Source organism: Bradyrhizobium sp. 14AA (genome assembly GCF_054185205.1).
This window is the reverse complement of record NZ_JAVAYM010000036.1, coordinates 1-57671: the sequence shown is the minus strand read 5'-3', so window position 1 is coordinate 57671 and position 57671 is coordinate 1. Positions and strand designations below refer to the sequence as shown.

The following is a 57671-nucleotide window of genomic DNA, read 5'->3' as shown; positions in this document are numbered from 1 at the left end:
TGATGCGCGTCGGCGGAAGTTCCATAGCCGATGAGTTCGGCGATCGGCAGGGCCCCGCGTGCTCGAGCGTGCTCGAGCTCTTCGATCACCAGAATTCCGGCTCCTTCGCCCATGACGAAGCCATCGCGGTCCCGATCGAACGGACGAGACGCCTGCGAGGGCCTATCGTTGAAGTGGGTGGAGATTGCGCGGGCCGCTGCGAACCCTCCAAGGCTGACCAGATCGATGCAAGCTTCTGCACCCCCGCAGACCGCCACGTCGGCCTCGTCAGCGCGGATCAATCGAGCCGCGTCGCCGATTGCCTGTACGCTGGCAGCGCACGCCGTAACGGGGGCGCCGATCGGCCCTTTGAAGCCGTACTGTATCGAAACGTGTCCGGCGGCGAGATTTGCCAGAAAGGATGGCACGGTGAATGGTGATAGGCGGCGGACGCCACGTTGGTCGGTAGTCCGTACCGCTTCGACGATAGCAGGAAATCCGCCAATTCCAGAAGCGATGATCGTCGCTGTGCGCTCCCGTGAGTGCTCGTCCGCAGGGGTCCAGCCAGCCTGCTTGACTGCCTCCGCAGCTGCCACCAACGCGAACTGAATGAACCGATCCATTTTCCGCTGTTCTTTGGGCGGGATGGTCAGATCGGGATCGAAGCCACCATCGACGTCATCGGATCTAGCCGGCACGAGTCCGGCAACTCTCCCCGGCAACGAGGAAGCCCACTCGGGCAGGATGGTCAGCCCGGACTTGCCGGCAAGCAGCCTGGACCACGCCACCTCCGTCCCGCAGCCGAGCGGAGAGACCAGTCCCATTCCTGTGACTACTATTCGGCGCATGTAAGGATCCGGCTTTTTGAAGATGCGATTGGTCTATTGCCGGAGTTAGGGGGAGAAATCCCGATCATGCGTCAGCAGTATCGGTTCCTCCTGAACTTCCTCTCCAGCGATGAGGGGGACGATTTCACTCGCGATAAGGAGTCGTGCTCTACCCCTGCAAATAGCTACGCTGGCACAAATTGCCAGAGCAGCTACGAAATAGCAAGTAACTATTGAGGAAAAACGGTCGATCAACGGTTTGCTTCAGCGCCGGGGACGGAAGCTCTCCACCAATCGTTCGGATTTCCAAAGCTTCGAGATGTCGGTTTGCGCCTCTCCTCGCCAAGGTACCTCATCGCCGGTTCGGGAGCCCACTCGCCGCCAGATAGGTCAGCCTCTCGGCGAGCAGGCCGGTTCACTCCGGGGCAGACAGGTCAGGTAAATTTCGCCTTCTGATCGGCCAGCTTCTTCAGCAACGGTGCGGGCTTGAGCGACGGATCGCTTGCTTCCTTCGCGTAGTGCGACAGCTTGTCGGCGATCGTCTTGAGTCCGACGTGGTCGGCGAAATACATGGGACCTCCACGATAGACCGGCCATCCGTACCCATAGAGCCACACCACGTCGATGTCGCTTGCTCGAGCCGCAATGCCTTCTTCAAGGATCCGAGCCCCCTCGTTGATCATCGCATATGTCGTCCGCTCCAGGATTTCGTCGTCGCTGATCGTGCGCCGATTGCGACCCAGACGTTTCAACGTCTGATCGATCAGTGTCTCGACTTCCGGATCGGGAAGGGGAGCGCGCGAGCCGCTTTCATAGCGGAAGAAGCCCTTTCCGGTCTTTTGTCCGAAGCGGCCTGCCTCACATAAGGCGTCCTCGATCTCCGATTTGATGCCACGATCCTGTCGCGACCGCCACCCGATATCCAATCCGGCCAGGTCGCCCATCGCGAACGGGCCCATCGGCATGCCGAATTTGGTCAGGGCGGCGTCGACCTGCTGGGGAAGTGCGCCGTCGAAAAGCAGCTGACTGGCCTGACGTTGCCGCGCCATGAGCATGCGGTTGCCGACGAAGCCGTCGCAGACGCCAACGATCACCGGCACCTTTCCGATCTTCCGCGCCAATGAGACTGCGGTTACCAAAGTGTCGGGAGCGGTGCTCTTGGTTCGGACGATTTCGCACAGCTTCATCACGTTGGCCGGGCTGAAGAAGTGCATGCCGACCACGTCCTGGGGACGCCCGGTTTCTTTGGCGATCTCATTGATGTCCAGGAAGGAGGTATTGGTCGCCAGGATAGCGCCAGATTTCGCGATTTTGTCGAGCTGTCCGAAAACGTCCTTCTTGATCGCCATGGTTTCGAATACGGCCTCTACGATGAGGTCGGCGTGCCCGATGTTTTCGAGGCCGATGGCTCCGCTGATGAGTGTCATGCGCTTCGCAGGCGCATCCGCGGACATACCACCGCGCGCGGCGGTGGCTTCATAGTTTTTGCGGATGACGCTCAATCCGCGATCGAGCTGATCCTTGCCGGTCTCTACCAGAGTGACGGGAATGCCTGCGTTCGCGAACGACATCGCGATGCCGCCCCCCATGGTGCCGGCGCCGATGATCGCCACACGTTCGACCGCACGCGGCTTGGTGCTGGTTTCGACACCGGCGATCTTCGCTGCCTCTCGCTCGGCGAAGAAGGCGTATCGTAGAGCCTTCGATTGATCGCTGCTCATCAGGCGGAGGAACAACTCTCGTTCTTTCTTCAGCCCCTGCTCGAAGGGGAGATCGAGTGCATGGCCGATTGCGTCGGCCGCAACGAACGGCGCCTCCAACCCTCTGACCTTTTTTGTAATCGCAGCCACAGCGCCGGTGAAGATCGAGCGGTCTGACCGGGCCGCGGCGAGCTTGGTGTCATCGTCGCGCAGCCTGCGAAGCGGGCGCCGGTCGGCGAGAATCTTTCGAGCGAAGGCTTCGCCGCCGGATAATGCCTCCTCGACCACCTCCTCGATCAATCCGTTCTGAAACGCTTCGTTGGCGCCGATGGGATCGCCGCCGATGATCATTCTGGCTGCAAGTTCTGGACCCACTGCGCGCGGAAGGCGCTGGGTACCGCCGGCGCCTGGCAATAGACCGAGCTTGACCTCGGGCAGGCCGAGCTTCGAACTCTTATCCGCCACCCGGAAATGACACGCTAGGGCGACCTCGAGCCCCCCACCGAGAGCGGTGCCGTGGATGGCTGCAATGACGGGCTTCGGGCTGCTCTCAATCGCGGTCAGGACCTCATCGAGCGCCGGCTTCTTCGGAGGCTTGCCGAACTCCGTGATGTCGGCTCCGGCAATGAAGGTCCGTCCCGCACAGGTCAATACGATGGCCTGAATGGAGGGGTCGGAAATGGCCTGCTGGACGCACGCCAGAATGCCTCCGCGTACGGCCGCGCTGAGCGCATTGACGGGAGGACTATCGATGGTGACGATGCCTACGGCGTCGTGGGACTTCAGGCTGACGACAGTGCTCATCGATCTCCTCCATAGCTCTCTCTTCGGAAGCTTTCCTGCAGGTTCCATAAAAGAACCTGTTGAGTGATGCAAGGGCACTCCGGCAAGCAGGGACAGTTCGGAGGGAGAATCGACTGTACGTCGTGGATGACCGCTTATTCATTTCTGATTAGGCGGTGCTCTAAATACGCGGCTCGACCGGGTTGCAGGAAGCACTCCTACTTTCCCACCCTAGTTCATCCTCGGAAATCGCTCGGTTCGTCATGCGCGACGATCGGGTTCGCGCTTCCAGGAAAAGCCAAAGAGGTGGAAGTTGGAGCAGCGACCTTTGCCTCCGGATCGAGAGAACCAGGAGGCTAGCGAGAAGTCTCATAACTTCGGTCCGATCGTCACTGCATATGGATCCGACGACCTGATGAGATTGGCCGATACATTGGCGATCGGCCTCGCCATAGAGATGGAGCCAACAACGTGGGAAAGCATCCGGACGGGAGACGAGTCTGCGCGACCAGTGGTCCTGAAGATACCGAACGTCGCGGCCGGGATTGAGATTGACCCGTCCGGGAGGTTGCGTCCGTTTCGTCAGCATGGCGTCCCGGTGGGCGAAGAGATCGACAAGCTGGTGACATCCGCAGGGAGCCGAATGCATGCTCTGAGAGCGAGAAGCAGAGATGTCGCTCTCGATTTGCTCGCCCCAATGACGCTTCATGGCCGCTTTCCGTCTAGAACAGAGTTCCAGTCCGTATTCAGGTGGGCGCCTCTTATCGAAGGGCTCGCATATGCCCTGGCAACTCGTCATCTGGCCGCCCTGGAGGACATGCGTGAGCGGGTGAGGGCTGAAGCCAATACCACGTTCAGTGCTGATGAATGCAATTACTGCGCAATGACGCACACCATGGCTCATTTCGTCCTGATGAGCAGTGACGCTCCTGAATATTCGTTGATTGAAGCGGCCAAATCGTCGGCCTCGAACGGGTGGACACCTAGCTTGGCATTCACGAGAGCGCGTACGGTATGGCTGGCGGCGGCAGGAGCGAAGTCGGCGGCCGCGTTCGGACCGACTGTCTTCGAATGTTATTTACAGGTGCTGGCCACCGCGCCCCACGCGTTCCAGATTTTTGATGCTCTCTTTGGCTTGACTGCTATCGCGCTCAGCCACGATCACACGCGTGAAGAGATCTTGCAGGCTGTTACGCATCACGCGCAGTTGGTCGGCGACCGATCTGTCGACGACATCGATTGCGTGACGCTTGCTTTTCGATCCGCGATCGAAATGTTGAAATGGCGGGCGGGCGAACACTCGCCCGTAGCGGCGCTCGATCGCCTTGGCTGGAGCCGTGATCACGAAGGAGACGGGCTTGCTTCGCCGCCGGCCTTCCGTCTCGATCCAACCGAAACCGCACCAAATGGCATGATGCTCGGCTTCAGCGCCCTTCCGGCGATTTTGAGAGCCTCGCCGGCGCAGCATTATCCAAGGTCGAAAGCCAGAGTTTACCGGCTTAAGCTCCGCGAAACGGAGATGCTCCAGATTACGAGACGAGCCTGGCTCCTTCATCCCACCGAATAGCGCACTGAAAAAACCGGCCGCTTTCGCGGCCGGTTGAGTAGTCCGAGCCCAGATCTCGCTGTCTCTTGGATCGGACCGGGAGGTGCCGGGACAAGACGTCGAGACGACGGCTTAGTCAATTCTCAAACGGAACTAACATTCCAGGCTTGCGGCTGGTAGGCGCCCGAGCCGATGCGGGCATGACGGCTCGGGTTGCGACAATGTTTTGTCATTTCGGGAAGCAGGCACCGAAGGCCTTCAGGAGTTTAAGAGAACCCTTCAATCGAATCTTTCTCTGCGCGAGCGCCAGGACGACCGAGAGCTGACCATTCAAAGTCTTCAGCCAAGCGGCTGAGTCCGCCTGAATGCGCAAGTCCGGGGTACCAATGAGGCCGTCGGTGACGGTCAGCTTCTGATTTTTGATGACCACCGTGGCCTCCTTGGGCTCTTGGCCGGTGAAGACGAAGTGGTAGGTGGCATTCAAGCCCTTAGCCCTATTACGCTGGAAGGTAAGCCCCATTCCGAAGAGAAATGCGCCGATACTCGAGGCCCGGGCACTCGAGCGCACAAACCGAAGCGTCTTGTGCGGGAACATCTTCGCTGCATGACTTGCTGCATCGGAATCCCGAACGACATAGAGCGGCTCGACTTTGTCCTGCAACGGCTTGACGATCGTTTCCACGTGCGCTTTGCGGTCCGACAAGTAGCCGGCCATGATGTCTTCGCCGGCAGGGCAAACCGCGACGCAGTAGGCAGCATTGTAGTTGGGACCGTATGAGAGGCTCTGCCAGCGCTTGACTGTCTCTGCCGGCGGTTGACGTTCACGGTAGTCCTTGGCGGACTTCGCGTCCGCGATGTCCTCGATCCATTGTGCAAAGCCGCCCATGAACTGCTGGTAGTTGTGGTTGAGGCAGGAAGAAAAATCGAAATATCCATCCGGTTTGATCGCGCCGACCGGACAAGCGACGACGCAGAGCCTGCACTCGAAGCAGGGATTGTAGTCGAGCGGCTTTGCCGGAGCTTCTATGTCCAGATCAACGAGCACGGTGCCCAGTAAGATGAAGCTGCCGAATTTGGGATGAATGACGCTGCGATGGATGCCGCGCATTCCGACGCCGGCAGCTTCGGCAATGAGTTTGTGCGAGACGACCCATCCCCGTTCCGGGTATTTGTCGAACTCCATGGGGAATGCCATCGGAGGGTTCATCGCCGAGATTCCCATGTCCTCCAGCCGTCGAACCAGCTCGCGCGCGATATCGTCGACGTCGTGAGAAATCTTGTGGAACTCGTTATTGGATGCCGAGCGTGCGGGTGAACGGATCGGAGCGCGATTCATCCTGCTCACGATGCTCACCGCCAATCGCGCTCCCGCGAATGCCCGTCGCGCGTGAACTGCTTCGTCTTTTACGAGAGGGTCGTCAAGACTGACGATACCGCAATCATCTGCACCGCATTCCATGACCAACGCCTTCAAGGCGTCAAGGCTTAGGGCTGCAGGCGGTGCCGGTGGGTTGAGCCGTATGCGTGCGGCGATCGGGTGGTCTTTAAGTCCCGCCATGCTGGTCTCCTTGATCTGAAGGCTGCATCTGAAGGCTGCGTGCGCTCGCGCGCGGCGCGCCGGACACAATTACGGGCATATAAGACTATCATCCGTCATGCGGGCAGGCAAACTGCCATTTCATTGAGGTTCGTTCGGCGATTTGATGCTAAGGATCCGGAGCACCGATCCAGGCCAGCAAGGAAACCTGAACTTGGCACGACGCTCGATTCCGATGAGTGATTTTCCTCAGAACTGCACTTGCAGCCAGCTCAGGCGGGCGGCGCGACGCGTATCTCGCTACTACGATCTCTGTCTTGCCGGTACCGGGCTCAAGTCGACCCAGTACAGCCTGCTGGGCTTCCTCGCCGCGGAAGGCCCGATGACGATGGCCAGCCTGGCAGACATCATGACAATGGATCGAGCGACGGTCGGCCACAATCTCCGGCCGCTGGAGCGCGATGGCTTCCTCAAGATCAAGGTGAGCGAGGAGGATCGGCGGGTGCGGCAGGTTACAATCACGGACCGCGGGCAGGAGGTGTTGTTTGCGGCGCATCCGGCCTGGCAAAAGGCGAGAGCCGGGTTCGAATCGGCGTTCGGGGCGCGCGAGGCTGGCCATCTCCGCGAGCTCATGACGCGTGTTATCGATGCACCGCTGCCTGAAGGTGGATCGGAACAGAGCCGTGCCACAGCTTCCGGGCGCCCGGGGCGGCGGAAACCTAGGTAGCTCTAATGCGCACGCCCGACGCACGACAGCTCCGAACTCGTCCTGCGTCAGTGTTCGCCGAAAGCACGGTAGCTGCCTCGGGAGGCGGACCGAGCCACGAGCGTGCCTGGCGGGACCCGAGCGTTGTGGTTTCCGAAAATCCTAGGCATCGAAGGGCTCTGCTGAAACGCGCTTCGCGGCAATTCAGCGGTAAAGCAAAGTTATTCGATTCTGAATTGGCCGAAGCCCCTGTAACGACCTAATCGTCAGGAATACGTGCCTGGTTCGGCACATCAGATCCGGCTGGCCGCGGTGCTTGGAGAGGCAGGCAGGTGTCGTTGTTCGCAACTACAGGAGCATTCGCAATGCAGTTGACCGTCAACAGTAAGCGCTACGATCTGGATGTCGAACCGGAAATGCCGCTCCTTTGGGTGCTCCGAGACGAGCTTGGTATCTCAGGACCGAAGTACGGTTGCGGGGCGGGCCTTTGCGGTGCATGCACCGTTCATATCGACGGTACCGCGGTTCGCTCCTGCTCGATCAACGCTGGCGAGGTCCGCGGCAGCATCACGACAATCGAGGGCCTGGGAACTCCCGCGAATCTGCACGTCGTTCAGCAGGCCTGGATCGAGCACCAGGTTGCGCAGTGCGGTTATTGTCAGTCCGGTCAAATGATGACTGCAGCGGCCTTGCTATCTAAAACCCCCGATCCCTCGGACTCCGAAATCGCCGAGGCCATGGACGGAAATCTTTGTCGATGCGGGACTTACACGCGCATCCACAGCGCCGTCAAAACTGCAGCCCAGATGATGAAGGGGAAATAGCGTGGCTCGGCTCAAGACGATTGCAAGACGCACGTTCCTGATCGGCTCCGCTGCGATCGCCGGCGGCGTCGCCTTCGGCTATTACCGATTGCGCCAGGACCCTCCCAATCCGCTGCTCAAGGACCTTAAGGCAGGGGAAGCCGCGATCACGCCCTACGTCCGCGTCGACGCAAAAGGCGTCACGCTCATCACGCCGCGAGCCGACAAGGGCCAAGGCTCATATTCCATCCAGGCTCATTTGATTGCTGAAGAGCTCGACGTGGATCCGCACAAGGTTCGCATCGATCCCGGTCCGCCAAGTCCGGCCTACTTCAACAGCCGGGTGATGGACGATAGCCTACCCTTCTCTACGATCGACGATGGCATCATGGCCCGAGGCGCGCGGGGAGGTGGCGAGGTGTTGAGCCGCGTTCTCGGCATGCAGATCACGGGAGGCTCCTCCACCGTACCGGACGGCTATCAAAAGCTTCGCATGGCGGGCGCCGTCGCGCGCGAGACTTTGAAGGAGGCGGCGGCCAGAAGGTCGGGGGTGTCACGATCGCAATTGAAGACCAAGGACGGTCAGGTCATCTTGCCCGATGGCAAATCCCTCACATACGCGGAACTGGCCGCTGAGGCAGCGCAGCTTGCGCCGGTGACCGATGTCACGCTCCGGCCGGAACAGGAGTGGCGCTACATCGGCAAGAAGATGCGCCGGACCGATATCGTCGCGAAGTCTACCGGTACGCAACAGTATGGGATCGATATTCGCCCTGACCGGGTCGTGTACGCGACCGTCCGCGCCAACCCCGGCATAGGAGGCACGATCAAACGATACGATGCCTCCAGCGCGGAAAAGATGAGAGGCGTCAAAAAGGTCGTCCCCATCAAAGACGGCGTGGGCGTCATTGCAGATAACACCTGGAGAGCCTTTCAGGCCGCAGCCGCCATCAAGATCGAATGGAACGATCCTCCCTATCCGGCCGACTCGGCTGGAATGTGGAAGGTGCTGGAGAGTTCATTCTCCAAAGACCACCAGGACAGCCGGCTTCGCAATGACGGAGACGTCGAAAGGGCGTTGGCCGGCTCGTCCAAGCCGATTGAGGCGGAGTATCGGACTCCATATCTGGCCCACGCGCCGCTCGAGCCCATGAATGCGGTCGTACGCTACACGAAGGAACGGCTCGACATCTGGACGGGAACGCAGATCCCGGTCTTCCTTCGTGGGCATGCGACAAAGCTGACGAAACTGCCGGAAGAGAAGATCTACGTGCACGCTCAGCCGATCGGCGGCAGCTTCGGGGCACGACTCGACGACACCTATGCGTTGCAGGCGATCGAACTCGCGATGGCCATGGAAGGCGTTCCGGTCAAGATGACCTGGAGCCGCGAAGAGAACATGGGGCACGACTATCCGCGCCCGATTCAGCTCTCGCGCGCCAAGGGAACCGTTCGCGATGGCATGGTCGAGAGCATGAGCATCGATGTGGCCGGACAATCGATGGGCGCCTCCTGGTTCAATCGGTTACAGGCGCCCGTCCCTCCCGGCCCCGATGTTTCAAGCGTCAACGGTATTTGGGACCAGCCTTTCGCAATACCGAACTTTCGTGTGACGGGTTATAAGTCGAAGGAAATGGTGCCAGTCAGCCCGTGGCGATCGGTTGGAGCGTCCGCCAATGGCTTCCACCATGCTTCCTTCCTAGACGAACTGATCCATGCCGCGGGCGCGGATCCGATGGCAGAGCTCATCCGTCTCTGCAATCATGAGCCGTCCAAGAAGGTGCTGCATACTTTGCGTGATATTTCCGCCTGGAAAGGCTCGCGAATCGACGATCGACGAGCCCGCGGCGTGGCGCTGACTTTGTCCTTCGGCGTGCCAATGGCTCAAGTCGTCGAGGTGAGCTACACACCTCAGGGCATCAAGATCGACAAGGTGTATGCCATTTGCGATGTGGGGCGCATTCTGGACCCGGTCAACTTCGAAGCGCAGGTGCGGGGTGGCGTCATCTGGGCCTTGGGCCACGCCATGAACTGCGAGCTGACCTACGAAAACTTTGCGCCGGTCCAGACCAATTTTCATCTATTCGAGGCCATGAGATTCCATCAGGCACCCGAAATCATCGTCAAGGGATTGGAGCTTGGTGGGGACGTGAGAGGAATTGGTGAACCTCCCGTCCCGCCGGCGGCCCCGGCTCTCGCCAATGCGATCTTTGCTCTCACCGGGAAGCGGGTACGCGAATTGCCTCTCAACAAGAGCGTCAATTTCGCTTGATGAGTCGATTGCCGGAAATCTCAGTCCCGCGACGGCCGCTTGGCCGGCCGTCGCTTCGACGACTGTCCGAGGCAGTATCTGTTGAGCGCTAGGTGCGCCGCCAATTCCGCGATGCTCCAGGCCGGCTACGGGCGCTTGGGCTTCAATTGCAACGGCGCTCGACGGCAATGGCGGTGGCTTCGCCGCCTCCGATGCAGAGCGCGGCAACCCCGCGCTGGAGATTGTTCGCCTCGAGCGCGTGCAGCAGCGTCACGATCAGCCGCGCGCCGGTGGCGCCGATGGGATGGCCGAGCGCGCACGCGCCGCCGTTGATGTTGAGTTTTTCGCGAGGGATGCCCAGGTCACGCTGCGCTGCCATCGCGACGACGGCAAAGGCCTCGTTGATCTCGAACAGGTCGACATCGGAGGCAGCCCAGCCGACCTTGTCGAGCAGATTGCGGATCGCCGGGATCGGCGCCGTCGTGAACCATTGCGGCTCTTGGCTGTGAGTGGCGTGGCCCTTGATCTCGGCAATGGCAGGCAAGCCGTTGCGGTCAGCGAGCGAGAGTTTCGTCAGCACCAGCGCGGCGGCGCCGTCGGCATTGGCAGAGGAAGCGGCCGGCGTGATGGTGCCGTTGGCGCGGAATGCCGGCTTCAGCCCCGGGATCTTTGCGGGATCGACCTTCAGCGGATGCTCGTCATTCGCGATGATGCGTGGACCGGCCTTTTCCGTCAGCGTAATCGGCGCGATCTCGGCCTTGAACGCACCGCTCTCGACTGCCTTGCGTGCGCGGCTCAGCGTCTCCATCGCGTAGGCGTCCTGGTCCTTGCGGGTGAACTGATAGGTCTCTGCAGTCGCTTCGCCGAAATCGCCCATGGAGCGGCCGGTCTCGTAGGCGTCCTCGAGCCCGTCCATCATCATGTGGTCGATGATGCGGTCATGGCCGGCACGATAGCCGCCGCGCGCCTTGGCGAGCAGATAGGGCGCGTTGCTCATGCTCTCCATGCCGCCGGAGACGACGATCTCGGCAGATCCCGCGCGGATGATGTCGTGGGCCAGCATGGTCGCCTTCATCCCGGAACCGCAAACCTTGTTCACCGTGGTGGCGCCGCTGGCGTCCGGCAAACCGGCGCTACGTGCCGCCTGGCGCGCCGGCGCCTGGCCTTGTCCGGCCGGCAGCACGCAGCCCATGAAGACCTCGTCGACCTTCTCGGGCGCGAGCTTGGCGCGCTCCAGAGCAGCCCTGATCACATGCGATCCGAGCTTGTGCGCGGGGAGCGGCGACAGCTCGCCCATGAAGCGGCCGAGCGGAGTGCGGGCGGCGGAGACGATGACGACGGGATCGGCTGCTTCAGCCATGATGAGGCTCCTCGCTGTTCAATGTTGGCTGACAGTCATCATATGATGTATTGATCCGATTGCAATGCACCCCCGGAGCATTCAAAACTTCCTGGCGCTGCACGCGCCTCCCGCGGCGGTGGCATTCACCTTTGAATAGGGGCGGCACAAGATTGTTGTAGCCGGCTTGCGAAGCGCACTGTCAACTCGCCAGAAAGAAAGCGGCTTTGGCGACGCGGTCGCTATTTGGCGTGTCCGGAGGATGCAAATGAGCGATCAGAAGGCCCCGGCTGGCCGGATCCGCACGGAAGTTCACGGTCGAATACTCAAGATCCTCATCGACAATCCAGCGAAGAAAAACTCGTTCACACCCGCCATGATAGTGGAGATGTCGAATGCCATGACGCTTCTGGACCGCAACGACGATTATTGGGCGGGCGTCGTTTGCGCAGAAGGACCGGACTTCACGTCAGGTCTCGACATGCCCAAATTCTTCGGTCCGAACGCCGAGAAGATCGATATTTCTCCGAGAAACATCGATGCATTTGCGCTCAAGGGACGATGCCGCAAGCCGATCGTGACGGCCGTGCAGGGCATCGTCTATACGATCGGCATCGAAATGATGCTCGCCGGAGATATCGTTGTCGCTGCGTCGGACAGCAGGTTCTGCCAGATGGAGGCAAAGCGTGGAATTGCGCCTCTCGGTGGCGCCCACTTCCGATTCCTGACGCGCGCAGGTTGGGGTGATGCCATGTATCATCTGTTCCTTTGCGACGAGTTCGATGCCGCCCGCGCTCACGCCATTGGTCTCGTACAGGAGGTGGTTAAGCCCGGAAGCCAGATCGACCGTGCCATGGAGCTAGCGCAGACGATCGTCAAAAATGCACCGCTCGGAATACAGGTCACGAAGCAGGCCGCGCTGAAGTATATCGAAGCGGCCGAGCGAGAAGCGATCGGCTACATACCCAAGATCGAGGATCGCGTTCTTGGTAGCGAGGATATGATGGAAGGCATTCAATCTTTCATCGAACGTCGTGCGGCCGTTTTCCGCGGAAAATGAGCGGCGCTCGTGCCGGAAAAGCTTGAAAAGTCCTTTGGACGAGTTGCACCGCAACGATGATCGACGCTCGCGAAACTTTCGGCGGAACCTGGCCCTTCATGCCTCGCTTCTTCGAAGGAAACGGTTTCCGGATGCATTACGTCGACGAGGGGAGCGGAGATCCTATCGTCTGCCTGCACGGTGAGCCGACGTGGGGCTATCTTTATCGCCGCTTCATCCCGCCGCTCGCGGCTTCGCATCGGGTGATCGTTCCCGACCATATGGGTTTCGGCAAGAGCGAGACGCCTCCAAACCGGGAATATTCGCTGAGAGCCCACGTCGAGAACTTCACCAAATTGGTCGAAGCGCTCGGTCTCACGAACATCACGCTTGTTATCCAGGATTGGGGCGGATTGATCGGTTCGGCGTTCGCGCTACGCAATCCCGATCGCGTCAAGCGGCTGTTCTTGCTCAACACGCTTACTGGCTACGGCAATGCTCCTCCGGGGATGACGCCGTGGTTCCAGCTCGTCCTTGGTCATCACAGGGCTGGAACGCTTCCTGAAGTGCTCGGGCACCTCGATGTCAACATCCTGAGTGTCATGAAGACCCAGGGCCTGGAGAATCTCTCCGTCGTCAACGCCGATTGGCTCGCGGCCTACGGGGCGCCATTTACGACGAGAGAAGAGTGTCTTGGAGCGATCGAGTTTCCGCTCGATGCACTACTCGGCAGAATCCGGCCCTACCTCGCGGAAGGCTTTCCGCTCATTGACAATCTGAAGTCCAAGCCGGCGATGCTCGCCGTGGGCATGAAAGATCGCGCCATCGCGCCCGAGACGCAGATCGCCGATTTCAGCGCGATCTGGCCGGGTAGGCCGATCATAAGACTTCCGAGCGCGGGACACTTCAGCCAGGAAGACGCGCCCGATACGGTGATTGCGCTGATCGAGCTTTTCATCAGCAGTACCTGATGACGTGCGCTCACGTGTCGACCTTCCAACCTCGTGAGGCGGTAGGTCGCTGGGGGCAGCAACGTCTTTAGTTCTATTTCGGGAGCAATCCAAAAAGTTGCGCGTAGAGCTATTGCGGTAGGAGAAGCTGCGAAAATAAAGCATTGGTGACCGTGTCGCAGATGCTGGATTATGGAGACGCTTGACGGGTTCTAAAAAAGAACGGTATGGTCGGTCAGACCTCAAGCCTGTCACTCCGGTCGGCGCCGAGCCAACGACCGGCGGGCGAGCACGAAAAGCAGAAGGTCAACCAACATACTGGCGTGTCCTGACAGGCGCGCGTGGGGAGGACGATCCATGATAGCGAATTGGAAAATCGCGATAGCTTTTGCTGTGCTTTTGAGCGGCCCCGCATCCGCGGCGGAAGAGCCCGGCATTTCCGAAACTGAGATCAAGGTTGGCGGGGTCTTTCCCTTCAGCGGACCGGCATCATCGATCGGGCTCGTGGGCAAGGGGCTGATCGCCTATATCCAATCGCTGAACGACCGGGGCGGCGTAAACGGCCGCAAGATCAACTACATCGCCTACGATGACTCATACAGTCCGCCCAAGGCGGTTGAGCACGTGCGCAAGCTGGTCGAGAGCGATGAAGTGTCCTTCATGTTCGGCCAACTCGGTACGCCCGGCATCTCGGCTACGGCCAAGTACCTCAGGGCGAAAGGGGTGCCCAGCATCGCAATCGTCAGTGGTTCATCCAAGTTCACGGATGTCGCAAATTATCCCCTGACGACGACCGGGCTCGTCAGTTACGATACCGAAGGGAAGATCTACGCCAAGTATCTGACCAAGACGCTTCCCAACGCGAAATACGCAATTCTCTACCAGAACGACGACCTCGGTAAGGACTACATCAACGCCTTCAAGGCGTATCTGGGGGCAGATTTCGATCGGAAGGTCGTGACCGCATCTTACGAGGTGACCGAGCCGACGATCGATTCACAGATCACGAATCTCAAGAGCTCGGGCGCCGAGGCTCTCGTGATCGCCGGAACACCAAAGTTTGCAGCGCAGGCGATCAGGCAGGCTTCTGTGATTGGATGGAAGGCGACCGTCATTATCAATTATCCCTCCGCATCCATTGGTGGCACGCTCGCGCCGGCCGGGCTTGACAAATCGATCGGCGTGATCGCCGGCACGATCAACAAGGACGCCGCGGACGAGACGTGGAAGAACGATCCGGGCATGCAAGCCTATAAGAGCTTCTTTGAAAAGTATCTGTCCGGCGCCGACATCACGAACGGAAGTTATACGCTCGGATACCAGCAGGGATTTCTGCTCGAGCAGATTCTGAAGCAATGCGGCAACGATCTCTCCCGCAAGAATATCCTGGCGCAAGCAAAGAATCTCAAGAACGTCGTGGTCCCCGTTGGCCTGCCGGGAATCGAGGTGAACACCAGCGAAAGCTCGAACATGATGTCGACTCAAATGCGGTTGCAGCGCTGGACTGGAACGACCTACCAGCTGTTCGGCGACGTGCTGGACGCGAAATCCGAGTAGTCGATCGCGCGGAAAACCGGAGAACGGTGCGGAACCGAACGCGCCGTCGATCTCCTGAAGTGAGCTCCGCGCGAGTCCGCAAGTCATAGGGTCATCTTCAATGTCAATGAACGCACCTGTATTCGCGCCCAAAGAGGTCTCCCTGCAGCGTCGCAGCGACGGTACGCTTATCTTGAGCTCACCGATCGAACTGGGCGAGTGCGACTGGCGGATCACGGACTTCCTGGCGAGATGGGCGAAAGCCGCTCCCGATCGCATTTTCCTGGCTCAACGCAATTCAAGGGGCGGATGGGACGAGATCACGTATAGCCAGGCCTGGTCCTTGGTTCAGGCGGTCGGCCAAAGCCTGATCGAGATGGATGCGAAGCCTTCAGATAACCTCGCCATCCTTTCCGGTAATTCCATAGAGAATGCGGTGATGTCTTTCGCCGCCATGTCGATCGGCGTTGTTTTTGCGCCGGTCTCGCCGAACTACACGCTGATGCCCGGCGGTCTTGCACGGCTGAAGGATATCGCAGAGGTGCTGCGCCCGAAGTTCGTGTTCGCGCAGAGCGGACGCGAATTCTCAGCCGCACGCTCCATTCCAGATCTGAAAGCGGCGACCTGGATCAGCGTAGACGGCGCTCCCGAAACGGTGCGCTATTCCGACCTGACCGAGAAGAGGAGCAGCTATCAAGGTTTCGAAGGCGCGTCCCGCTCTGTATCCTGCGATTCCGTCGCAAAAGTTCTTTTCACGTCGGGCTCGACCGGTCTTCCCAAGGGCGTCCTGAATACCCACCGCATGATGGCGAGCTCTCTCCAAATGGGCAGCTTGCTGGTAGCCCCGTCCAAAGCGCCCGTTCAGGTCGAGTGGATGCCATGGCACCACACCATGGGCAGCAACGTCATTCTGCACGGCATACTGAAGAATGGCGGGACGCTCTACATCGACGACGGCCGGCCATTGCCCCAGCTCTTCCACAAAACGCTCCTCAATCTCCAGGAGGTTTCGCCGACCGCTATGTTCAACGTGCCGGCCGGTTACAATTTCCTTTGTGACGCCATCGAGAAGGATACCGAGCTTGGCGCGCGCGTATTGAAGCGGCTGGATCGCATAAGTTACGCCGGCGCAGCCATCTCGCAAAACACGCTCGAGCGTCTTTATAAACTGACGTCATCGATCACCGGCCGGCGTATTCCTGTCATGTCCGGCTACGGTACGACGGAAACCGCTCCAACGATAAGCACGACGCATTGGGCCACCGATCGACCAGGGGAAATCGGCCTTCCCGCGCCCGGTTTGCAACTCAAGCTGCTTCCTGTTTCCGATACCTACGAGGTGCGCGTCAAAGGTCCTAACGTCACGCCGGGTTATCTCGGTCGGCCGGATTTGACGGAGCAAGCCTTCGATGAAGAAGGCTTCTATCGCATCGGCGACACAGTCTCGTTCATGGACCCCGAGAAACCTGAATCTGGACTTCGCTTTACGGGTAGGATTTCCGAAAACTTCAAGCTCGCGAACGGGACCTGGGTGTCGATCGGGAACATGCGCGCCGCAATCCTGGCGGCTACCCGCGGCGTGCTATCGGATGTGGTGATTGCAGGCGAAAACCGAGACTACTGCGGTCTGCTTTGCTGGCTGAACCCAACGGAGGCGGCGCGGATCTCTTCGCAGCCGTCTTCCGACCTGACCAACGATCCCGTCGTTGTGCAGTTCGTCAAGGACCGGCTCCAAGAATACAACCGGACCGTTGGCAGCAGCGAAAATGCTCATTCGTTCGTGCTGCTCAAGGAGCCGCCGTCGATCGCCGCCGGCGAAATCACCGACAAGGCCTATGTCAATCAACGCGCCGTCTTGAAGTGCCGGTCGGACCACGTCGAATCTCTCTATTGCTCCCCCTCGAACCCAGGCGTGATCCGGGTTTGAGTTCTCACTCATCGAGCACCCAAAGGGTTGCGGGCATGGAGGCTGATCGCGGTGAAGCGGTCGGCTCCTCGACCATTACGCGGGTAGCGGCTTGGCGGGCTCCACAGGGCAGGGGCGATCAGGCCGCCTTGCGGCGCGCTTTGGGTTTTGGGGCCGGCGCTTCCGTTTCCTTTTGCGCGAGGGGACGCCTGGCGCCGGGGCCCGGATGCGTATGGACCTCTTTGGCTACAATCGGCTCGCCACACTCGGAGCAAACCATGACGGGGTCGAAGTTCTTACCGCAATTGCGATGCTGATGCAGGAGCGGCCGACCGCGTTCGTCGACCATGTGAGTGTCTCCCCAATGGACGATCGCCATCATGATCGGATAGAGATCGAGGCCCTTCTGCGTCAGGATGTACTCGTGGCGCTTGGGCGACTCCTGATAGGGGACCCGGCGGAGAATGCCTTGCCGGACAAGCTTCTTCAATCGCTCGGCAAGCAGATGGCGCGTGATACCCAAGGCGGACTGGAATCCCTCGAAGCGACGAGTGCGCAGAAAGCATTCGCGCAGGATAAGCAGCGTCCATCGGTCGCCGATGACCGCGATCGTCCTGGCCATCGAACATGGCTCTTCCTCAAGTTCTTTCCATTTCATCCGCGGTCTCCAATAGCCCCAATCATTCTCCCACGAATCTGCGGAGAAGAGACAAGTCATACCATTCTAGATAGGTACTGATCCTCAAACAATACCCCTCGGAAAAATCGACCAAATTGCCGGGCTATCGGTTTGACAGTTCAAAAACAGAACTGTAAACTCTTATCGCAATCATCGAATTTGTCCGGAGGACGCCGATATGACCCCGAAAGTAGAGTTTCAGTTCGATTTCGGTAGTCCGAACGCCTATTTGGCCGAGGTCGCGATCCCGGGCATCGAACAGCGCACCGGGGTTAAATTTGAGTACGTCCCAGTCCTTCTTGGCGGCATCTACAAGGCCACTGGAAACATGTCGCCCTTCGATTCCCTGCGGGGAATCAAGAACAAGCCGGAGTACCAGGCGCTCGAGACGCAGCGGTTCATTCGCCGCCATAAGGTGACGAAATTCCGCACCAATCCCTTCTTCCCAGTCAACACCCTCATGTTGATGCGCTGCGCGGTCGCGGCGCAGTTCGAGGGAGTGTTCGAGCCCTATTTCAGGGCGGCCTATCATCATATGTGGGAAGAACCGAAGAAGATGGACGATCCCGAGGTGTTCCGCAGCGCGTTCGTCTCTTCAGGCATCGATATCGATCGCATTGCGAAGCGTGCGCAGGAAGACGACGTGAAAAAGAGGCTCATCGAGCTGACCAACGACGCTGTGAGCCGGGGTGCGTTCGGCTCGCCGACTTTCTTCGTGGGCAAGGAAATGTTCTTCGGAAAGGACCAGCTGCGGGACGTGGAGGAATCCATCGTCGAACAATCCGGCGGGGCTGCTTCCAAAGCCAAGTGATATCTGCATCGACGGTCGGCGATCAGGAAATGAGATTGGCACCAAAGCTCGCCGGGCCGATGATCGTTTCGCATCTTGCGGGCGAGGCTTTCGAAGGCGCTCGCCCGCAATACTTTAGATATCAATCGCGGCCCAGATATTGGACAGCACTGATGTCCCTCAATCTTGTGCCTTGAGCGAGCTCACCTTTAATGAGCTGTCCTTGGATCGGGGTGGCGGATCTTCTGCCGTGCCCGGCTGTCAGGCTCGAAATCCTGTTCAGCTTGAGGTTGGAGCGTGGTGCGCCTTGCGAGCTCGAAGCACCAAAGTCAAATATCAATTGACGAGTTCTAAAAAAGAACCTATGTACTGTCCATGATGCCGAGGGCGCGTCGACGGACGTGGTTCGGCGGGTCCACGGTAAAATCGTTCGCAAGCGACGTATAACCTCACAGGGAGCACGCCCGTGCAGAAAAGAAACGCAACTGCGGCTGTCATCGGCGCCGGCGATTTCATCGGCGGCGAGATCGCCAAGAAGTTTGCCGCAGAAGGCTTCACGGTCTTCGCCGGCCGTCGTAACGGCGAAAAGCTGGCTCCGCTCGTCAAGGACATCGAGGCAGCCGGCGGAGAGATTCACGCCCGTTCGCTCGACGCTCGCAAGGAAGACGAGATCATCTCCTTCCTGAACGATGCAGACAAGCATGCGCCGCTGGAAGTCTGCATCTTCAACATCGGCGCGAACGTCAACTTCCCAATTCTGGAAACCACTGAGCGTGTTTTCCGCAAGGTCTGGGAAATGGCCTGCTATTCCGGCTTTCTGGCCGGCCGGGAGGCGGCCCGGCTCATGCTGCCGCGCGGGGGCGGCAACATCTTCTTTACCGGAGCGACCGCCTCGCTGCGCGGCGGCGGCGGTTATGCCGCCTTTGCAAGCGCCAAGTTCGGCCTTCGCGCGGTCGCGCAGGCGATGGCCCGCGAGCTTGGCCCGAAGAATATCCACGTCGCTCATCTGATCATCGATTCCGGCGTGGATACCGAATGGGTTCGGCAGCGGCGGCTGGAGGCTCTCGGGCCAAACGCGCTGGATGATCCAGATGCGCTGATGCCGCCGTCCTCCGTTGCTGCGTCCTATTGGCAACTCTATCAGCAACCGAAAAGCGCATGGACGTTCGAGCTGGAGATTCGTCCTTTCGGCGAGAAGTGGTGAGGAGAAAATAGGATGGAGCTGGAGCTTTCTCCAGAGGATGCCGCATTTCGGGACGAGGTGCGCTCCTTCATCGCGGAAAACTATCCGGCGGAAATGCGTGTTCCGAATCCGGAGACGGACCTGACCAAGGAGCAATCGCTGCTCTGGCATCGCATCCTGCACAAGAAGGGCTGGATCGCGCCTCTCTGGCCCAAGGAGTACGGTGGGCCCGGCTGGTCGATTACGCGCCGCTTCATCTTCGAACAGGAGACCAGCCGCGCTGGCTCGCTGCCGCCCTTAGCATTCAGCGTCACAATGGTCGGGCCGGTCATCTACACGTTCGGTAACGAGGAGCAGAAGAAGAAATTTCTTCCGCGTATTCTGTCGGGTGAGGACTGGTGGTGCCAGGGTTATTCCGAGCCGGGCTCCGGCTCGGACCTGGCAACCGTCCGCACCAAGGCCGTCCGCGACGGCGATCACTACATTGTCAATGGCCACAAGACCTGGACGACGCTTGCTCAGCATGCGGATTGGATCTTCTGCCTCGTCCGGACCGATCCGAATGCGAAGCCACAATCCGGCATTTCTTTCCTGTTGATCGACATGAAGTCGCCGGGCGTCACCGTGCGGCCGATCATCACCATCGACGGCAGCCACGAGGTCAACGACGTTTTTCTGGAGAACGTTCGCGTCCCCGTCGAAAACTTGATCGGCGAGGAAAACAAGGGTTGGACTTACGCCAAGTTCCTGCTCGGCAACGAACGAACCAGCATGGCCGGCATCGGCCGGTCAACACGCTACATCAACAAGCTGAAGAAGATCGTAGAGGCCGAGATCCCGTCCGATGATCCGACGCATCTCGACTTCGAGCGCGAGATCGCCCTCGTCGAGCTCGACGTATTGGCGCTCGAGGCGACCGAGCTGCGTGTCGTGGCTCAGATGGCGCGTGGCATCGATCCTGGACCGGCCGCATCACTGTTCAAGATCCGCGGGACCGAGATCTTCCAGAAGATCACCGAACTGACCCACCGCGCGATCGGCAATTACGGGCTGGCGCTGCGAGAGCATCCGGCCAGCGCCAATCACTTCATGCCTGGTCCCGACTACGGGCACACCGCGTCGGAAAAGTACCTGAATTCTCGCAAGCTCAGCATCTACGGCGGGTCGAACGAGATTCAGCGCAACATCATCGCAAAAGCGGTGCTTGGTCTCTAGCCGGAGTGTCGAGAGGGTCGGATGGACATTCAGTTTACTGAAGAGCAGGAACTGCTGCGATCCAGCATCCAGCGCCTGTTGCGCGATCAGTATGATTTCGAAGCGCGCCGCAAGATCGTTGCCGACGAGCATGGGTTCAGCCGCGGGCAATGGGGGGCGTTTGCCGAACTCGGCCTTTTGGCGGCACCGTTCGCGGAGGATGCCGGCGGCCTCGGCGGCGGCCCGCTATCGACCATGATCATCGCGCATGAATTCGGGCGCCATCTTGTCGTCGAGCCGTTTCTCGAGACGGTGGTGCTGGCCGGCGGCCTGATCGAAAGGCTCGGCGATGCCGCACAGAAGCAGGGCTTCATCCCCGATATCATCGACGGCAAGAAGATCTGGACGCTGGCTTGGACGGAGAAGGGTGGCCGGTTCGATCTCGCAGACGTGACGACCACTGCGCGACGCGAGGGCGAAGACTATCTCCTGAACGGTGGAAAGACGGCGGTGATTGCGGCGCCCTGGGCCGACTACCTTGTCGTCTCGGCGCGCAACTCGGGCAGCCGAAAGGACCACGGTGGCGTCAGCTTGTTTGTGGTCGACCGCCGCGCGGCAGGCGTTGACCTGCAGAGCTTCAAAGCTATTGACGGCCGTCGCGCCGCCGAGATTAGTCTACGCAATGTCCGCGGGCAGCTGCTCGGCAGGGAAGGGGAGGCGGTTGCAGCGCTGGAGGCGTGCCGCGATCGCGCCATCGGTGCGCTCTGCGCAGAAGCGGTCGGTGCCATCGGCGAGCTGAATTCCGCCACATTGGAATACTCGAAGACCCGCAAGCAGTTCGGCACCACCATCGGTTCATTCCAGGTGCTGCAGCATCGGATGGTCGATATGTTCATCGCCCATCAGGAGGCGCTCTCCCTGATGCAGCATCTCAATCTCAGCATCAGCGGCGGTGACGCGGGGCTCTCGCGGCTCGCTTCCGGCGCCAAGACAAAGATCGGCTATGCGGCCAAGTTTGTCGCCGACCAGGCTGTGCAGCTGCATGGCGGCATGGGCATGACCGACGAGCTCAATGTGGGTCACTATTTCAAGCGCATCTCTTCCATCAATATCCAGTTCGGCGACCCCGCGTTCCACGTCCTGCGCTATGCACGACTGGGCGCGGCCGCGTGAGAAAAGAGGCAAAATATGACGACTGAAGCAGTAATCGTTTCCACCGCCCGTACCGCGGTCGGCAAAGCCTACCGCGGATCGCTCAACAACACGGAGGGACCGACCATGGCTGGTCACGTCATGGCCGAGGCGGTGAAGCGCGCCGGCATTGCGCCGGGCGAAGTCGAAGACGTGGTGATGGGCTGCGCCATGCAGCAAGGCACCATGGTGATGAACGTGGCCCGCAAGGGAGCGATCCGCGCGGGCATGCCGGTAACAGTCGCCGGGACGACGATTGACCGGCAATGCGCGTCGGGCCTGCAGGCGATCGCGGTGGCAGCTCGTTCTGTGATGCTTGATGGCGTGGACATCGCGATCGGCGGCGGCATCGAGTCGATCAGCCTGGTGCAGAACGAGCACATGAACAAGTTTCACATGGTCGACGATGAATTGATGGCGATGAAGCCGGACATGTACATGTCGATGCTCGAGACGGCAGAAACGGTCGCCGAGCGCTACAAGATCGGCCGCGACAAGCAGGATGAATACAGCCTCGAGAGCCAGCGCCGCGTCGGAGCTGCCCTGCAGAGCGGCCGGTTTGACGACGAAATTGTTCCCATCACGACAAAGATGGCGCTCGTCAACAAGGAGACCAAGCAGGTCTCCTATGAACAGGTGACGCTCACCAAGGACGAAGGTCCGCGTCCCGAGACGACCGCAGAAGGCCTCGCCAAGATCAAGCCGGTCTTCGAGGGCAAAACCATCAGCGCAGGCAATGCGAGCCAGCTTTCGGACGGTGCTTCTGCGTGCGTGATCATGAGCGACAAGATCGCGGCCAAGAAGGGGCTCAAGCCGCTCGGAATCTTCCGGGGCTTCGTTGCCGCGGGCGTCGAGCCGGACGAGATGGGCATCGGTCCGGTCGTCGCGATCCCCCGCCTGCTGAAGCGTCACAACCTGAAGGTCGACGACATCGATCTCTGGGAGCTCAACGAGGCTTATGCCGTTCAGGTGATCTATTGCCGCGACAAGCTCGGTATCGACCCGAACAAGCTCAACGTCAATGGGGGCTCGATCGCGATAGGCCATCCCTATGGGATGACCGGCGCGCGCCTCACTGGCCACCTTCTGATCGAGGGACGGCGTCGGAAGGCAAAGTACGGCGTCGTGACCATGTGCATCGGCGGCGGCATGGGCGCCGCGGGCCTTTTCGAAATCATCCATTGAACGGAACTGCGGGAGATCATCGTGAAGACAGCGATCACTGAACTATTCGGTATTCAACATCCGATTATTCAGGGCGGGATGCACTATGTCGGGTTCGCCGAACTCGCAGCAGCGGTGTCGAACGCCGGCGGACTTGGCCTCATTACCGGCCTCACCCAGAAGACGCCCGAGCTGCTGGCCAAGGAGATCGCGCGCTGTCGTGACATGACGGACATGCCTTTCGGCGTCAATCTCACCTTCCTGCCGAGCTTTACCGCGCCCCCTTATCCCGAATATATCGCCGCGATCAAGGAAGGCGGCATCAAGGCGGTCGAGACCGCCGGCCGCAGCCCGGAGGAGTACATGCCGGCGCTGAAGGCCGCCGGCATCAAGGTGATCCATAAATGCACCTCGGTGCGGCATTCGCTGAAGGCTGAGAAGATTGGCTGTGACGCGGTCAGTGTCGATGGCTTCGAGTGCGGCGGTCATCCCGGCGAGGACGACATGCCGAGCATGATCCTGCTGCCTCGTGCGGCCGATGAGCTCAAGATCCCGTTCGTTGCGTCGGGGGGCATGGCCGATGCTCGCAGCCTCGTTGCGGCTCTTTCCATGGGGGCGGCGGGCATGAACATGGGCACCCGCTTCGTCGCTACCAAGGAGGCGCCGGTCCACGACAACGTGAAGCAAGCACTGGTCAAGGCGACCGAGCTTGACACCGTTCTCGTCATGCGCGCGCTGCGCAACACCGAGCGCGTGCTGAAGAACAAGGGCGTCAACGAGCTGATCGAGATCGAGCGCGAGAAGGGTGCGAGCCTGAAGATCGAGGACATTCTCGACCAGGTTGCCGGCGTCTACCCAAAGGTCATGTTGGAGGGCGACATGGATGCCGGCGCTTGGAGCTGCGGCATGGTGGTCGGGCTGATCAACGATATTCCGACCGTCAAGGAATTGATCGATCGCATCATGGATGGTGCCGAACGCATCATCCGGCAGCGGCTGACGGGCTTCCTCGACGGTGTGAGCACGGGTTCAGTCCCGGCACGCGCAATCGCCTGACGCTTCTGAGAAGCAGTGGGTTAACGGACAGGTCGCTCGATATTCTAGCGTCCTGTCCCCTTGCACCTTGTGTGTTCGTCAGCCACGCCTCTCATTGAAAAGAGAGGGCGTCGCTGCTTACACGGCCGATTTTGGGCAGCGCACTCGAGCGCGCATCGTACGTCCGAGAGACAAACTCCGGACTCGCCCGGTACTCGGCCCTGGACCTGATGGGCGCGGGGTTTAGCCCCGAGCCGCCAAATGACGCATCGGATAATGCTCATAATGGCCGGCGCCGTTCCTCACAATGGGATCCTGTGAGGTAATCGCTTCGATGTTCTCATCATCGGCGATCTGGTAGAGTGAGACACCATAACCGCCAGTCGGATCCATGACGGGGCCGTGCGCGACGACTGTTCCTTTGGCGAGCAAATCGTCCAGGAAGGCTCCATGCTGCTTCATCCACTTCGCTTCGTCGGCCGTCATCGTCGTCAAGAAATCGGCCCGCGGCGGAATGTATTTGCAGAGGTAAGCCTTCATGTCTGGACTCCAAGATTAGAGGCAGTGGTGACGCGCCCGTCGATCTGTCGGCCGTTGCCGGTATTGGGGACCGGTCGTGTCGCGACTATCAAATTATAAGTCGCTATATAAGAGATATAAACATCGGATTTGAGGGGGCGATCAGATTCTCCGGGCCGGTTGCGCATGCCGCAACCGACTGGGAGCGCCCGTTTGCGTTGCTATTCAATGCCGATGACGCACGAAAGGCCTCGTCGTCTTGACGGTCCCGCCTATCCTCCCGTCGTATAGAAGTCCGCATGGCGCAGAACGAAATCGTAGACGCTGAGCGGCGGGTTTCCGGTGATCTTCTCGACATCCGATGTCAACCTGTCGTATCGATTCTGCTGTTTGAGAAGAGCCATTGTCGCAAGATGGGAAAGCGCATGGGGAGGCAATCTTCCGCTATCCTCCAACTGCTTGCGCCAAGGTTCCCAGGGAACGTCGACATAAGTGATCGGACTTCCGAGCGCCTTGGAGAACTCTTCGGCAATTCCGTTCATGTCCTGTGACCGGGGTCCCGTCAGTTCGTAGATCTTGCCGATATGCGGGGCAGGGTCTTCGAGGATGGCTGCGATCACGCGCGCAACATCTTCACTCGCTATCGGCGACGTCTTCCCGTTTCCGAAAGGCAGACGAATTTGTCCATGGTCGCGGATGGAGTTCGCGGATAGCCGCAGGAAAAACGTGTCCAGGAATGCCGTGGGGCGGACATGTACGACGGGTAGTCCGGACCAATCCAGCGCCTGTTCTGCGAGCCAGTGCAGCTTTTGCTGCGGGCTGTCGGTCGTCGAACTAATGCTCATCTGCGATACGGTCATCTGAGAGATGTTCACGAACGCGCTCACCTTGTGGTGCTTCGCGACGGCCGCAGCGTTGACGGTCGCCTCCAGATATGAACGTGAAACGGCCATACCGAAGTACACTCGCTCGCACCCTTCGATCGCTCGATGCATCGCATGCAGGTCGAGAAGATCGCCAACAATGATCTCGGCCCCCAGGCTGGCGAGCTTGGCCGATCGAGCGTCTTCGCTGCGGACGAGAGCTCGTACCCTCGATCCTCGCTCGATCAGTAGCTTGGATACGGCATAGCCAATGGTTCCGGCGGCGCCGGTGATCAGGATCGGAGATGGCATGCTTACTCCTGGCGAGGCGCGCGCGACGGGCATTGTCGGCGAGCCAATTAAGGGCATATCAGACAAATCTTTATACTTTAGCCGCTCAGGGTAAGCAACGACCCCGCTCCGCGTGGTGACCGTTCGTCACCGTAGCCGGTTCGCTTGTCGTTTGACTTGCAAAATAAAAGTTATGAGGTATGCTTCGGCCAACAAACGAAATCGTCAAATCAGGGGAGGCGTTGGTGAAGTTAGCCACCTATCGATCGAATGGTCGAAGCAAAGTCGCGCTGGTTCATGCCGCCGACACGCGCCTGTTCGATCTCGCTTCCGCATCCGTACGAGCCGGCAAACCAAATCCGGCCTTCAATTCGATGCTCGAGCTCATCGACGACTGCGACGCTTCACTCGGTGCTGCGTCTGACCTGTTCAGCCGATACGGGCAGGACCAGGATCTGTCGTCCGATGTCGCTGCATCGGAGCTTCTCGCCCCGCTGCCGGAGCCGCGCCAAATGCGAGACGGTATGTCGTTTCCGGTGCACATCGTTCAAGCGCCGATCGGACACCTCAAGTTCCAGGCGCGAAAAGCCGGCGATGCGGTTGAGCTCGCCCGCCTTCAGGCTGCGCCTCTGCCTGAATTGCCGGAAATCTATCGCAAACAGCCGATCTACTACATCACGAACCGCTTCAGCGTCGGAGGCCCCAACGCCACAGTGAGATGGCCGCGCTACAGTCGAGTGATGGACTACGAGTTGGAGTTCGGCATCATCACCAAGAACAGGGGCGCGAACATCTCTGCAACGAGGGCGCGGGATCACATATTCGGGTTCACGATCTTCAATGATTTTTCCGCGCGCGACGCCCAGCGGGTAGAGATGGAAGGCAGGCTGGGGCCAGCCAAAGGCAAGAGCTTCGACGGTGGCAACGTGCTCGGGCCCTGGATCGTGACGCCAGATGAAATAGGTGATCCCTACAATCTCACCATGGAAGCGCGCGTCAATGGGGAGACCCGTTCGCGAGGCACAAGCAAAGGCATGCTGTTCTCGTTCGAAGAGATCATCGCCCATGTGACACGGGATGAAACGTTGATGCCGGGTGAGTTCATCGGTTCGGGTACTGTCGGCAATGGCTGTGGTCTCGAGCTCGGATGGTACCTCGAGCACTCGGACACGATCGAGCTCGATGTCGAGAAGATCGGAGTCTTGAGAAATAGAGTCATGCGTCAGGATGCGCTGGAAAATTGATACTTGCAAAATGCAAGTCGTGATGTGACAATCTCTTTATAGGAAGATAAGGGGCCGTTACGTAACGGCGTCGGCGACCAGGGAGGCGGCTTTGTCTGAAGAGGCATTGGTGACGCGCGACGAGCGCGGAAATATCTCGGTATTGACCATGGTCTACCGGCCGTACAATTTGCTCGGCCCCAAATTTCTCAATGCGATCGTTCAGCAGGTTGAGGCGGCCCAGAAGGCCGGAAGCCGTGCGATCGTCATCCGCAGCGGGTTGCGTCATTTCTCGGCCGGAGCGGATCTGGATATTTTCGAGACGCAAGTGGCGGCCGACGATGCCGAACGGAGCGGCGTGAATTTGCGGCGGACGAACGTTGACTTCCTGCGCTTTATGGAGCTGTTGCCGGTTCCGTTGATTGCGAGCATCCACGGTGTCTGCCTGGGTGGCGGGCTCGAACTCGCTTTGTCCTGCGACTACATCATCGCGGCTAGTTCGGCAAAGATCGGCTCGGTCGAGGCGACGCTGGGGCTGCATCCGTTGCTGGGCGGGATCCAGCGTCAGGTGCAGCGGATCGGCGCGCAGCGTGCCAAGGAAATGTCGATGTTGGCGCGCCGCTACGACGCACCGACGCTGGAGAAGTGGGGTCTGATCAATCTAACTGTCCCGGAGGAGTCCTTGGAGGCTGCGACGATGGCTATCGCGGAGGAGTTTGCGCAGGGCCCCACGGTCGCGCATGCCGCAACCAAGGAGCTCGCCTATATCGCAGTCAACGAGGGCGTTGCGGCTGCCGACGAAGCAATGGCGAGAGTACAGGCGCCGATATGGGCGTCGGAGGACCTGAAGACCGGCCTTACGTCCTATCGCAAGAATGGCCCTGGTCTCGCAAAATTCGCTGGGCGCTGACATGAGCGGCCCCCTCAGTGGAATTCGAGTCGTGGATTTCTCCCGCGTCCTGGCGGGCCCCTTGTGCGCGAGGACGCTGCAGGATCTCGGCGCCGAGGTCATTAAGATCGAACCGCCGAGCCCTGATGTCAGTCGGTTCGCGTTTCCGTCGACCGACGGCATGTCAGGCTATTACGCGCAGCAGAATGCCGGCAAACGCAACGTCAGCATCAATCTCAACCTGCCGGGCGCCTATGAATTGGTTCTGAAGCTCTGTGACACGGCGGACGTCGTGGTCGAGAATTTCCGCGCCGGCACGCTCAATTTCTTCGGGCTCGACTACGATACGTTATCCAAGCGAAACCCGAAATTGATCTACGCGTCCATCACCGGATATGGGCAGGGCGGCCCCTGGCGTAGCCGGATGGCGTATGCGCCGACCGTGCAGGCCGAGGCCGGCTTCACTCATAACAGTATTCGTCACTACGGCGAGGCGTTGACCGAGCCGCGCACCGACAGTCTCTCGCATGCGGACGTCTACACCGGGTTGCAGGGAGTGATCGCGATCCTCGCGGCTCTCAACAGCCGGCAGAAGACCGGGCAGGGCCAGTATGTAGACATCGCCATGGCGGCGACGCTGCTGGCGGTCAACGAGCGAGCCCACGTCGATCTGTCCGATGACGACATCGGAGCGGAGCCGGCGGTGCTGGGGGCGACCGACTGCTCGTTCTTCATCGGGCCGCAAGGCGAAGAGTTCACGGTCGCAACGAGCATCATCGGCAGCCTGACGTTTCCGTCTTGGCTGAGAGCGATGCGCCGTGTCGATCTGATCGAGGATCCACGGTTCGCCACCGCGGCCGCGCGCCGGTTGAACTTCGGTCTGCTGCACCAAATCATCCAGTCCTGGATACTGACATTCCCGGACATGGCGACACTGGACGCGCAGTTTGACGAAGCCAAAATCGCGATGGGCGAGATTCGCTCCATCAAGGAGCTCGCATCTTCCGAGTGGAGCGACTATTGGGGCGCGGTCCAACGGGTTCCCGATCGAAGCGGCGGGGAATACCGGTTGCCGGGACGACCGTGGCACTTTTCCGGAGACCAATTGTCGCCGATTGGAGCGCCGGCCTTCCAGGGAGAACACAACTTTGCGGTTTTCGGCGAACTCGGCATCAGCGAAGAAGAGTTGAAGCAACTGAGCGAGGCAGGTGTTCTGGTCTCCCATAGGCGCGCCCTGGAGACCGACGCGGCTGCCAAAACGAAAAGCGAGCCCGGACAGGCCGCCTGAGCAACACGCGCGAAAAAGGTTTGTACTGGACATACACGAATCCCGCTCGATTTGGTATGGGCTTGGTTTGGAGGTGAAAACCTATGTCCAGTGCGAAGCAGGGCCGTCTCGCCAACAAGGAATGCTCCATTGCGCGAGCCATGGAAATCGTCGGGGACCGCTGGTCTATCCTGATCTTGCGGGAAGCGTATTACGGCGTGAAGCGCTTCGACGAGTTCGAGATGTACGTCGGAATTGCCCCCAACATCCTGAGCGCCAGGTTGAAGAAGCTTGTAACTGCCGGTGTTATGAGGCGGGTACCTCTACCCGAACATTCGGGCCGATACGAGTATGTCCTCACCGACAAGGGCCGCGACTTTTTTCCGGCCTACCTTGCGTTGAAGAAATGGGGTGACGATTGGCTCGCGGAGTCAGAGGGACCGCAGGTCGTGTTTCTCGATCGCGCGGCGGGACGTCCGATTGAATATCCGGAGCTGAAAAGAGCGGACGGCAAGCCCTTGCGGCTCGAGGACGTCGAGATCGTCCCCGGCGCGGGTGCCGTGCGGTTCAATCGAGCGCGATTTGGTGGCGCTCCAGGCGGCCGCAATGTCGCCAAAGCGGTGGGGGCCGTCTCAAGAGGAAAGCGCAAGTAGAGCTCGCCCGATCTCGATCCTGATCAAGTCCGCGCGATATTCGGCCGGTGCATATCGGTCCGAGAGACATTCGGTGATGTCACCGACCATCTTGGCGGCTTTGCCGATGTTGTCCTGAGAGAGAGCCTTGCCGATCAGGAAGTCGGACGCTGCCTTGCCTACGAAGGCGTGGTTCGCTGCACCGGTGATGCCGATGGAAACGTCGGCGACGATACCGCCCTGCATTTGCACCCCTGCCGCGACCCCCACGACGGCAAACCCACTCGCCGGATGCCGGATCTTTCGATAGGTGTAGCGCGTGCCCGGCTTCGGCCTCGGGATGCGGATAGCGGCAAGAACTTCGTCTGACCCCAGGGCCGTCGTGAAAATATCGACGAAAAAGTCTTCCGCCGGAACGGTGCGACGTCCAGCTGCGCCAGCGATCTCGATTTCCGCCCGCAGCGCCAGAACGACGGCTGGCCAGTCTGCCGCGGGGTCGGCATTCGCCAGCGAACCGCCGATCGTGCCGCGGTTACGGACCTGGGGATCGGCCAGAACACTGGCGGCCTCCCGGAAGAGCGGGAATACCTGATTCAACGGTTCGGAAGCGAACAGCTCGGCGTGGGTCGTGAGTGCGCCGATCTTGACATGGGTTTCGCCAATCTCGATCCCCTTGATCTCGGGGATGCCTCGGATGTCGATCAGAAGTTCGGGCGACGCCAGCCGCAACTTCAGCGCTGGAAGCAGGGTATGGCCGCCGGCCAGAAGCTTCGCTCCGTCGGGATTGTCGCGCAACAGCTCGATCGCCTGGGCGAGGGATGACGCGCGGACATATTCGAATGCAGCGGGGATCATCAGGCGGCTCCTGCGCGTGCGTTGCGTACTGCGGCCCAGATTCGCGGGGGCGTGAGAGGCATATCGAGATGTTTGATGCCGAATGGCGACAACGCATCGAGCACGGCGTGGACCATGCAGGGCGGAGCAGCAATCGAGCCGCTCTCACCGATACCTTTCACGCCGATCGGATTGGTCGGCGACGGCGTTTCCTGGAACAGGGATCGGATGTTCGGGACATGCTCGGCGCGGGGAACGGCATAGTCGAGCAGCGAACCGGTCAGGAGCTGTCCGTTCTCCGGGTCGTAGCTGACTTCTTCATAAAGGGCTTGAGCAATGCCCTGCACGACGCCGCCATGGATTTGACCGGCCGCCAGAAGCGGGTTGATCAACGTCCCGACGTCGTCCACCGCGACATAGTCGAGAATGTCGACCGTTCCGGTCTGGGGATCGACCTCGACATAAGCGAGGTGGACCCCTGACGGTGCGCCCATGCCGGTCGGATCATAAAAAACCGTCTCGTCGAGGCCGGGGGCCACCCCGTCGGGCAACTTATGGCCGACATATGCCATGCGCGCCACCTTGGCGAAGGTCAGTGGGGCGATATCGGTGCCGGGTACGGTGAATGCGCCCACCGAATAGGAAACATCCTTCTCGTCCACCTCCAGCATGCCCGCGGCGATCTTCTTGGCCTTGGCGATGACCTGGTGAGCAGACACATGAACGCTCGATCCGCCGACCGCCATGGTGCGTGAGTTGAACGTGCCGTGTCCGGCCTGCACCTGGCGCGTGTCGCCCTGAACGATCTCGATATCGTCTATCGGAATTTGCAGAACATCCGCAGCGATTTGCGCGAGCGACGTGGCGTGGCCTTGCCCCTGACTCATCGAGCCGGAGTAGACAGTGGCCCGGCCGCTGGAATCAATGCTCACGCGAGCGCTTTCCCAGCCGCCGCGGTTGAACCCGCCGGGAGCCAAACGGCGCGATGGAGCCATGCCGCACATATGGGTGTAGGCAGCGACTCCAATGCCGCGGTAGACGCCGGTCCCGCGCAAGCGCTCGCATTCTTTGCGGCGTCCTTTGTAATCGAATGTCGCCAGCGCCTTGTCCAGCAATGCCTGATAATCGCCGCTGTCGTACATGACGCCGGTGCTGCCATAGGGCCGGTAAGGGAAATCCGACGAATGAAGCAAGTTCTTTCGTCGGACGTCCACCTGGTCGAGATTGAGATGACGCGCCACGGCATCGATGGCGCGCTCCGCGATGTAGGCTCCTTCGGGCCGTCCATAGCCGCGGTAGGCGTCTACTGGCACCGTATTGGTGACTACGACCCGGGAAAATGCTTCGTAATTGTCGATCTTGTAGGTCCCGGTTCCGAAGTTGACCGTGTTCACGGTCGGGCCGCCGGTCGCCATGTTTGACAGATACGCTCCGACATTCCCAAGCGTGCTGACCTTGAGGCCCAGGATCTTGCCGTCGTTCTTGAAAGCGACCTCGATATCCTCGGTATGAGCGCGGCCGTGGCTGGTCGACTGATGGCTCTCCGAGCGAGTCTCCCACCACTTCACCGGTGTGTTCAATTCGCGAGCGAGATAGGGGCAGAGCAGATCTTCCGGGTATAGATGCATCTTGGCACCAAAGCCGCCCCCGATATCAGGCGCGACCACGCGCAATTGATGTTCGGGAATGCCGACCGTCTCCGCGATCCAGCGCCGGTGCATATGAGGAACCTGGCTGCCGATATAGACCGTGAGCGTGCCGTCGGGCTCTGGTGCGGCGATGACCGCGCGCGTCTCCATGCAAGTCGGAATCAAGCGGTTATTGATGACGCGAAGACTGATGACCTGGTCTGCCTCCGCATTTGCCTTGGCGTAATCGCCGCCCTTGACCTTGTAGAGAGTCGTGACGTTGCCCGGTACGTTCTCGTGAAGTTGCGGCGCGCTTTGCTGGACGGCCGCCGCCTCGTCGGTCACCGCGGGCAGCGCCTCGTAATCGACCTCGATCAGCCCGACTGCATCGTAGGCTTGTGCCAGCGTCTCCGCCACCACCAGCGCCACGCATTCTCCGACAAAGCGAACGCGGTCTGTCGCGATGACGGGGCGGACCGGTACCTTGCTTCCAGGGATAATCCAGTTGGGCACGATAGGACCGATCCTGTCGATGAGCGTCGCGCCGGAGAGAACCAGTCGGACTCCGGGCGCCGCTTTCGCATGCGACAGATCGATGCTGCTGATCGCGGCGTGCGCATGTGGCGATCGGAGGATCGCCATGTGCAGCATGCCCGGCAACTTGATGTCGTCGACGTAGCGGCCCCTGCCGTTCAGTAGTTTGCGGTCCTCGCGTCGCCTCAGCGACTGGCCGATCAGGCGTTTTCCGGTTGAAATGGTCATGCCACGTCCCCCTTCGAAGCGAGGCTTTCGACGGCGCGCACGATGTTATGATACCCGGTGCAGCGGCAGATATTTCCGGCAAGACCGTGCCGTATCTCGCGCTCGCTGGGACTAGCGTTTTCCTTCAACAGATTCCGCACGCTCATGACCATGCCCGGCGTGCAGAAGCCACATTGAAGCGCATGGTGATCTTGAAACGCCGCCTGAACCCGATCGAGATTGCCGCCGCCGGCCACACCCTCGATCGTCGTGATGGACGCACCGCCGGCCATGACGGCGAGGACGGTGCAAGACTTCACCGCCTGTCCATCGATCTCGACAGTGCAGGCGCCGCATTGAGAAGTGTCGCACCCGACATGTGTGCCGGTGAGACCGAGATCCTCCCGGATGAGGTGGACAAGCAACCTGCGCGCCTCGACGGCCACCGTCCTAGGCGAACCATTGACCTCGATTGTCACTTCATGCGGAACGGCTTGAACCGGCATAATTCCTCCCGCGGTTATGTTTGATGCTTTACTTATAGTCACTCTAATAATAATAGTGACATCCGGCAAGCGATTTTTGCCGCCGCCCCGCGATTTCGGATGCAGCTCCTATGCGGGGTGCAGCGTGTTGCTTGAACGGGCCAATGACGGATGCGCTTGAAAAGCTTTGAAGGAATGGCGTGTTCGATCGCCGGCGTACTGGACGCCGTCGGGGACCGCTGGGCTTTTTTGATCCTACGTGACCTCTCGTTGGGGATAAGCAGGTACGAGGATCTGAAGAAGTCGAGCGGCATTACCCATGCCACGCTGTCTGATCGGCTAAAACATCTCGAACGAAACGGATTGATCGACCGTCGTCTCTATCAGACTGGACCCGATCGCCATGAGTATGTCTTGTCCCTGAGAGGGTGGGACGTGGCTCTCGTGATTCAGGCGCTTGCTCAGGTCGGCGACAAATGGGAGGTGACCGGCAGCGCCGGACCTCCACTCGAATTCATCAACAAGAACGGGGGAAGCCGGGTGAAGTTGGCGATTGTTGATGAAAACTCGGGTGAGACGATCCGCTTGAGGGACGTTCGGCCGAAAGCCGGGCCAGGCGCCGACGACCTGGTGAGATGGAGGATATCCAAAGTCGCACGGTAACCGGTCGCCAAGCGGGCGGGCCTGAGCGTTGTTGCGGCAAGCTCAGGAGGAGTGCGCGGCCTGCTGCTTTTCCGACAGCCGCTGCTGCAATTCGCCTGACTGGAACATCTCCGTGACGATGTCACAGCCGCCAACGAATTCGCCGCGCACGTAGAGTTGCGGAATCGTCGGCCAGTCCGAATACGCCTTGATTCCCTGCCGCAATTCATCGGACTGGTAGATGTCGTGCGATCTGTACGTCACGCCCAGATGATCGAGGATTCGAACCACCTGCGCCGAGAATCCGCAGGCCGGCGAACTCGGCGATCCCTTCATGAATAGCACGACGTCGTTTGCGTCGACCTCGCTGCTGATGAACTCCGTGATCGTCATCTGTCTTCTCCTGCAGTCTGTCAGTCCCAGTCGATATAATTCGCCTGAGAACGAAAAGGCGCCCGGCGGACACGCCCTTGCTATCAACCTGGCGCGGTCAGCCGAGCGCGATCACTAGCGAACCCGGCTTGGCCTTCCGAAACAAGCAGGAAGGTCACTTGAATTTTAATAGAAAGTCAATACTGAAAAGGAACTTGGGCGTGGAGTTCCTGCGCTAATATCGTCACTCGGACACCGAGGCTGTGGCGCATTCGGCGGACAGATCGAGGCCACAACGGCGGTCCTTACTAAAGGGGGAGTTAAACGTGGAACGTTTTTGGCTGGGCAATTATCCCGACGGCGTGCCGGCGGATATCGACGCCGATCAATTTCCGTCGTTGATCGAAATGTTCGAGGAAAGCTTTGCGAAATTTGGAGATCGTAAAGCGGCCATCTGCATGGACAAGGCAATCACCTATCGCGATCTCGACGAGATGTCGGCTGCAATCGGCGCTTACCTGCAAAACAAGGGCCTGGCAAAGGGGAGCCGGGTTGCGGTGATGATGCCGAACGTTCTGCAAAACCCGATCGCTGGCGCGGCAGCCTTGCGCGCAGGCTGCACGGTTGTGAACGTGAATCCTCTCTACACCCCTCGAGAACTCGAGCATCAGTTAAACGATTCGGGCGCGGAGGCGATCTTCATCCTCGAAAATTTCGCTGCGACCTTGGAAAAGGTGCTGCCAAAAACGAACGTCAGGCACATCGTCATATGCTCGATTGGCGAGTTGCTCGGTCCAAAGGGGATTCTCGTAAACTTTGTCGTGCGCAAGGTAAAGAAGATGGTCCCGGCCTATGCATTGCCGGGCGCCGTCTCGTTCAGGGATGCGCTGTCGGCAGGCCGGAAGATGAGATTGAGGAGACCTGATATAGGTCCGGACGACGTTGCCTTCCTGCAATACACGGGGGGCACCACCGGCGTCTCGAAAGGAGCGACCTTGCTCCATCGCAATATGGTGGCCAACGTTCTTCAAATTCATGCCTGGAGCGAGCCGGTCTTCCGCAGTGTTCCAGCAGGCGAACCTTTGCTGACGGTCTGCGCGCTGCCGCTGTATCATATCTTCGCGCTTACCGTTTGCTTCTTGTTCTCCGTGCGAGTTGGCGGCGTCAATCTTCTGATCGTAAACCCGCGGGACATCGATGGCTTCGTCAAGGAGCTCCGCAAATACAAGATTCACAGTTTTCCAGCGGTCAACACGCTGTTCAACGGGCTCCTGCGCCATCCCGACTTCAAGAACGTGGATTTTTCGGAGTTGCGATTGGCGATCGGCGGAGGAATGGCAGTCCAAAAGGCTGTCGCCGACAAGTGGCTTGCGGTGACGGGGTGCGTCCTTTCCGAGGGCTACGGTCTGTCCGAGACGTCGCCGACGCTGACGGCCACGTTGCCGACCATGACGGAGTTTTCCGGCACGATCGGTTTGCCGCTTCCATCGACCTTTATCTCGATCCGCGACGACGAAGGAAACGAACTCCCGAACGGAGAGGCCGGCGAGATCTGCGGAAAGGGCCCACAGGTGATGTCTGGCTACTGGAACAGACCCGATGAGACCGCCCGGGTCATGACCCCTGACGGGTTCTTCCGAACGGGTGACATCGGCGTCATGTCGGCCGACGGATTCACCAAGATAGTCGATCGCAAGAAGGACATGATCATCGTTTCGGGCTTCAATGTGTATCCGAACGAAGTGGAAGCGGTGATATCGAGCCACCCGGGAGTCCTGGAGTGTGCCGCAATCGGCGTGCCGGACGTGAAATCCACCGAGGCCGTGAAAGTCTTTGTTGTTCGTGTCGCCCCCCAGTTGACCGCAAAGGAGCTCGTCCGTTTTGCCGGGACGCAGTTGACGCCATACAAGGTTCCGAAGCTGATCGAGTTCAGGTCTGAACTTCCCAAGAGCAATGTCGGGAAGATCTTGCGCCGCGAGCTGAGGAATGAGGCGCAAGCAGACGGCGGGTCGCAGACGCCATAAGAGCACGCGCGAAGAATCTCACGGTGCCACAAAGAGGAAGACCGATCGATGGGCGCGGTCGGTGTCGCAGGCGCCTGGCCTGCAACGATGCACATGGGATCGTGCCAGTGAACCTGGTCGCGCGGGACGCGGGCGCGCAGATCATGGCTCTCGGCACATCGGCGCAGTTTCAATTCTGGGAATATTGACTATATTTAGACAAGATAAGGATTCTCGGACCCCATTTGGATGGCAAGAAAGAGCCTCGACGTAACTTGTCCGGTAGCCCGAACGCTCGACATCGTCGGCGCGCGGTGGACGCTGCTCATCATCAGGGACCTGCTTCCCGGCACCATGCGCTTTCAGGATCTTCAGGAGCGTCTGCCCCGCATGGCTCCCAATGTGCTCTCGGATCGCTTGAAGATACTCGAGGAACACGGCCTCGTGCGCCGCGAGTTCTACAGCGATCACCCTCCCAGGGCTGCCTATACCCTGACGGATCCAGGCCGCGAGCTCGGCGTCATTGTATTGGCGCTCGGTCGATGGGGCCTACGGCACCTCGGCGGAAAATTGAATCCCGGCCTGCAGCACGATGAGTGCTTCCGCCACCTGCAGCAAGCCTCCGAGGCCTTGATCCGCCGTCCGGTGCAACGCGTGAAATCCGCAGGCAAGTCGGTGGCGAAGGGAGCGAGAGACGCAAGGAACTGAGCTACGGGCCACGAGGGGTCCGGGATTCAGATTCAGAAAGATCCGTCGCGATCAGGCATTACCGCGGGCTTCGAGGAGCCGGGGCGATCGCTCCAGGGCCCATCTGAAGCTGTTCGGAGCGCGTCCGAGCAGATATTCGAGCTCGCCGGTGACGGCCTCATACCGCCCGCTCGCGGCCAAGCGGGTAATCGTCCTCAGGTGCTCCGCGGTGTGGGGGACGCGAGCTGCCAGTGCCCCATTGATGTAGGCCTCGATCCAGGCGTTCAGATCCTGGGGAACGTAGGAAACGGGTCGTCCCAACGCTGTCGCGTAATCCTCTGCCAGGCTCTGCATATCCTTCGCCTCCGGGCCGGTGAGCTCGTAGGTTTTTGATACGTGCGGCGAGGGATCGATCAAGATCTTGGTACAGATCTCGGCGACGTCGTAGGCGGCGATCGGGGCGATCCTGTGCTTGCCGAAGGGAAGATGAAGCTCGCCGGCGCCCAGCAACTGCTTGAGCGGAAACCATGCAAGAATCGGGTTTTCAACGAACATCGTAGCCCGGATATTGACCACCGGCAGGCCGGACCAATTCAGAGCCTGTTCGGAGGCCCAATGGGCCCTCTGCTGTGGCGACCAGTCGGTGACAAGTCCTCCCAACCACTCCCGCCGTGCCTCATAAGGGGCCGTCATCCGCGTGAAGTCCATATAGGACTGCTCGAACTCTGAAATATTGAGAAAGACCTCGAGGTCTCCTTGTGCTCGCGCGGCGGCTGCCATCAAGATCGTTGCATCGGTGTAATAGGGATTCAAGCTCATGCTGAAGTAGACCCGGCGACAGCCTTTCAGCGCGGCTGCAACGTCAGCGATGTTGAGCAGATCTCCCACAAACACGTCGGCGCCCAGTTGTCGAAGAGCATGCGCCCTCTCGTCGTCCTTACGTACGAAGGCACGCACCGAATGCTTCTTCTCGATGAGCATGTTGATCATCGTCTTGCTGATGGAGCCTACATCTCCGCCGGCGCCGGTAATCAAAATGGGATGCGGTTTGGACATCGACGCTTCCGTGGAAGATGTGACTGGGACGTTCTTTGAGCGGAAAGGCAGGCCGCGCGGCGCGTCTCGAGGCCGTCAGTTCTTGAGGAAGGGCAAAATGTGGCCCAAAACCGCCTCGGCGTTTTCGAGATGCAGGAAATGGCCGACGCCGGGCATGACGACGCGTTCGAAGCCTTTCGTGAACGCTGCAGCCATATCGTCGCTAAGCCGCGCTGACATGCAGCCGTCCTCCTCCCCGTGCAAATAGAGGGCTGGAACGGCGATCGGGCCGTTCGCGCGACCTTCGAGGGCCTGCGCTTCCGCTTCGGGTGGCGGGGTAAACAATTGCCTGTAGTAGGCGAGTGTCTGGGGCACGACTCCAGGCTGTCTGAACGTGTCGATCAACGCCGTGCGATCCGAAGCCGGCATCTTGTAGCCGGGCGACCACTCCCGCCAAAGCCGATCGAGGAAGGCGAAGTCGTTGAGCTGAACGGCCGGCTCGGCAAAACGCGTATGGAAGAAGAACATGTACCAGCTTCGTCGCTGTTGATCGCCGTCGGCCAGGAACGCCTGCGACAAGCCTTTCCCATAGGGGACCGCCAGCCCTACAAGCTTGCGGATCCGCGATGCATCGAGACTTGCCGCGGAATAGGCCGCCCGTGCTCCGAAATCGTGACCGATGACATAGGCCTGTTCGGCGCCCAAAGCTTCGATGAGGGCTAGGACGTCCTGCCCAATCGCAGCGGCACGGTAGGATCCGTCGGGTGCAGCGCCACCGGCCCAAAATCCGCGTAGCGCCGGGGCAACAGCCCGATATCCCTCCTGCGCGAGACGGCCCAAGACGTGAATCCAGCTTTGCGCGTGATCGGGAAAGCCGTGCAAGCATAGCACCAGGGGGCCGTCGCCGACTTCGAGGACCGGAAACTCCAGCCCGTTGGCCCGAACCGCCCGCTTGCGGATTTCCCCCGGCTCAAACCCCTGGCCCGTCTGCACCGGAGCACCGGGGCGGTCGGGCGAAGGCGCAGCAGTCCGTGTCATTGGCAGATCCCCGCTAATTCTGGATGATGAGTATCATCCAGAGCCGGAGGTGTAGTAATTCAATGTTGAATAGGCGTGATAGCACCTTTGCCGTGTCGGGCTGCACCGGGTTGAAATAGTATAAACCGGAGTGGCGATTGCACCACGATTGGACCAGCGGACGGCCGCACGCGGGCGCGGGGAATAGCGGCGAATTTCGATCGGCCAATCGCTCGTTGACTGCGGGACATTATGCGCTACGAGAAGGGTCATAGAGCCGGAACGTCGGCTCGCATCGTCGAGTGCGCTTCGGCTCGGATTCGCGAGCGGGGAATCGAAAGCGTCAAGGTTGCCAGGCTCATGAAGTCTGCCGGTCTGACGCACGGCGGCTTCTATCTCCATTTCAAATCTCGTCGTGATCTGATCGAAAGAGCTTTCGCCAGAGCCATGGACGGATCGGTGGAGCGATGGCGGAAGGCGGCCGATCGCTCCGGTCCCGGCGAACGTCTTCTGAGCATCGTCGACTACTACCTCGCGGATCGACACCGCGACGATATCGCGAACGGTTGCGCGCTTCCCTCGCTCGGAGCCGAGGTCCCGCGGGCCGGCGTTGGCATCAGAAGGACGTTTTCAAACGGCTTGAGAGAGATGATCGATGTTCTGTCCGGGGACGTAAACGGCCCATCGAAGCGAGAAGCAATGGCCATCGTGTCAGAGATCGTCGGTGCGTTGCTGTTGGCCCGGGCGGTTGATCATCCGGAGTTCGCATCCGAAATAATGAGCGTGGCTCGCGAGTATGTCCTGGGCGACGATCCGCAGGTCCTCGGAATCGCGAAAGCGCCGCGTAAGTTATCGATAGGGACCAAGCGCCCGAGTTCGAAGCGGCCCCAGAGGCGCGAAAAATCCAAGCCTCTGGCGTGAAAAGGTTCTAGATACCCAACTTTCTAGCATCAGCCTCCAAGGCCTTGGCCACGACCTTCAGCCATTTGTGGACGGCCTTGATCTTCTCGGACGAGCCGTCGACCTTCCGATGGGTAAAGTAGAAGTCCCTTAGCGCCATGCTTTTCGAGCCCCATTGCGCCATGACCGTCAAGGCGCCGCTGCTCACCAGCGGCGCGATCAGAGGAAAAGGCGCCAGCACGACGCCCATTGACGACCTGGCCATCTGTATCGCCGTCAAAAGGCTATCGCCGACGAGGTCCGGTTCCTTGGTGGCGACCCGCGGCTCGTACTCCTCGAACCATCTTTGCCAGAGGTCCGGCGCCGTGGCGAACTTTATCAACGGCAGTTTCGTCAGGTCTTTCGGTTGCTGAATTGGGGCGAAGCGATCCAATAGCTTCGGGTCCGCGCATGGGGCAGCGCGCGACCTGAGCAGCCTGTGATAGGTCAGGCTGCCGAAAGGAGGCTCGCCGAATTGGACCGCGGCATCGATGTTGTCTCTCTCGAAATCGGCCAGTGTATTCTTGGCCTCTAGTCTCAAATCAAGCCCCGGATTGTCGACGCGGAATCCCTCGAGGTGAGGGAGCGCAGCAAGCATCGCGAACGTAGGGGTTACGCTGACCCGGACGATAGGGCCGCGCTTTCTATCCTCGAGGAGGTCGCTGGCGCGAAACAGTTCGTTGAAAGCGCTCAGGACGGCACTGGCATAGATCGCTCCGTTTTCAGTGAGCTCGATACTCCGGCCGTTGCGCTGAACCAGTTGAATCCCGAAGTGCGCCTCGAGCGTACGAATTTGATGCGTGATCGCGGACGGCGTGAGATTCAGACTTTCGGAAGCAAGTTTCACGCTGCCTGACCGTGCGAGAGCTTCGAATGCGCGCAGGCTCGCCAGGGGAGGGAGGGCTGATGGTGCATTCGACATTTGTCCTGAGCCTGGTTCAACGATCCGCAATCGAATTCAATTGTGTTCCACCTGTTTTGCTGGCCAGCTTAGCGGAAGCAAGCGACGCTCCATAGCGCAATTTAGGCTCTCAGGGCGATGTCGGAGGAATGCCTGTGCACGCCCCTAACCCACGCAGCGAATAGCGAGGGCGGGCGGTCGCAAAGCGAACCCGGCAGGCTGCTGAAGTTCAATGGCTTGAAAGCAGCTGGATGAGGATTCGAGTCGGGCGCTCGAGGCAAGTGAGCTGTCTTCCCTCGCGCGAGCCGGCAATCCTGGGTGGAATGGCTCAACATCCGTCAGAAGTGACGTCGACCATATAATCCAGCTTGGAGGAACGCATGTGCGCTAACAAATCAGACCTGATTCAAGACCTGTCCCGAATGGTCATCGCAGCGGTGGTAGGCATAGTCGCGGCCTCGGTTGCGAGTGAGGCCCGGTCGCAGACCGTGATCCTGTCAGGATCGCCGTTCCCGGAAAGTCTGGCAGCGACAACGGATGGAACGCTCTTTGCCAGCAGCTTGACGAACGGCGGAATCGCGCGCGTAAAGCCGGGTGCCTCCGAGGCCGAAGCCTGGATCAAACCGGGGACATTCGATACGCGATCGACGTTCGGCGTTCTCGCCGACGAGAAGTCAGGGCTTCTTTGGGTATGTTCAAACGATGCCACCCCGCTCGGCGTCAAAGGTCCAAACACGATCGAAGGCTCGTTCGTTAAGGGGTTTGACCTCACAACCGGAGAGGGAAAAGTCAGCGCCCAGTTGCCCGGGAAACCCTCGCTCTGCAACGATCTCGCGATTGGGCCGGACGGCGCGCTCTACGTCACGAATACTCTGCAGCCACAGATCCTCCGCTTGAGGAAGGAATCTTCCGAGCTCGAAGTCTGGGTCCAGGACGACAAGCTGAAGGGGGGCCTTGACGGGATTGCGTTCGGACCGGACGGAGCTTTGTACGTCAACACCTTTCAAAGCGGCGAGCTCTTCCGCATTGAATCCAAATCGGGACTCGCTGGTGCCGTCACGAAGCTGGAGACCTCTCGCCCAATTAAATTTCCGGACGGTCTCAGGGCAGACAAGACCGGTTTCGTGATGGTTGAAGGCGTCGGTCCGCTTTCGAAGGTTACGATCGTCGGGGACCGGGCCCAAATCGAAACGATCAACGAATTCGCTGGACCAACAGGCGTCGCGCGCGTCGGCGACAAGATTTGGGTTGCGGAAGGCCAGATTGGCTATCTCATGGATTCGTCCAAAAAGGGCCAGACGCCGACCTTCCAGCTGCGATCGATCTACGCTCGCTGACCGACACGACACCCTCGGAACTCTACAAGGATGCAGTAGAGCCCGATTGTCTCTGTTCGGCGGCAAGTTTTGCGAATGTTGGGGCCCGCTCAGGCGCAAAAAACGGGCGGAGGCTTTCCAATGAGCGCAGCGTTGATTGTGCATTCGACATCTTGCGCTGAGCGCAGTTCAACGATCCACAATCGATTTCAATTGTCCTCTTGCTGCTTGCTGGCCAGTTTAGTCGGAAGGCGGCGGCTGCTGGATGGCGCAATCTAGGCTGTTATCAGACCGCATCGAACAAAAGCCGCGTGCGTCCGACAGGACGACCCGCGGAAACCAGAGGGCACGACGATGAACGCACCCCAGCGGCAAGATCAACACACGGCGGCCGTAGCGAAGATCAACGTGGGGCTGCCTCAGCCTCCGGTCTTCAACAGTCTGGCTGAAGAGAGACAGCACCGAAAGGAACGGCTGGCGGCCGGACTCAGGCTTTTTGCGAAGTTTGGATTCGACGAAGGGGTCGCGGGTCACATCACCGTGCGCGACCCGGAGTTCACGGACACGTTCTGGGTGAACGGGTTCGGGATGAGCTTCGGCCTGATCAAGGCGTCCGAGCTCATCCGGGTCAATCACAAGGGCGAAGTGGTCGAGGGCAATCATCCCGTCAATGCCGCTGCTTTCGCGATTCACGCAAGCGTTCATGCGGCACGTCCGGATTCGATCGGTGCGGCGCATTCGCACTCCACGCATGGCCGGGCGTTCTCAACGCTGGCGCGGAAATTGGAGCCGATAACGCAGGATGCCTGCGCATTCTACAATGATCATGCTCTATATGAAGATTACGGTGGCGTCGCAGTCGAAATGGACGAAGGCCAGCAGATCGCGAAGGCGCTGGGGCCGCACAAGGCGGCTATCCTGCAGAACCACGGCCTGTTGACCGTCGGGCAGAGCGTGGATGAGGCGGTCTGGTGGTTCATCACGATGGAGCGGTCGTGCCAGGTTCAGCTTCTAGCCGAGGCGGCGGCGGCGCGAACCGGCCAAGCCCTCAAGGTCATTCCTGAAACATCCGCAAAACAGGCTTTCGCTATCCTTGGTTCGCCCAGGGCAGGGTGGTTTCAGTTCCAGACGCTGTATTCGAAGATCGTAAAAGAACAGCCGGATTTGCTCAATTGAGGCGCTGCTCGGAGGATCGCATGAACATCCAAGCGTCGCCTGGAACGATCACTCACAATGCTCTGGCTGCGGAAGAGCGGCGGGTCCGTGAGGACCTCGCTGCGCTGTATCATGTGTTCTCTGATCTAGGCTGGTGCGAGCACATCTACAATCACATCACGGCTCGGGTGCCGGGTTCCGATAGGCACTTTCTGATTAACTCGTTCGGCCTAGCGTACAACGAAGTCACAGCTTCCAGTCTCATCAAGATCGATCTTGACGGCAAGAAAGTCGTGGACGTTCCGGGGCGCGTCAACGCGCCGGGCTTCACGATCCATTCTTCGATCCACAGCGCGCGCGACGACGCCCGTTTCATCGCCCACACGCACACGACAGCGGGTGTGGCCGTTGCTTGCACGGATCAAGGGCTCTCACATCACAGCTTCTATGGAGCGATGCTGTATGAGCAAGTTGCCTATCACGATTTCGAGGGAATCTCGACAGACCTCGGTGAGCGCGAGCGCCTTGTTAAATCGCTCGGCACCAAGAACTACATGATCCTGAGGCATCACGGTCTTCTGACGTGTGGGAGGACGGCCGCGGAGGCGCTATTCCGCATGACGATCCTGCAACGCGCATGCGAGGTGCAACTCGCGGCTGCCACGTTCGGAAAGGGCTGGCGGCCTTTGTCGGACGAGATTCTGCGCCGTACGACGCGCCAGATGCAGAGCGAGGTTGCGAAGGGTTTCGACGAAACGACCTCCTTTGGGCAAGATTCGTTCGAGGCCTATCGCCGTGCACTGGACGCAAAGGGTTCGCGTTACAGGGACTAAAAGCGGTGCCGGCGCAGTTCGCTGGCTGCGGCCGGCCTCTCGCGCCGCGGGAGTTGGTGGAAGACAGCGAGGACTAGTCAAAGCCGCTCTCAATATGTGCGCAACCCTGCCGCCAGATGTGGGGACGCAAAACGGAAACGCCATTTGACGCCGAAAGCGTCCCAGTGGGGGAAGTATCGATGTGGCAGAAGAGAATCGTTCTCGCGATGCTGATGCTTGCATTCGCGCCGGTGTCGTTTGCGCAGAGGGCAAAGGCCGGGGATCCAGTCGGGGTTACCGCAACGGAGATCAGGGTCGGCACGACGTTTCCTTTCAGTGGTCCTGCCTCGGCCCTCGGCAGCTTAGGAAAGGCATTGATAGGCTATGTCGAGTTCATCAATGACAAGGGAGGCGTCAACGGCCGCAAGATCAAGCTGATAGCGCTCGACGATGCCTACTCACCCAGCAAATCCGTCGAACAGACCCGCAAGCTGGTGGAAAGCGAGGAGGTCGCATTTCTGTTCAGCCCACTTGGGACCGCAAGCATTTCTGCAAACGTGAAATACGCCAACAGCAAAAAGGTGCCGCACCTCTTCGTTGTCTCAGGCGCGAACAAATTCACCAATCGAGCCGAGTATCCCTACACCACGACCGGGCTGCCGAGCTACGATACCGAGGGTAGGGCGTACGCGAAATTCATAACTGAAAGGATGCCGGGTTCGCGCATCGCCATCCTTTATCAGAACGACGACCTCGGGAGGGATTTTGTCGGCGCGTTTCGTTCCTACATGAAGGACGATTTCGGCAAGCTGGTCGTGACGAAATCCTACGAAGCGGTTGATCCGACCGTGGATTCTCAGGTCGTATCGCTCAAGAGCTCGGGAGCCGAAGCGTTCTTCATCGCAGGCTCGCCGAAATTCACGGCGCAAGCTCTGCGTAGAAGCCGCGAAATCGGCTGGAATCCCCTGACCGTCATTATCAATTCAACCACGTCCGTAGCGGGTACGCTTGCGGCGGCAGGCCTCGACAACGCCAAGGGGGTGGTGTCGAGTACGTTCCTGAAAGATCCCATGGATCCGGCCTGGGAGCACGATCCCAAAGTAGAAGGCTATCGGGCGCTTCTCGCCAAATACGTTCCAGGGAGTGATGTCGCGGAGACACTCTACACTGCCGGTATCGTCCAGGGCGAAATCCTCGAGAAGATCCTCCAGCAGTGCGGCGATGACCTGACGCGCGAGAACATCATGAAGCAGGCGCTGAATTTGAGGAGTTTTTCGCCGTCGATGGCACTCCCCGGCAGCACCATCAATACCGGCGCGAACAATAACCAGGCGTGGACCTCGCTGCAGCTCGAGAGGTTCGACGGCAAGAGCTGGGTTCCCTTTGGGAAGCTTGTCAGCGCCGCGGACTAGGCGCGCCTGCCGGCAAGGGGATGGTCACTGAGCGCTCCTGGCGCGCTGCGGAGCCAGATACTCGGGTCGCTGGTTCGGCAGAGTATGACGACCTTTTACGTCAAAGAGGAGATGAATCTTGCGGATCTTGGTTATCGGAGCCGGCGCCCTTGGCGGATATTTTGGCGCGAGGCTGCTGGCGGCAGGGCGCAACGTCACGTTCCTGGTCCGGCCCAAACGCGCGGAAGCGCTCGCGAAAGGCGGGCTGGTGGTCAAGAGCAAGCTTGGCGATCTGCACCTGGCGTTGCCGCCAACCGTCACGTCAGAAGGACTGAATGGCTCGACCTCATCATTGTGAGCTGCAAGGCCTACGATCTTGACGGCGCGATCGAGGCATTTGCTCCAGCGATGGGCAAGAACTCGGTCATCATACCTCTGTTGAATGGCTTGCGTCATCTCGATGTTCTGAACGCCCGGTTCGGTGAAAAGAACGTTTTTGGCGGCCAGTGTGCCATCTCGGCGGCGCTTTCCGCCGACGGCGAGATTTTGCATATGACGGATTTCCACACGCTGAGCTTTGGCGAACAGGGCAGGACGCGATCTGAACGTCGCCCCGAGATCGTCGGTGCCTTGTCGGGTGCCGGTTTTGACGCCGAACTCAGCGACGACATCATGCAGGGCATGTGGGAGAAGTGGGTGATGATCGCCACCATTGCCGGCGCGACCTGCCTGATGCGCGCCTCGATGGGGGACATCGTAGCTGCCGGCGCATCCGACGTGGTGATCGGGTTGCTCAATGAGGCCAGCGCCATCGCGGCCAGGCAGGGGTTCGGACTGCGTCCGACCTATATCGAGCGCGTGCGTTCCATTCTCACGACGCCGGGCTCTCCGGTCATGGCATCCATGGCACGGGATATCGAGCGAGGAGCACCGACCGAGGGCGATCATATTCTCGGCGATCTCCTTGGTCGCGTCAGTGGAGGCGAAGTCCCGATTCTCATCAGGACCGCCTATGCCCATGTGAAGTCGTATGAGGTGCGTCAGGCTCGCGAGCATCCGCGGCTGCACCCTGGAAAGTGACACGGCAAGGGAGAGCGGCGTGGTTGATTGTGGCGGCTACCAGTTTGAAATCTATCGTTCGGGCTTGCAGGGGGTGTTACCGAAGCTTCCGGCCGATTTCCGTGAACTCGAGTCACGGGCTCACGCGGCAATGCCGCCGTGGGTCGTATCCTATGTGGCAGGTGGCTGCGGGAATGAGCATACGCAGAATGTCAACGTATCTGCCTTCGGACGCTGGGGATTGATCCCACGCATGTTCGTAGGCGCTGCGCAGCGCGATATGTCGGTCAATCTATTTGGAATGCGGCTTCCGACACCTTTATTCCTGTGCCCGATCGGCGTCATTGGCTTGTGCGCGCAGGATGGACGCGGTGATATTGCGACAGCAACGGCCGCACGCAAGCTCGGCGTGCCCATGATTGCATCGACCCTGAGCAACGCTCCGCTCGAACAGGTTGCTTCGGAGTTCGGCGAGACGCCGGGCTTCTTTCAGCTCTATACGCCCGCCGATCGCGGGGTTGCCGAGAGCCTGGTCCACCGGGCGGAGGCTGCTGGCTTCAAGGGAATCGTTGTGACGCTCGACACGTGGGTGACCGGCTGGCGTCCACGGGATCTCAACCAGGCCAATTTTCCTCAGCTTCGTGGGCATGCTCTCGCCAACTATTTTTCGGACCCTGTATTTCGCGCCAGTCTCGCAAAACCGCCCGAGAGCGATGTTGCCGCTGCCATCATGAAATGGGGGACGATCTTCGGACATCCTCTCACCTGGGATGATCTTCCCTGGTTGCGCTCGTTGACGAAACTGCCCTTGATCGTGAAGGGCGTTTGTCATCCTGACGACGCGCGACGTGCCATCGACGGTGGCATCGATGGCATCTATTGTTCGAACCACGGCGGCCGCCAGGCCAATGGTGGAATCGGGGCGGTAGATCTGCTGCCTGGCATTGTCAGAGCGTCCGGCAACACGCCGGTTCTTTTTGACTCGGGAATTCGCTCAGGCACGGATGTCGTCAAGGCTCTGGCCCTGGGCGCGACGGCCGTCGGCATTGGCCGGCCCTATGCCTACGGACTCGCACTCGACGGCGTCGAGGGGATCGTTCACGTCCTGCGATGCATTCTGGCCGAGGCGGACTTGTTGATGGCCGTCGATGGATACCCTCGCATCGCCGATCTTCGGCCGTCGGCGCTGCTGCCGGTTGCCTGATCAGCCGGCGAGGAATTTCAGGATAGCGCTGTGGGGGCGCGCGAGATCGCCATCTGCAACAGGCTAGCATCAAACCGATGCAAGCCAATACTCTGCCGATCCCGCTCAACGCAGCCTTGGAGGTCGCGCAAGCCGGGTCAGCTAGGCGGCCATTCGCAAAAGATCGATGATGTCTGCTTCACTCTTGAATGGTCTCGGATTGGCCTGAACGAAGCGGTGATTGATCGCGATCTTGCTGATCTTCTCGAACTTGTCTTCGCCGACACCGACGTCAGCCAGACGCGTAGGCAGTCCGAGGGCCTTGACGAAACCAGCAAAGGCGTCTCCAGCCTCCATACCGGGGCTGCCGAGGGCGGCCGCCAGGCGCTTCTGCGCATCCTCTGTAAAGGCCTTATTGTACCGAAGAAGGCTCGGCATAATGACGGGCGTGCAGTAATAGTGAGGAACATCGAAAGTGCCGCCAAGCACGTGTCCGATGCCGTGGCTTGCTCCCATCGGAACGCGCGCCTGTAGACCGAAAGCGGCGAGCCAAGAGCCTTGTTGCGACTGGCGTCGCGCTTCCAAATCATCCGGATGCTGCAAGGTGCGGAGCATGCCCTCGCGCAAAAGACGGATTCCCGCCAAGACCACTTCATCGGCCAATGGCGTGCCCGCTGGCGAGCACAGGGCCTCGATGCCGTGATCCATCGAGCGTGTCCCGGATCCCATCCACAGGTTCATGGGCGTATGAAGGCTCAGATCGGGATCAAGAATGACCGCCACGGGTGACATCTGTGGGTGGAAGAATATCTGCTTCAGCTTGGTGCGCTCGTCCGTGACGAGCGCACCGGCATTGTATTCGCCGCCATTCAGCGTGGACGGGACTGCGATCTGCCGCACTGTGGGCGCACGGAATGGAGAGAAGGGCACGCCAGGCCCCATAACGAACGGGTCGAAGCCTGCCTCATCGAATATGTCATGTTCCATGGCCATGATGACGATCTTCGCGAGGTCGACCGCAGAGCCTCCGCCGACGGCGACCACCAGATCAGCCTGCGCCTCCTTTGCTTGACGGGCGACCTCGGCGGCCTGTTTCCGGGTCGTGTGCTGCGCGATTCCATCGAAGGTCGCCACATGCTTGTTGCCGAGCGCTCGGCGAATCTTTTCGATCTCGTCGGTCTTCGTATTCAGGGTACGGCTGACCAAGAGGAAAACGCGATTGGCATTCAGCCGAACCGCTTCATCATTCAAAGCCTCGGCTGCAGGCTTGCCGTAAACCACACGATCGATGTCCGGAAAGTTATGTATCCCAACCTTGCGCATTTGTTTCCCCTCATCGCTCTTTAATGTGAGTCACTTTAGTATTAATAGTTACGGGGTGCAACGGCCATCTTTTCTGGCACCGGCACCAGGCCAGCTTGTTTAGTCGCGAGCCACACCACCCGAGCCGGGGATCGTGCGCTTCCGAGGGCAGTCAGGGAATTGCATTTCCAGCATTTTCACCTCTGAACCGGCAGCGTGATCCTGCCGGGAGGATCACGTTCGGACGCGTGATGCGGACGGTCGATCAGCCCAGCGACGCTTCGAGGAAGCCTCGCTCGGACAGAACATGTAGCGGGCAGCTTTGGTTAGTTCGTCGCCATCGCGGCTTCCACGGCCGAGGAGGGGCTGCGAGCGCAGCTCCCACCGCGACCAGAGATGAGGACAATGCACTGCTCGAGCGTATCGAAGTGGCATTTCCGCATGTCTGACGAATAGTCCTGAAGACAGTATCCGTAGGCATTTGTTGAGGCTGCCGGTGCAACGCTCAAGTAGTCTGCGCCAGCGAGGCCTGCAAGGACAATCGAGAGGAGGGTGAATAGCTTGCTCAAGGTCGTCTCCTGCACTCAGGCTGTCATCTGTTCTTGGACGATGGGCGACAGCGCGTTTTCGGAAGCGGTTGCGGAGTGTGCATCATTCATCTTGCGTACTTGCGCTTCGTCCGTCGTATCCACATGCGTCCCGTCTGCGGTCGGCTTGATCCGGTACCAGGTGGCATAGAGCGCGGGAAGGAACAGCAGGATCAGTACGGTTCCGACCGCGGTGCCGCCGATCAGCGTGTAGGCCATCGATCCCCAGAAGACGGAGTGCGTGAGCGGGATGAAGGCCAGCACGGCAGCAAGCGCCGTGAGGATCACCGGCCTGGTGCGTTGCACGGTGGCCTCGATGACGGCGTGATAGTCGTCAAGTCCAGTCGCAAGGTTCTCCTTGATCTGTTCGGTCAAGATCAGAGTGTTACGCATCAGAATGCCGGCAAGTCCGATCAGGCCCAGGATCGCGTTGAACCCGAACGGCTGGTTGAAGAGGAGCAATGCCGGCACGACCCCGACGAGGCCGAGCGGTCCTGTCAGGACGACCATCGCCATCGTCGAGAAGGACCGCACCTGCAGCATGACGACGATCAGCATCGCGGCGATCATGGCCGGGAAGATCGTCGCCAACGCGTCGTTGGCCTTGGTTGCCTCCTCGATCGATCCGCCCAGCTCGATACGATAGCCGGCCGGAAGGGATGCGATCAGGGGCTGCAGGGCCGTGTTGATCTGCTTGGAGACCTCCGGAGGTTGGGTCGCCTCATTGATATCCGAGCGTATCGTGATGACGGGGGTGCGATCGCGCCGCTTCATGATCGGCTCTTCGAATCGGATTTCCGAGTGACCGACCTGGTCGAGTGGAATCGCGCGGCCGTCCCTGCTCATCAATGAGAAATCCGCCAGACGCGCCGGATCGAGTCGTTCGCCGCCAGCGCTACGCGCTACGATCGGGACATTGCGGATGTCCTCGCGGACCTGCGTAACGGTGATGCCGGTGAGCAGGAATTGGAGTTGCCGGCCCACCTCCGATGGCGAAAGGCCGATCAGGTTCAGTCGATCCTGATCCGGGATGAAGCGGAGCACGGGGATGCGATCGCCCCAATCCCGATTTGGCTGCCGCGCGTCGCGAACGCCACGCATCACCTCGAGAGCCTTCTGAGAGATAGCATACAATTGAGCGGGATCCGGCCCCATGATCCGGAACTCCACCGGGAAAGGCGTGTAAGGTCCGAAAACGAGCTGGGTGACGCGCACATTGGCCTCGGGTGCAAGGCCCTGCGAGATGGTTTGTCGGAGCCGGTGCTTCAAAGCCTCACGCGCCTCTGCGTCAGGCGTCAGGACGACGATCTTTGCGAAGGCCGGATCGGGCAGTTCGGGCGCCATCGCGAAGAAGAAGCGCGGCGCGCCCTGACCGACATAGCTCGTGATGATCTTGGCCTCGGGTTGATCGTGCAGCCAACCCTCGAGCTTCTCGACGGTGGCCGTCGTCGTCTCGATGCTGGTGCCTTCCGGCAGGCGAACTTCCACCAGCACTTCCGGGCGATCGGAGGTCGGGAAGAATTGCTGTTTGACGCCACCCATGCCGACGACGGAAAGCGCGAAGGCCACGGCGACGATGCTGCAGGTCAGGAATTTGTGGCGGACGGCGAGGGTGATGAGGCCTCGCAGGCGCTGATAGTTGGGCGTCCCGTAGATCGCGTGATGACCGCCTTCGACCGGCTTGATCGCGGGCAGCATCTTGACGCCAAGATACGGCGTGAAGATCACGGCGACGATCCAGGAGACGATGAGGGCGAACCCCACGACCCAGAAGATGTTCCCGGCGTATTCGCCTGCGGTTGAGCGCGCAAAACCCACCGGCAGGAAGCCCGCGATCGTCACGAGCGTTCCTGACAGCATCGGCGCCGCGGTGTGGCTCCACGCATAGGCCGCCGCCGAGATGCGGTCCATGCCCTCTTCCATCTTCACCACCATCACCTCGATCGCGATGATGGCGTCGTCGACGAGGAGACCGAGCGCCAGAATCAAAGCGCCGAGCGTGATGCGGTCGAAGAACCGGCCGGTCTCGAGCATGATGAGGAACACGACGGCGAGCGTCAGGGGCACGGCGGCCGCGACGACGATGCCGACGCGCCAGCCGAGGCTGAGCAGGCTCACCAGCAGCACCACGCCGAGCGCCATCGCGAACTTCATCATGAATTCGTCGACCGCCGAGGTAATGTTGACGGCCTGATCGCTGACTTTGGCCAGGGTCATCCCGAGCGGCAGCGTGCGAGCGATAGCTGCGGACCGCTCCTCCAGGGCCTTGCCGAGCGCCAGACCATTCCAGCCCTCCTGCATCACCGCCGCGAGCATGATGGTGGGCTCGCCCTGGTGCCGGATGATGTAGGTGGGTGGATCCTCGTAGCCGCGGCGGACCTCGGCAATGTCGGACAGCTTCAGCGTCCGCCCGGCAGCGACGATCGGCGTGTCGGCGATCGCCTGGACGCTGTCATAGGCGCCATCGACCCGGATGAAGACCTGCGGCCCTTTGGTGTCGATCGAGCCGGCCGGCGTCACCGTGTTCTGCCGCTGCAAGGCGGCGACGATATCCGTGGCCGACACACCGAGAGTTGCCAGCTTGGCATAGGAAAACTCGACGAAGATCTGTTCGGGACGTTCACCGAGGATGTTGATCTTCTTGATGCCGGGAACATGCAGGAGGTCCTGACGAATGACCTCGGCTTGCCTTGCGAGCTCGCGCATCGGCATGCCCTTGGCCTTGAGGGCGTAGAGCGCGAAGCTCACATCCGAATATTCGTCGTTGACGAAGGGGCCGAGCACGCCCGAGGGCAGCTTGCGGGCTTCATCTCCCAGCTTCTTGCGCGCCTGATAGAACTCTTCCTGCACGCTCGATGGCGGTGTGCTGTCCTTCAGCGTCACCGTCATGTACGCATAACCAGGCCGCGTGGTCGTCTCCACCCGGTCATACCAGGTCAGCTCCTGAATTCGCTTCTCCAGGGGTTCGGCGACCTGGTCCTGCATCTCGCGCGCGGTCGCGCCCGGCCAAACCGTCGTGACCGTCAGGGTCTTGATGGTGAAGGACGGATCCTCAGCCCGCCCTAGCATGATGAAGGCGTAGACACCCGCGGCTGCCAGCAGAAGGATGAAGAACAGCGTGACGGCCCGCTCGCGAACGGCGAGGGCGGAGAGATTGAAGCCCATCAGTTGCTCCTGGTTTCCGACGCGGTCCTGACGCGAGCGCCCTCGTGCAGCAGATGGGCGCCCAGGGAGACAATCTGATCACCGGAGTTCGATCCGGAGATAACGGCCGTTTCGCTCGTCACACGCAGAAGCTTGACGGGCTGCAAGCGCACGGTCGAGGTCGCGCTGTCGAAGACCCAAACGCCGGTCGTTCTGCCGTCATCGAGCACGGCTCCCAGCGGCACCTGGACGTCCGGCTGATGATCCTGGCTTGCAAGCCGAATGGTGACCGTCGCGCCCAGCGGCGCCGCCGCGGCGTCACCATCCAGCACGTAGCGGGCCTCGTAGGTACGGGTCTGGATATCGGCGGAATCCGACAACTGCCGGAGATGCGCAGCAAAGCGCCCATCGCTCCCATACAGGCTCGCCTCGGCCAGCGAGCCGATCGCCGGCCGCATTGTTTCGGGAAGCGCGACCACAGCTTCGCGGGCACCGGCCTGAGCAAGCCTGACCACGGGCTGACCGGCGGATACCACTTGGCCGGGCTCGCCGAGCGTTTGAGTGACCGTTCCGTCCGCGTCCGCCACGAGCACGGAATAGGTTGCCTGGTTCTCGGCGACACTGGCGTCCGCTTCTGCCGCGGCAAGCTGCGCCTTGGCAGTGTCCGATGCCGCCTTCGCCTGCTCATAGCGTTGCTTTGACGTCCAACCGTCGTTCACCAGATTGGCGTAGCGCCGCTCGTCGGCGTCGGTCTGAACCACAACCGCGCGCGCGGCGGCGACCGCATTGCGTTTCGCGGCGACCGCGAGGCGGAGATCAGTTTCGTCGATCCGCATCAGGGGCTGGCCGGATTTGACCTGCTCACCGACATTCACAAGCCGTTCGACGATCTTCCCGGCAACGCGAAAACCGAGATTGCTTTCGACCCGCGCGCCGACGGTCCCGGTGAAACCACGTTCAGATCCGTTGACTCGCGTGGCCGTCACTAGACGGACCATCGGAGGCTCCTGCCTGGGATCGATGACCGCGGAGGCTTGATGGGCGGGAAGCGCCAGAGCCACGAAGGTTGCCACCCCCGCCGGGACCAGAATACCAGCGAGCACCGCAACACCCCTTTTCATGACCGTCTCCTTCGAAAGTTAGATTATATATGACTTCTATACCTAAGTTAGATTTCAATCGCAATCTAAATTTGAGATGATCACGAGGGCGTGATCGCGAAAGCCGCAGGATTTGGCTCCTGGGGGCACAAAATCCGGCGGGTTAGACTGATAGATTGCAATTGAACTCTAACTTGTCTATAGAAGTCGGACGAAATCCAAATGGAGACCCGCGATGCGAGTGAGTCGCACCCAGGCGGCCGAGAACCGCCAAACCGTCATCAATGTGGCCAGCCGCCTCTTCAGGGAGCGCGGCTTTGATGGCATCGGCCTAAAAGATCTGATGAAGGGGGCCGGGCTAACCCAAGGCGCCTTCTACAAGCAGTTCGCATCGAAAGAGGATCTGGCGGTGGAGGCGTCCAGGCGCGCACTGGAAAGCGCATCCGGCCGATGGTCAGACGCGGCCGCGGCACATCCTGACGATCCACTCGGCGCAGTGATTGCGTTCTACCTCAGTGGCGACCATCGCGGAGAGAAGATGGACGGCTGCCCGATCGTGGCACTTGGTTCGGATGCCGCTCGACAGGGCCCGGAGGTGAAGGCGGAATTCGAAGCAGGAATCAAAGCGCATCTCGACGTGCTCGATCGGTTTCTCGCCGGGGCTGGCGACGAGGCCTCGCGCAGCAAGGCCATGGCCATTCTCGCGACGATGGTTGGCGCGGTGACGCTATCGCGCGTGATCAACGATCCTGATCTGGCTCAGGCCGTTCTGGATGCCGCGGCGAAACAGGTTCGAGACGCCGCTGCCGCTTGAATGAATGGGCCGGTGTTCTGATTGGGAAAGGGCGCGAGCCCTTTCGCTGACTCCAAATAGACGAGAAGAGAACGATGTCGGAAGTAGCAACGAATAGTTTCGCCGGAAAATGGGCGCTGATCACGGGGGCCTCGAGTGGCCTCGGCCTCGAGTTCGCAGATATCCTGGCAGCGCAGAAGGTCAATCTCGTGTTGGCGGCTCGACGGCGAGAGCCGATGGAAAAGCTTGCCTCCGATCTCCGCGGCAAATACGGGGTGGATGTGCTGGTCGAGGCGATCAATCTTGCCGCGCCGGGCGCGGCCAGCCGCCTGAAAAGCAGTCTCGACGCGAGATCGGTGACGATCGACATCCTGGTGAACAATGCCGGATTCGGCTTGCACGGCGATTTTTTGGACACGCCGATCGAGCAGACCGCGAACATGATCCAGCTCAACATCACGACGCTCACAGAGCTGACGCATCTTTTCGGCCGCGACATGGCTCAGCGGCGATCCGGACATATCCTTCTCATCGCCAGCCTTCTGGCCTTCCAGGCCGTTCCCAGCTACGCGGCCTATGCAGCGACCAAGGCTTACGTGCTGGCCTTTGGCGAGGCTCTGCATGACGAACTCCGTTCGCACGGTGTGGTCGTGACCAGTCTCTGCCCAGGACACACCGCGACAGGCTTCGACGCGGCAGCCGGCGCAACCGCATCGAGCTTGCTGCGCCTCCTCACCATGAAGCCGCGTCCGGTCGCCGCGAGCGGTATTCGGGCGCTCATGCAAGGAAAGGCCACGGTGATCGCCGGTCTGTCGAACAAGATGGCTGCCTTTTCAAATCGTTTGACGCCGCGATCAATGCAAAGGGCTACGATGAAGAGAATAATGGACACCTGACGGGCGACGACCCGCGTTCGCGCAGGTAGTTTCGAAGAGCGCCGCCGACAGGTTCGTGAGGCCCCGCACGCCCCGACCAGCGTAGTTGAAATCACTGGAAGAGAAGTCGGCCTCGATCATAAAAATTCCCAAAAGGAACTGCGGCATATTGCCTGCAGGCTGCGTCCATAGCTGATTGCTTTAAGTAGTGTCATTGACAGTTCTTATTTAGAACTATATAGAAGCTTGGCTCCGCTGAATTCGCTGGAGCAAAGCTCGTGGGGAGTTGTAAGCACTCCCCAAAAACGAGCCATCCAAGAATTCGCCGAAGCGGGGGGAAGGTGATGATCGTCGATGGGCGTACTCCGAATCGCAACCGCGAGATCAATGGCTCGCACCGAACGTCGCTGGGTTAGAGCGAGTCTGGAGCGCAAATGGCGATCGATGTTCTTTTTCGGCCGTTCACCTATAAAGGCCTGAACCTGCCAAATCGCGTCGTTATGGCGCCGATGACCCGCTCGTTCTCTCCAAATGGCATTGTTACCGCAGACGTAGCGCAGTATTACCGCCGCCGGGCCGAAGGCGGGGTCGGACTTATCATTTCGGAGGGCACGGGGGTTGATCGCCCCGCTTCTTTGAACGACCCGAACGTCCCTCGGTTTCACGGCGTACAGGAACTCGCCGGCTGGCGTCGCGTCGTGGACGAAGTGCATGGGGCCGGCGGACTGATGGCGCCCCAGCTTTGGCACGTCGGCGCCGTCCGCACGCGCGAGAAGGACTGGCAGCCCCCAGGCGACTACGACAGCCCTTCCGGGCTTTCGCGACCCGAGAAGAATCTGGGCGTTCCGATGAGCGATGAGGACATTGCGGACGCCATCCGGGCTTTCGCGGACGCCGCTCTTGCTGCCAAGCGCTCCAATTTCGATGCCGTCGAGCTGCATGGAGCGCACGGCTATCTGATCGACCAATTTTTCTGGGAAGGGACCAATCGCAGAGAAGATGCGTATGGCGGCAGAAACCTACCCGGGAGGGCGCGTTTCGCCGCCGATATAGTGCGCGCGGTGCGTAAATCGGTCGGCCCTGAGTTTCCGATATTGCTTCGGATCAGCCAGTGGAAGCAGCAGGACTTCGCCGTGAAGCTTGCCAACACGCCGAACGAATTGGAGGCGTGGTTGATGCCTCTGCGTGAAGCCGGAGTTGACATTCTTCATTGCTCGCAGCGGCGCTTCTGGGAGGCGGAATTCGAGGGCTCGGATCTGAATTTCGCCGGTTGGGCAAAAAAGGTGACTGGCTTGCCGACGATTTCGGTCGGCTCAGTGGGACTGACGGGTGAGTTCATCGCTGCATACGGCGGAGAAAGCTCGCGACCGGCATCCTTGGACGAACTGGTCCGTCGTCTGGACCGGGAGGAATTCGATCTCGTGGCCGTCGGCCGGGCGCTACTTCAGGATTCGCAATGGGTCTTGAAGGTGCGCGACGGACGAGCCGATGAGCTGATGGCCTTCGATCGGTCTGCCTTTGCGACCTTGAGCTGAATATCGAAACGCCTGGATAGCTCTATAGAGCAGCCGAGGATTGGAGGAGATGCCGCACAAGCTGCGGCGTCAAATCCCAAAAAACAATGACACAATCAGGAGGGAAAAGTGCGCGAGAAGCGGAAGGGATCGGATAGCCGTTGTCGTTGCGGAGCGTGGTCGCCCACCAAGCTGCTGAACGACAAAGGCGAGACGAGATGACGCAGGCACAGCTCGCGCAGGGGACATCGCCCCTGCTCGCGGTTCGCGACGTCAGCGTCGTGTTCGGCGGCATCATTGCGCTCAACGGCGTGTCCTTCGACATGCACAAGGG

Annotated in this window: 47 protein-coding genes and 3 pseudogenes (1 of these 50 running past the window's edge); 32 read left to right on the top strand and 18 right to left on the bottom strand. The window is 60.1% G+C overall.

Going from position 1 to position 57671, the window contains the following annotated elements; genetic code table 11:
* Nucleotides 1-827, bottom strand: a pseudogene (fabF, locus tag RAD15_RS39565) (beta-ketoacyl-ACP synthase II) (it extends 432 nt beyond the left edge of the window).
* A 413-nt stretch (nt 828-1240) separates the two neighbouring features.
* Complete coding sequence (locus RAD15_RS39560) at nt 1241-3310, bottom strand: 3-hydroxyacyl-CoA dehydrogenase NAD-binding domain-containing protein (protein WP_458184119.1); 2070 nt, start codon at nt 3308-3310, stop codon at nt 1241-1243.
* A gap of 292 nt (nt 3311-3602) precedes the next feature.
* On the opposite strand from RAD15_RS39560, the gene RAD15_RS39555 reads away from it, so the two are divergent.
* Nucleotides 3603-4856 (top strand): hypothetical protein, encoded by a 1254-nt coding sequence (locus tag RAD15_RS39555; protein WP_458184118.1) that lies wholly within the window; start codon nt 3603-3605, stop codon nt 4854-4856.
* A 208-nt stretch (nt 4857-5064) separates the two neighbouring features.
* Here RAD15_RS39555 and RAD15_RS39550 read toward each other — a convergent pair whose 3' ends face one another.
* Nucleotides 5065-6393: an SCP2 sterol-binding domain-containing protein gene (locus RAD15_RS39550; protein ID WP_458184117.1), complete on the bottom strand. Its 1329-nt coding sequence runs from the start codon at nt 6391-6393 to the stop codon at nt 5065-5067.
* A 145-nt stretch (nt 6394-6538) separates the two neighbouring features.
* On the opposite strand from RAD15_RS39550, the gene RAD15_RS39545 reads away from it, so the two are divergent.
* The 3 genes from RAD15_RS39545 to RAD15_RS39535 all read left to right on the top strand — a co-directional run bounded on the left by RAD15_RS39545 (nt 6539) and on the right by RAD15_RS39535 (nt 10153).
* On the top strand, nt 6539-7099 hold the full coding sequence (locus RAD15_RS39545; protein WP_458184116.1) for a MarR family winged helix-turn-helix transcriptional regulator: 561 nt from the start codon (nt 6539-6541) through the stop codon (nt 7097-7099).
* A gap of 344 nt (nt 7100-7443) precedes the next feature.
* On the top strand, nt 7444-7902 hold the full coding sequence (locus tag RAD15_RS39540) for a (2Fe-2S)-binding protein (protein ID WP_271591158.1): 459 nt from the start codon (nt 7444-7446) through the stop codon (nt 7900-7902).
* 1 nt (nt 7903) lies between these two features.
* Nucleotides 7904-10153 carry a molybdopterin cofactor-binding domain-containing protein gene (locus tag RAD15_RS39535; protein WP_458184115.1) on the top strand — a complete coding sequence of 750 codons (2250 nt, stop codon included), beginning with the start codon at nt 7904-7906 and terminating at the stop codon, nt 10151-10153.
* Nucleotides 10154-10295: 142 nt separating this feature from the next.
* Here the strand turns inward: RAD15_RS39535 and RAD15_RS39530 are convergent, their stop codons facing one another.
* A complete protein-coding gene (locus RAD15_RS39530; RefSeq protein ID WP_458184114.1) occupies nt 10296-11492 on the bottom strand; it encodes an acetyl-CoA C-acyltransferase in 1197 nt (398 codons plus the stop codon).
* A gap of 247 nt (nt 11493-11739) precedes the next feature.
* Between RAD15_RS39530 and RAD15_RS39525 the strand changes: the two genes are divergently transcribed.
* The 4 genes from RAD15_RS39525 (at nt 11740) to RAD15_RS39510 (ending at nt 16923) form a co-directional block, all read left to right on the top strand.
* Nucleotides 11740-12531 (top strand): crotonase/enoyl-CoA hydratase family protein, encoded by a 792-nt coding sequence (locus RAD15_RS39525; protein ID WP_458184113.1) that lies wholly within the window; start codon nt 11740-11742, stop codon nt 12529-12531.
* A 56-nt stretch (nt 12532-12587) separates the two neighbouring features.
* Nucleotides 12588-13481 (top strand): alpha/beta fold hydrolase, encoded by an 894-nt coding sequence (locus tag RAD15_RS39520; protein ID WP_458184112.1) that lies wholly within the window; start codon nt 12588-12590, stop codon nt 13479-13481.
* Nucleotides 13482-13817: 336 nt separating this feature from the next.
* The gene (locus tag RAD15_RS39515; protein WP_458184111.1) at nt 13818-15017 is read left to right on the top strand and encodes an ABC transporter substrate-binding protein; all 1200 of its coding nucleotides are present in this window, start codon (nt 13818-13820) and stop codon (nt 15015-15017) included.
* Nucleotides 15018-15117: 100 nt separating this feature from the next.
* Nucleotides 15118-16923, top strand: coding sequence for an AMP-binding protein (locus RAD15_RS39510; RefSeq protein WP_458184110.1), 1806 nt, complete (start codon nt 15118-15120; stop codon nt 16921-16923).
* 118 nt (nt 16924-17041) lie between these two features.
* On the opposite strand, the gene RAD15_RS39505 is transcribed toward RAD15_RS39510, so the two are convergent.
* Complete coding sequence (locus RAD15_RS39505) at nt 17042-17560, bottom strand: winged helix-turn-helix transcriptional regulator (RefSeq protein ID WP_458184109.1); 519 nt, start codon at nt 17558-17560, stop codon at nt 17042-17044.
* Nucleotides 17561-17759: 199 nt separating this feature from the next.
* Between RAD15_RS39505 and RAD15_RS39500 the strand changes: the two genes are divergently transcribed.
* The 6 genes from RAD15_RS39500 (at nt 17760) to RAD15_RS39475 (ending at nt 24159) form a co-directional block, all read left to right on the top strand.
* On the top strand, nt 17760-18392 hold the full coding sequence (locus RAD15_RS39500; protein ID WP_458184108.1) for a DsbA family protein: 633 nt from the start codon (nt 17760-17762) through the stop codon (nt 18390-18392).
* A 445-nt stretch (nt 18393-18837) separates the two neighbouring features.
* A complete protein-coding gene (locus tag RAD15_RS39495; RefSeq protein ID WP_458184107.1) occupies nt 18838-19575 on the top strand; it encodes an SDR family oxidoreductase in 738 nt (245 codons plus the stop codon).
* 12 nt (nt 19576-19587) lie between these two features.
* Nucleotides 19588-20769, top strand: coding sequence for an acyl-CoA dehydrogenase family protein (locus RAD15_RS39490; RefSeq protein ID WP_458184106.1), 1182 nt, complete (start codon nt 19588-19590; stop codon nt 20767-20769).
* A gap of 21 nt (nt 20770-20790) precedes the next feature.
* Nucleotides 20791-21921 carry an acyl-CoA dehydrogenase family protein gene (locus RAD15_RS39485; RefSeq protein WP_458184105.1) on the top strand — a complete coding sequence of 377 codons (1131 nt, stop codon included), beginning with the start codon at nt 20791-20793 and terminating at the stop codon, nt 21919-21921.
* Nucleotides 21922-21936: 15 nt separating this feature from the next.
* A complete protein-coding gene (locus RAD15_RS39480; RefSeq protein ID WP_458184104.1) occupies nt 21937-23124 on the top strand; it encodes an acetyl-CoA C-acyltransferase in 1188 nt (395 codons plus the stop codon).
* Nucleotides 23125-23145: 21 nt separating this feature from the next.
* Nucleotides 23146-24159, top strand: coding sequence for an NAD(P)H-dependent flavin oxidoreductase (locus RAD15_RS39475; RefSeq protein WP_458184103.1), 1014 nt, complete (start codon nt 23146-23148; stop codon nt 24157-24159).
* A 222-nt stretch (nt 24160-24381) separates the two neighbouring features.
* On the opposite strand, the gene RAD15_RS39470 is transcribed toward RAD15_RS39475, so the two are convergent.
* Nucleotides 24382-24678 (bottom strand): YciI family protein, encoded by a 297-nt coding sequence (locus RAD15_RS39470; protein WP_458184102.1) that lies wholly within the window; start codon nt 24676-24678, stop codon nt 24382-24384.
* A 251-nt stretch (nt 24679-24929) separates the two neighbouring features.
* On the bottom strand, nt 24930-25832 hold the full coding sequence (locus RAD15_RS39465) for an SDR family NAD(P)-dependent oxidoreductase (protein WP_458184101.1): 903 nt from the start codon (nt 25830-25832) through the stop codon (nt 24930-24932).
* Nucleotides 25833-26056: 224 nt separating this feature from the next.
* Between RAD15_RS39465 and RAD15_RS39460 the strand changes: the two genes are divergently transcribed.
* The 4 genes from RAD15_RS39460 to RAD15_RS39445 all read left to right on the top strand — a co-directional run bounded on the left by RAD15_RS39460 (nt 26057) and on the right by RAD15_RS39445 (nt 29843).
* Nucleotides 26057-27055, top strand: a complete 999-nt coding sequence (locus RAD15_RS39460; protein WP_458184100.1) for a fumarylacetoacetate hydrolase family protein — start codon at nt 26057-26059, stop codon at nt 27053-27055.
* 91 nt (nt 27056-27146) lie between these two features.
* Nucleotides 27147-27944: an enoyl-CoA hydratase/isomerase family protein gene (locus tag RAD15_RS39455; RefSeq protein WP_458184099.1), complete on the top strand. Its 798-nt coding sequence runs from the start codon at nt 27147-27149 to the stop codon at nt 27942-27944.
* Nucleotides 27910-29211, top strand: a complete 1302-nt coding sequence (locus RAD15_RS39450) for a CaiB/BaiF CoA transferase family protein (protein WP_458184098.1) — start codon at nt 27910-27912, stop codon at nt 29209-29211. The genes RAD15_RS39455 and RAD15_RS39450 overlap by 35 nt, the downstream gene beginning before the upstream one ends.
* A gap of 140 nt (nt 29212-29351) precedes the next feature.
* On the top strand, nt 29352-29843 hold the full coding sequence (locus RAD15_RS39445) for a winged helix-turn-helix transcriptional regulator (protein WP_246918174.1): 492 nt from the start codon (nt 29352-29354) through the stop codon (nt 29841-29843).
* On the opposite strand, the gene RAD15_RS39440 is transcribed toward RAD15_RS39445, so the two are convergent.
* From RAD15_RS39440 to RAD15_RS39430, 3 genes are read right to left on the bottom strand one after another with little or no spacing between them, the layout of a single operon-like run.
* Nucleotides 29823-30677: an FAD binding domain-containing protein gene (locus RAD15_RS39440; protein WP_458184097.1), complete on the bottom strand. Its 855-nt coding sequence runs from the start codon at nt 30675-30677 to the stop codon at nt 29823-29825. The two genes, RAD15_RS39445 and RAD15_RS39440, sit on opposite strands and share 21 nt — an antisense overlap.
* The gene (locus RAD15_RS39435; protein ID WP_458184096.1) at nt 30677-33046 is read right to left on the bottom strand and encodes a xanthine dehydrogenase family protein molybdopterin-binding subunit; all 2370 of its coding nucleotides are present in this window, start codon (nt 33044-33046) and stop codon (nt 30677-30679) included. The genes RAD15_RS39440 and RAD15_RS39435 overlap by 1 nt, the downstream gene beginning before the upstream one ends.
* Nucleotides 33043-33531 carry a (2Fe-2S)-binding protein gene (locus RAD15_RS39430; RefSeq protein ID WP_458184095.1) on the bottom strand — a complete coding sequence of 163 codons (489 nt, stop codon included), beginning with the start codon at nt 33529-33531 and terminating at the stop codon, nt 33043-33045. Before RAD15_RS39430 ends, RAD15_RS39435 begins: the two co-directional genes overlap by 4 nt.
* A gap of 150 nt (nt 33532-33681) precedes the next feature.
* Between RAD15_RS39430 and RAD15_RS39425 the strand changes: the two genes are divergently transcribed.
* Nucleotides 33682-34173, top strand: coding sequence for a winged helix-turn-helix transcriptional regulator (locus tag RAD15_RS39425; RefSeq protein ID WP_458184094.1), 492 nt, complete (start codon nt 33682-33684; stop codon nt 34171-34173).
* 42 nt (nt 34174-34215) lie between these two features.
* On the opposite strand, the gene grxD is transcribed toward RAD15_RS39425, so the two are convergent.
* Entirely contained in the window at nt 34216-34545 is a 330-nt protein-coding gene (grxD, locus tag RAD15_RS39420) for a Grx4 family monothiol glutaredoxin (protein WP_458184093.1), read from the bottom strand.
* Nucleotides 34546-34850: 305 nt separating this feature from the next.
* Here grxD and RAD15_RS39415 point away from each other — a divergent pair, with 305 nt between their 5' ends.
* Nucleotides 34851-36548: a long-chain-fatty-acid--CoA ligase gene (locus RAD15_RS39415; RefSeq protein ID WP_458184092.1), complete on the top strand. Its 1698-nt coding sequence runs from the start codon at nt 34851-34853 to the stop codon at nt 36546-36548.
* Nucleotides 36549-36776: 228 nt separating this feature from the next.
* On the top strand, nt 36777-37235 hold the full coding sequence (locus RAD15_RS39410; RefSeq protein ID WP_458184091.1) for a winged helix-turn-helix transcriptional regulator: 459 nt from the start codon (nt 36777-36779) through the stop codon (nt 37233-37235).
* A gap of 51 nt (nt 37236-37286) precedes the next feature.
* On the opposite strand, the gene RAD15_RS39405 is transcribed toward RAD15_RS39410, so the two are convergent.
* A complete protein-coding gene (locus tag RAD15_RS39405; protein ID WP_458184090.1) occupies nt 37287-38270 on the bottom strand; it encodes an NAD(P)H-binding protein in 984 nt (327 codons plus the stop codon).
* 75 nt (nt 38271-38345) lie between these two features.
* Nucleotides 38346-39287, bottom strand: a complete 942-nt coding sequence (locus RAD15_RS39400) for an alpha/beta fold hydrolase (protein WP_458184089.1) — start codon at nt 39285-39287, stop codon at nt 38346-38348.
* Nucleotides 39288-39518: 231 nt separating this feature from the next.
* On the opposite strand from RAD15_RS39400, the gene RAD15_RS39395 reads away from it, so the two are divergent.
* Complete coding sequence (locus RAD15_RS39395; RefSeq protein ID WP_458184088.1) at nt 39519-40187, top strand: TetR/AcrR family transcriptional regulator; 669 nt, start codon at nt 39519-39521, stop codon at nt 40185-40187.
* A gap of 7 nt (nt 40188-40194) precedes the next feature.
* Here RAD15_RS39395 and RAD15_RS39390 read toward each other — a convergent pair whose 3' ends face one another.
* On the bottom strand, nt 40195-41127 hold the full coding sequence (locus tag RAD15_RS39390) for a LysR substrate-binding domain-containing protein (protein ID WP_458184087.1): 933 nt from the start codon (nt 41125-41127) through the stop codon (nt 40195-40197).
* A gap of 359 nt (nt 41128-41486) precedes the next feature.
* Here RAD15_RS39390 and RAD15_RS39385 point away from each other — a divergent pair, with 359 nt between their 5' ends.
* The 6 genes and pseudogenes from RAD15_RS39385 (at nt 41487) to RAD15_RS39360 (ending at nt 48043) form a co-directional block, all read left to right on the top strand.
* Nucleotides 41487-42443 (top strand): Vgb family protein, encoded by a 957-nt coding sequence (locus tag RAD15_RS39385; RefSeq protein WP_458184086.1) that lies wholly within the window; start codon nt 41487-41489, stop codon nt 42441-42443.
* Nucleotides 42444-42776: 333 nt separating this feature from the next.
* Complete coding sequence (locus RAD15_RS39380) at nt 42777-43598, top strand: class II aldolase/adducin family protein (RefSeq protein ID WP_458184085.1); 822 nt, start codon at nt 42777-42779, stop codon at nt 43596-43598.
* A gap of 20 nt (nt 43599-43618) precedes the next feature.
* On the top strand, nt 43619-44410 hold the full coding sequence (locus tag RAD15_RS39375; RefSeq protein WP_458184084.1) for a class II aldolase/adducin family protein: 792 nt from the start codon (nt 43619-43621) through the stop codon (nt 44408-44410).
* A gap of 179 nt (nt 44411-44589) precedes the next feature.
* Nucleotides 44590-45801, top strand: a complete 1212-nt coding sequence (locus RAD15_RS39370) for an ABC transporter substrate-binding protein (protein WP_458184083.1) — start codon at nt 44590-44592, stop codon at nt 45799-45801.
* A 118-nt stretch (nt 45802-45919) separates the two neighbouring features.
* A pseudogene (locus tag RAD15_RS39365) lies at nt 45920-46860 on the top strand (ketopantoate reductase family protein).
* 19 nt (nt 46861-46879) lie between these two features.
* Nucleotides 46880-48043, top strand: a complete 1164-nt coding sequence (locus RAD15_RS39360) for a lactate 2-monooxygenase (protein WP_458184082.1) — start codon at nt 46880-46882, stop codon at nt 48041-48043.
* A gap of 141 nt (nt 48044-48184) precedes the next feature.
* Here RAD15_RS39360 and RAD15_RS39355 read toward each other — a convergent pair whose 3' ends face one another.
* From RAD15_RS39355 to RAD15_RS39340, 4 genes are all read right to left on the bottom strand, one after another.
* Nucleotides 48185-49345, bottom strand: coding sequence for an iron-containing alcohol dehydrogenase (locus RAD15_RS39355; RefSeq protein ID WP_458184081.1), 1161 nt, complete (start codon nt 49343-49345; stop codon nt 48185-48187).
* Nucleotides 49346-49650: 305 nt separating this feature from the next.
* Nucleotides 49651-49908: a DUF3551 domain-containing protein gene (locus RAD15_RS39350; protein ID WP_458184080.1), complete on the bottom strand. Its 258-nt coding sequence runs from the start codon at nt 49906-49908 to the stop codon at nt 49651-49653.
* Entirely contained in the window at nt 49909-53076 is a 3168-nt protein-coding gene (locus RAD15_RS39345) for an efflux RND transporter permease subunit (protein ID WP_458184079.1), read from the bottom strand.
* Entirely contained in the window at nt 53076-54176 is a 1101-nt protein-coding gene (locus RAD15_RS39340) for an efflux RND transporter periplasmic adaptor subunit (protein ID WP_458184078.1), read from the bottom strand. The genes RAD15_RS39345 and RAD15_RS39340 overlap by 1 nt, the downstream gene beginning before the upstream one ends.
* Nucleotides 54177-54390: 214 nt before the next feature.
* Between RAD15_RS39340 and RAD15_RS39335 the strand changes: the two genes are divergently transcribed.
* The 4 genes and pseudogenes from RAD15_RS39335 to livG all read left to right on the top strand — a co-directional run.
* The gene (locus RAD15_RS39335) at nt 54391-54969 is read left to right on the top strand and encodes a TetR/AcrR family transcriptional regulator (RefSeq protein WP_458184077.1); all 579 of its coding nucleotides are present in this window, start codon (nt 54391-54393) and stop codon (nt 54967-54969) included.
* A 74-nt stretch (nt 54970-55043) separates the two neighbouring features.
* Complete coding sequence (locus tag RAD15_RS39330) at nt 55044-55844, top strand: SDR family NAD(P)-dependent oxidoreductase (RefSeq protein WP_458184076.1); 801 nt, start codon at nt 55044-55046, stop codon at nt 55842-55844.
* A gap of 413 nt (nt 55845-56257) precedes the next feature.
* Nucleotides 56258-57358, top strand: coding sequence for an NADH:flavin oxidoreductase (locus RAD15_RS39325; RefSeq protein WP_458184075.1), 1101 nt, complete (start codon nt 56258-56260; stop codon nt 57356-57358).
* 197 nt (nt 57359-57555) lie between these two features.
* A pseudogene (gene livG / locus RAD15_RS39320) lies at nt 57556-57671 on the top strand (high-affinity branched-chain amino acid ABC transporter ATP-binding protein LivG); the annotation flags it as partial.

Coding starts and splice junctions, on each gene's coding strand:
- RAD15_RS39440 (WP_458184097.1), bottom strand. CDS start 30,677: ATGATCCCCGCTGCATTCGAATATGTCCGCGCGTCATCCCTCGCCCAG.
- RAD15_RS39385 (WP_458184086.1), top strand. CDS start 41,487: ATGTGCGCTAACAAATCAGACCTGATTCAAGACCTGTCCCGAATGGTC.
- RAD15_RS39370 (WP_458184083.1), top strand. CDS start 44,590: ATGTGGCAGAAGAGAATCGTTCTCGCGATGCTGATGCTTGCATTCGCG.
- RAD15_RS39395 (WP_458184088.1), top strand. CDS start 39,519: ATGCGCTACGAGAAGGGTCATAGAGCCGGAACGTCGGCTCGCATCGTC.
- RAD15_RS39520 (WP_458184112.1), top strand. CDS start 12,588: ATGATCGACGCTCGCGAAACTTTCGGCGGAACCTGGCCCTTCATGCCT.
- RAD15_RS39480 (WP_458184104.1), top strand. CDS start 21,937: ATGACGACTGAAGCAGTAATCGTTTCCACCGCCCGTACCGCGGTCGGC.
- RAD15_RS39445 (WP_246918174.1), top strand. CDS start 29,352: ATGGAAATCGTCGGGGACCGCTGGTCTATCCTGATCTTGCGGGAAGCG.
- RAD15_RS39335 (WP_458184077.1), top strand. CDS start 54,391: ATGCGAGTGAGTCGCACCCAGGCGGCCGAGAACCGCCAAACCGTCATC.
- RAD15_RS39450 (WP_458184098.1), top strand. CDS start 27,910: ATGGCCCTGGTCTCGCAAAATTCGCTGGGCGCTGACATGAGCGGCCCC.
- RAD15_RS39560 (WP_458184119.1), bottom strand. CDS start 3,310: ATGAGCACTGTCGTCAGCCTGAAGTCCCACGACGCCGTAGGCATCGTC.
- RAD15_RS39430 (WP_458184095.1), bottom strand. CDS start 33,531: ATGCCGGTTCAAGCCGTTCCGCATGAAGTGACAATCGAGGTCAATGGT.
- RAD15_RS39345 (WP_458184079.1), bottom strand. CDS start 53,076: ATGGGCTTCAATCTCTCCGCCCTCGCCGTTCGCGAGCGGGCCGTCACG.
- RAD15_RS39500 (WP_458184108.1), top strand. CDS start 17,760: ATGACCCCGAAAGTAGAGTTTCAGTTCGATTTCGGTAGTCCGAACGCC.
- RAD15_RS39435 (WP_458184096.1), bottom strand. CDS start 33,046: ATGACCATTTCAACCGGAAAACGCCTGATCGGCCAGTCGCTGAGGCGA.
- RAD15_RS39465 (WP_458184101.1), bottom strand. CDS start 25,832: ATGCCATCTCCGATCCTGATCACCGGCGCCGCCGGAACCATTGGCTAT.
- RAD15_RS39550 (WP_458184117.1), bottom strand. CDS start 6,393: ATGGCGGGACTTAAAGACCACCCGATCGCCGCACGCATACGGCTCAAC.
- RAD15_RS39390 (WP_458184087.1), bottom strand. CDS start 41,127: ATGTCGAATGCACCATCAGCCCTCCCTCCCCTGGCGAGCCTGCGCGCA.
- RAD15_RS39540 (WP_271591158.1), top strand. CDS start 7,444: ATGCAGTTGACCGTCAACAGTAAGCGCTACGATCTGGATGTCGAACCG.
- RAD15_RS39470 (WP_458184102.1), bottom strand. CDS start 24,678: ATGAAGGCTTACCTCTGCAAATACATTCCGCCGCGGGCCGATTTCTTG.
- RAD15_RS39515 (WP_458184111.1), top strand. CDS start 13,818: ATGATAGCGAATTGGAAAATCGCGATAGCTTTTGCTGTGCTTTTGAGC.
- RAD15_RS39375 (WP_458184084.1), top strand. CDS start 43,619: ATGAACATCCAAGCGTCGCCTGGAACGATCACTCACAATGCTCTGGCT.
- RAD15_RS39410 (WP_458184091.1), top strand. CDS start 36,777: ATGGCAAGAAAGAGCCTCGACGTAACTTGTCCGGTAGCCCGAACGCTC.
- RAD15_RS39490 (WP_458184106.1), top strand. CDS start 19,588: ATGGAGCTGGAGCTTTCTCCAGAGGATGCCGCATTTCGGGACGAGGTG.
- RAD15_RS39530 (WP_458184114.1), bottom strand. CDS start 11,492: ATGGCTGAAGCAGCCGATCCCGTCGTCATCGTCTCCGCCGCCCGCACT.
- RAD15_RS39525 (WP_458184113.1), top strand. CDS start 11,740: ATGAGCGATCAGAAGGCCCCGGCTGGCCGGATCCGCACGGAAGTTCAC.
- RAD15_RS39400 (WP_458184089.1), bottom strand. CDS start 39,287: ATGACACGGACTGCTGCGCCTTCGCCCGACCGCCCCGGTGCTCCGGTG.
- RAD15_RS39340 (WP_458184078.1), bottom strand. CDS start 54,176: ATGAAAAGGGGTGTTGCGGTGCTCGCTGGTATTCTGGTCCCGGCGGGG.
- grxD (WP_458184093.1), bottom strand. CDS start 34,545: ATGACGATCACGGAGTTCATCAGCAGCGAGGTCGACGCAAACGACGTC.
- RAD15_RS39545 (WP_458184116.1), top strand. CDS start 6,539: ATGCTAAGGATCCGGAGCACCGATCCAGGCCAGCAAGGAAACCTGAAC.
- RAD15_RS39380 (WP_458184085.1), top strand. CDS start 42,777: ATGAACGCACCCCAGCGGCAAGATCAACACACGGCGGCCGTAGCGAAG.
- RAD15_RS39325 (WP_458184075.1), top strand. CDS start 56,258: ATGGCGATCGATGTTCTTTTTCGGCCGTTCACCTATAAAGGCCTGAAC.
- RAD15_RS39405 (WP_458184090.1), bottom strand. CDS start 38,270: ATGTCCAAACCGCATCCCATTTTGATTACCGGCGCCGGCGGAGATGTA.
- RAD15_RS39510 (WP_458184110.1), top strand. CDS start 15,118: ATGTCAATGAACGCACCTGTATTCGCGCCCAAAGAGGTCTCCCTGCAG.
- RAD15_RS39425 (WP_458184094.1), top strand. CDS start 33,682: ATGCGCTTGAAAAGCTTTGAAGGAATGGCGTGTTCGATCGCCGGCGTA.
- RAD15_RS39355 (WP_458184081.1), bottom strand. CDS start 49,345: ATGCGCAAGGTTGGGATACATAACTTTCCGGACATCGATCGTGTGGTT.
- RAD15_RS39330 (WP_458184076.1), top strand. CDS start 55,044: ATGTCGGAAGTAGCAACGAATAGTTTCGCCGGAAAATGGGCGCTGATC.
- RAD15_RS39505 (WP_458184109.1), bottom strand. CDS start 17,560: ATGAAATGGAAAGAACTTGAGGAAGAGCCATGTTCGATGGCCAGGACG.
- RAD15_RS39485 (WP_458184105.1), top strand. CDS start 20,791: ATGGACATTCAGTTTACTGAAGAGCAGGAACTGCTGCGATCCAGCATC.